General features: G+C 71.8%; 43 protein-coding genes, 1 tRNA gene and 1 other RNA gene (1 of these 45 cut by a window edge). 12 read left to right on the plus strand and 33 right to left on the minus strand.

All coding sequences use genetic code 11. The features are described from left to right. The coding region (locus AC07CM_RS09070) for an MFS transporter (RefSeq protein WP_478875672.1) at window positions 1-1,302 on the minus strand (1,302 nt) is incomplete at its 3' end. Window positions 1,303-1,498: 196 nt separating this feature from the next. Here AC07CM_RS09070 and AC07CM_RS09075 point away from each other — a divergent pair. Next, window positions 1,499-1,570 (plus strand) — tRNA-Cys (locus tag AC07CM_RS09075). Between the two features lie 18 nt (window positions 1,571-1,588). On the opposite strand, the gene AC07CM_RS09080 is transcribed toward AC07CM_RS09075, so the two are convergent. The 11 genes from AC07CM_RS09080 to AC07CM_RS09130 form a co-directional block, all read right to left on the minus strand. Next, window positions 1,589-2,749 carry an SUKH-4 family immunity protein gene (locus AC07CM_RS09080; RefSeq protein WP_478875673.1) on the minus strand — a complete coding sequence of 387 codons (1,161 nt, stop codon included), beginning with the start codon at window positions 2,747-2,749 and terminating at the stop codon, window positions 1,589-1,591. Window positions 2,750-2,956: 207 nt separating this feature from the next. Further along, complete coding sequence (locus tag AC07CM_RS09085; protein WP_478875674.1) at window positions 2,957-3,082, minus strand: hypothetical protein; 126 nt, start codon at window positions 3,080-3,082, stop codon at window positions 2,957-2,959. Next, window positions 3,079-5,394 carry a xanthine dehydrogenase family protein molybdopterin-binding subunit gene (locus tag AC07CM_RS09090; RefSeq protein WP_478875675.1) on the minus strand — a complete coding sequence of 772 codons (2,316 nt, stop codon included), beginning with the start codon at window positions 5,392-5,394 and terminating at the stop codon, window positions 3,079-3,081. The genes AC07CM_RS09085 and AC07CM_RS09090 overlap by 4 nt, the downstream gene beginning before the upstream one ends. Next, window positions 5,391-7,004 carry a (2Fe-2S)-binding protein gene (locus AC07CM_RS09095; RefSeq protein ID WP_478875676.1) on the minus strand — a complete coding sequence of 538 codons (1,614 nt, stop codon included), beginning with the start codon at window positions 7,002-7,004 and terminating at the stop codon, window positions 5,391-5,393. The genes AC07CM_RS09090 and AC07CM_RS09095 overlap by 4 nt, the downstream gene beginning before the upstream one ends. Then, on the minus strand, window positions 7,001-7,894 hold the full coding sequence (locus AC07CM_RS09100; RefSeq protein ID WP_478875677.1) for an FAD binding domain-containing protein: 894 nt from the start codon (window positions 7,892-7,894) through the stop codon (window positions 7,001-7,003). The genes AC07CM_RS09095 and AC07CM_RS09100 overlap by 4 nt, the downstream gene beginning before the upstream one ends. Window positions 7,895-8,133: 239 nt before the next feature. Beyond that, window positions 8,134-9,768 carry a beta-N-acetylhexosaminidase gene (locus AC07CM_RS09105; RefSeq protein ID WP_478875754.1) on the minus strand — a complete coding sequence of 545 codons (1,635 nt, stop codon included), beginning with the start codon at window positions 9,766-9,768 and terminating at the stop codon, window positions 8,134-8,136. 10 nt (window positions 9,769-9,778) lie between these two features. Then, window positions 9,779-10,624, minus strand: coding sequence for a carbohydrate ABC transporter permease (locus AC07CM_RS09110; RefSeq protein ID WP_478875678.1), 846 nt, complete (start codon window positions 10,622-10,624; stop codon window positions 9,779-9,781). After that, the gene (locus AC07CM_RS09115) at window positions 10,621-11,589 is read right to left on the minus strand and encodes a carbohydrate ABC transporter permease (RefSeq protein ID WP_478875679.1); all 969 of its coding nucleotides are present in this window, start codon (window positions 11,587-11,589) and stop codon (window positions 10,621-10,623) included. The genes AC07CM_RS09110 and AC07CM_RS09115 overlap by 4 nt, the downstream gene beginning before the upstream one ends. 8 nt (window positions 11,590-11,597) lie before the next feature. Beyond that, window positions 11,598-12,890, minus strand: a complete 1,293-nt coding sequence (locus AC07CM_RS09120) for an extracellular solute-binding protein (protein WP_478875680.1) — start codon at window positions 12,888-12,890, stop codon at window positions 11,598-11,600. Between the two features lie 197 nt (window positions 12,891-13,087). Then, window positions 13,088-13,363 (minus strand): DUF3039 domain-containing protein, encoded by a 276-nt coding sequence (locus tag AC07CM_RS09125; RefSeq protein WP_317443630.1) that lies wholly within the window; start codon window positions 13,361-13,363, stop codon window positions 13,088-13,090. Window positions 13,364-13,392: 29 nt separating this feature from the next. Further along, complete coding sequence (locus tag AC07CM_RS09130; RefSeq protein WP_478875681.1) at window positions 13,393-13,965, minus strand: YqgE/AlgH family protein; 573 nt, start codon at window positions 13,963-13,965, stop codon at window positions 13,393-13,395. Between the two features lie 276 nt (window positions 13,966-14,241). Here AC07CM_RS09130 and murA point away from each other — a divergent pair, with 276 nt between their 5' ends. After that, window positions 14,242-15,582, plus strand: a complete 1,341-nt coding sequence (gene murA / locus AC07CM_RS09135) for a UDP-N-acetylglucosamine 1-carboxyvinyltransferase (RefSeq protein WP_478875682.1) — start codon at window positions 14,242-14,244, stop codon at window positions 15,580-15,582. A gap of 178 nt (window positions 15,583-15,760) precedes the next feature. Here the strand turns inward: murA and AC07CM_RS09140 are convergent, their stop codons facing one another. The 6 genes from AC07CM_RS09140 to AC07CM_RS09165 all read right to left on the minus strand — a co-directional run bounded on the left by AC07CM_RS09140 (window position 15,761) and on the right by AC07CM_RS09165 (window position 22,849). Further along, complete coding sequence (locus tag AC07CM_RS09140; protein ID WP_067001509.1) at window positions 15,761-16,042, minus strand: HU family DNA-binding protein; 282 nt, start codon at window positions 16,040-16,042, stop codon at window positions 15,761-15,763. A 272-nt stretch (window positions 16,043-16,314) separates the two neighbouring features. Then, window positions 16,315-17,730 (minus strand): NAD-dependent malic enzyme, encoded by a 1,416-nt coding sequence (locus AC07CM_RS09145; protein WP_478875683.1) that lies wholly within the window; start codon window positions 17,728-17,730, stop codon window positions 16,315-16,317. A gap of 375 nt (window positions 17,731-18,105) precedes the next feature. Beyond that, window positions 18,106-20,496 carry a HelD family protein gene (locus AC07CM_RS09150; RefSeq protein ID WP_478875684.1) on the minus strand — a complete coding sequence of 797 codons (2,391 nt, stop codon included), beginning with the start codon at window positions 20,494-20,496 and terminating at the stop codon, window positions 18,106-18,108. A gap of 69 nt (window positions 20,497-20,565) precedes the next feature. Then, window positions 20,566-21,342 (minus strand): anti-sigma factor family protein, encoded by a 777-nt coding sequence (locus AC07CM_RS09155; RefSeq protein ID WP_478875685.1) that lies wholly within the window; start codon window positions 21,340-21,342, stop codon window positions 20,566-20,568. Between the two features lie 38 nt (window positions 21,343-21,380). Then, window positions 21,381-21,965: a sigma-70 family RNA polymerase sigma factor gene (locus AC07CM_RS09160; protein WP_030167252.1), complete on the minus strand. Its 585-nt coding sequence runs from the start codon at window positions 21,963-21,965 to the stop codon at window positions 21,381-21,383. Between the two features lie 290 nt (window positions 21,966-22,255). Continuing rightward, window positions 22,256-22,849 carry a CGNR zinc finger domain-containing protein gene (locus AC07CM_RS09165; protein WP_478875686.1) on the minus strand — a complete coding sequence of 198 codons (594 nt, stop codon included), beginning with the start codon at window positions 22,847-22,849 and terminating at the stop codon, window positions 22,256-22,258. 163 nt (window positions 22,850-23,012) lie between these two features. Here AC07CM_RS09165 and AC07CM_RS09170 point away from each other — a divergent pair, with 163 nt between their 5' ends. Then, a complete protein-coding gene (locus tag AC07CM_RS09170) occupies window positions 23,013-23,492 on the plus strand; it encodes an anthrone oxygenase family protein (protein WP_478875687.1) in 480 nt (159 codons plus the stop codon). 13 nt (window positions 23,493-23,505) lie between these two features. Here AC07CM_RS09170 and AC07CM_RS09175 read toward each other — a convergent pair whose 3' ends face one another. The 6 genes from AC07CM_RS09175 to AC07CM_RS09200 form a co-directional block, all read right to left on the minus strand. After that, window positions 23,506-24,657 carry a uroporphyrinogen-III synthase gene (locus tag AC07CM_RS09175; protein ID WP_478875688.1) on the minus strand — a complete coding sequence of 384 codons (1,152 nt, stop codon included), beginning with the start codon at window positions 24,655-24,657 and terminating at the stop codon, window positions 23,506-23,508. An 85-nt stretch (window positions 24,658-24,742) separates the two neighbouring features. Further along, window positions 24,743-26,113, minus strand: a complete 1,371-nt coding sequence (locus tag AC07CM_RS09180; protein ID WP_478875689.1) for a nitrate/nitrite transporter — start codon at window positions 26,111-26,113, stop codon at window positions 24,743-24,745. A 153-nt stretch (window positions 26,114-26,266) separates the two neighbouring features. Beyond that, window positions 26,267-27,517, minus strand: a complete 1,251-nt coding sequence (locus tag AC07CM_RS09185) for an acyltransferase family protein (RefSeq protein ID WP_478875690.1) — start codon at window positions 27,515-27,517, stop codon at window positions 26,267-26,269. Beyond that, window positions 27,514-29,715: a bifunctional polysaccharide deacetylase/glycosyltransferase family 2 protein gene (locus tag AC07CM_RS09190; RefSeq protein WP_478875691.1), complete on the minus strand. Its 2,202-nt coding sequence runs from the start codon at window positions 29,713-29,715 to the stop codon at window positions 27,514-27,516. The genes AC07CM_RS09185 and AC07CM_RS09190 overlap by 4 nt, the downstream gene beginning before the upstream one ends. Continuing rightward, window positions 29,715-30,875 carry a hypothetical protein gene (locus tag AC07CM_RS09195; protein ID WP_478875692.1) on the minus strand — a complete coding sequence of 387 codons (1,161 nt, stop codon included), beginning with the start codon at window positions 30,873-30,875 and terminating at the stop codon, window positions 29,715-29,717. The genes AC07CM_RS09190 and AC07CM_RS09195 overlap by 1 nt, the downstream gene beginning before the upstream one ends. A 155-nt stretch (window positions 30,876-31,030) precedes the next feature. Then, window positions 31,031-32,002: a LysR family transcriptional regulator gene (locus tag AC07CM_RS09200; RefSeq protein ID WP_478875693.1), complete on the minus strand. Its 972-nt coding sequence runs from the start codon at window positions 32,000-32,002 to the stop codon at window positions 31,031-31,033. An 84-nt stretch (window positions 32,003-32,086) separates the two neighbouring features. Between AC07CM_RS09200 and AC07CM_RS09205 the strand changes: the two genes are divergently transcribed. Continuing rightward, window positions 32,087-33,349: an MFS transporter gene (locus AC07CM_RS09205; protein ID WP_478875694.1), complete on the plus strand. Its 1,263-nt coding sequence runs from the start codon at window positions 32,087-32,089 to the stop codon at window positions 33,347-33,349. A gap of 82 nt (window positions 33,350-33,431) precedes the next feature. Here the strand turns inward: AC07CM_RS09205 and ssrA are convergent. From ssrA to ftsE, 5 genes are all read right to left on the minus strand, one after another. Continuing rightward, window positions 33,432-33,817: a transfer-messenger RNA gene (gene ssrA / locus AC07CM_RS09210) on the minus strand. A 103-nt stretch (window positions 33,818-33,920) separates the two neighbouring features. Next, entirely contained in the window at window positions 33,921-34,400 is a 480-nt protein-coding gene (smpB, locus tag AC07CM_RS09215; protein WP_478875695.1) for an SsrA-binding protein SmpB, read from the minus strand. Window positions 34,401-34,453: 53 nt separating this feature from the next. Further along, window positions 34,454-35,626: a S41 family peptidase gene (locus AC07CM_RS09220; protein ID WP_478875696.1), complete on the minus strand. Its 1,173-nt coding sequence runs from the start codon at window positions 35,624-35,626 to the stop codon at window positions 34,454-34,456. 67 nt (window positions 35,627-35,693) lie between these two features. Further along, the gene (ftsX, locus tag AC07CM_RS09225; protein WP_478875697.1) at window positions 35,694-36,611 is read right to left on the minus strand and encodes a permease-like cell division protein FtsX; all 918 of its coding nucleotides are present in this window, start codon (window positions 36,609-36,611) and stop codon (window positions 35,694-35,696) included. A 36-nt stretch (window positions 36,612-36,647) separates the two neighbouring features. Next, a complete protein-coding gene (gene ftsE, locus AC07CM_RS09230; RefSeq protein ID WP_478875698.1) occupies window positions 36,648-37,337 on the minus strand; it encodes a cell division ATP-binding protein FtsE in 690 nt (229 codons plus the stop codon). Window positions 37,338-37,569: 232 nt separating this feature from the next. Here ftsE and AC07CM_RS09235 point away from each other — a divergent pair, with 232 nt between their 5' ends. Beyond that, entirely contained in the window at window positions 37,570-37,761 is a 192-nt protein-coding gene (locus tag AC07CM_RS09235) for a hypothetical protein (RefSeq protein WP_478875699.1), read from the plus strand. A 120-nt stretch (window positions 37,762-37,881) separates the two neighbouring features. On the opposite strand, the gene AC07CM_RS09240 is transcribed toward AC07CM_RS09235, so the two are convergent. The 4 genes from AC07CM_RS09240 to AC07CM_RS09255 all read right to left on the minus strand — a co-directional run bounded on the left by AC07CM_RS09240 (window position 37,882) and on the right by AC07CM_RS09255 (window position 43,209). Further along, the gene (locus AC07CM_RS09240) at window positions 37,882-38,694 is read right to left on the minus strand and encodes a hypothetical protein (protein ID WP_478875700.1); all 813 of its coding nucleotides are present in this window, start codon (window positions 38,692-38,694) and stop codon (window positions 37,882-37,884) included. A gap of 290 nt (window positions 38,695-38,984) precedes the next feature. Beyond that, window positions 38,985-40,091 (minus strand): peptide chain release factor 2, encoded by a 1,107-nt coding sequence (prfB, locus tag AC07CM_RS09245; RefSeq protein ID WP_478875701.1) that lies wholly within the window; start codon window positions 40,089-40,091, stop codon window positions 38,985-38,987. Between the two features lie 91 nt (window positions 40,092-40,182). Next, window positions 40,183-41,412: a serine/threonine-protein kinase gene (locus tag AC07CM_RS09250; protein ID WP_478875702.1), complete on the minus strand. Its 1,230-nt coding sequence runs from the start codon at window positions 41,410-41,412 to the stop codon at window positions 40,183-40,185. Window positions 41,413-41,523: 111 nt separating this feature from the next. Further along, window positions 41,524-43,209 (minus strand): serine/threonine-protein kinase, encoded by a 1,686-nt coding sequence (locus tag AC07CM_RS09255; RefSeq protein WP_478875703.1) that lies wholly within the window; start codon window positions 43,207-43,209, stop codon window positions 41,524-41,526. Window positions 43,210-43,575: 366 nt separating this feature from the next. Between AC07CM_RS09255 and AC07CM_RS09260 the strand changes: the two genes are divergently transcribed. The 7 genes from AC07CM_RS09260 to AC07CM_RS09290 all read left to right on the plus strand — a co-directional run. After that, window positions 43,576-47,148, plus strand: coding sequence for an FtsK/SpoIIIE domain-containing protein (locus AC07CM_RS09260; RefSeq protein ID WP_478875755.1), 3,573 nt, complete (start codon window positions 43,576-43,578; stop codon window positions 47,146-47,148). A gap of 159 nt (window positions 47,149-47,307) precedes the next feature. Beyond that, window positions 47,308-48,684 carry an ABC transporter substrate-binding protein gene (locus AC07CM_RS09265; protein ID WP_478875704.1) on the plus strand — a complete coding sequence of 459 codons (1,377 nt, stop codon included), beginning with the start codon at window positions 47,308-47,310 and terminating at the stop codon, window positions 48,682-48,684. Window positions 48,685-48,691: 7 nt separating this feature from the next. Continuing rightward, window positions 48,692-50,035, plus strand: a complete 1,344-nt coding sequence (locus AC07CM_RS09270; protein WP_478875705.1) for a carbohydrate ABC transporter permease — start codon at window positions 48,692-48,694, stop codon at window positions 50,033-50,035. Continuing rightward, the gene (locus AC07CM_RS09275; protein ID WP_478875706.1) at window positions 50,032-50,943 is read left to right on the plus strand and encodes a carbohydrate ABC transporter permease; all 912 of its coding nucleotides are present in this window, start codon (window positions 50,032-50,034) and stop codon (window positions 50,941-50,943) included. Before AC07CM_RS09270 ends, AC07CM_RS09275 begins: the two co-directional genes overlap by 4 nt. A gap of 154 nt (window positions 50,944-51,097) precedes the next feature. Beyond that, the gene (locus tag AC07CM_RS09280) at window positions 51,098-53,359 is read left to right on the plus strand and encodes a bifunctional glycosyltransferase/CDP-glycerol:glycerophosphate glycerophosphotransferase (protein ID WP_478875707.1); all 2,262 of its coding nucleotides are present in this window, start codon (window positions 51,098-51,100) and stop codon (window positions 53,357-53,359) included. Between the two features lie 125 nt (window positions 53,360-53,484). Beyond that, a complete protein-coding gene (locus AC07CM_RS09285) occupies window positions 53,485-55,686 on the plus strand; it encodes a bifunctional glycosyltransferase/CDP-glycerol:glycerophosphate glycerophosphotransferase (protein WP_478875708.1) in 2,202 nt (733 codons plus the stop codon). Between the two features lie 7 nt (window positions 55,687-55,693). After that, a protein-coding gene (locus tag AC07CM_RS09290; protein ID WP_478875709.1) for a bifunctional glycosyltransferase/CDP-glycerol:glycerophosphate glycerophosphotransferase crosses the window boundary here: on the plus strand, window positions 55,694-57,671 show its 5' portion. The gene runs 245 nt beyond the window's last position; 1,978 of the gene's 2,223 nt are visible here — the first part of the coding sequence; its start codon is at window positions 55,694-55,696; its stop codon lies beyond the right edge, outside the window.

The raw sequence follows: 57,671 nt of genomic DNA on the forward strand, positions 1-57,671 counted from the left end.
GCCCAGGGCCGCGAAGGCGGCGCCGGTCGCGGCGAGGAGGACGACGTTGGAGAGGGCGTCGGAGATCTGCAGGGCGGCGGAGTTGGCACCGGCCTCCGCCGGGGCGGAAAGCTTCAGCAGCAGGACGCTGGCGGAGGAGATCACCAGGCCCATGCCGAAGCAGCCGAAGCCCCAGGCGACGGCGACGACCCAGACCGGCACGGCCGGTACGAGCACGCTCGGCGCGGTGGCTATCGCGGCGGCGACCAGCACCATCCCCGCCGTCATCAGCCGCTCCCGGTACGGCTCCAGGCGCGGCCGGGACTGCACCCACGACCCCAGTGCCCAGGTGACGCCGCCCGCGGCCAGCGAGAAACCGGCCAGCGTCGGCGACAGCCCCCGCTCGGTGACCAGCATCAGCGGCACGAAGGACTCGGCGGCGATGAAGGACCCGGCGGACACTCCGCGCAGCAGCACCACGGAGGGCAGGCCGCGCACGGCGCGGTAGGTGCCGCGCGGCAGCAGCCCGAGGACGGCGGGTACGAGAAGGGCGGCGCCGGCCAGACCGGGCAGCAGCGACAGCCACGTCAGATCCTGGGCGGCGTACTGCAGGAGCCCGGCCCCGAGGGAGATGCCGAGGGCGAGGCGGATCCGGCGCCGGTCGAAGGATGCCGAGCCCTCGGCGCCTGCCACCGGCCCTGCCGCCCTGCGCCGTATCTGCGGCAGCGCGAGGGCGAGCGGGAAGACCACCAGGGCGGGGATGCCGAGGAAGACCCACCGCCAGCCGAGGTGCTCCGTCACGGCACCGGAGGCGAGCGGTCCGACGATGGACGGTACGACCCATCCGGCGGCGAAGGCAGCCATGATCGCGGGTCGCAGCCGCTCGGGGTAGGCGCGCCCGACGACGACGTACAGCGCGACGATGACCAGGCCGCCGCCGAAGCCCTGCACGGCCCGCCCCAGGATGAACACCCACATGACCTGGGCGGTCCCGGCCACCACGAGCCCCGCCGCGAAGGCGCCGATCCCGCAGGTCAGCGCGCCGAGCGGCCCGCGCCGGTCGGACCACTGCCCGGCGAGCACCATCCCGAACAGGCTGGTCGTGAAGTATCCCGAGAAGGCGAACGCGTACAGCGCCACCCCGTCCAGCTCCCGCGCCGCGACGGGCATCGCGGTCCCGACGGCGGTCGCCTCGAAGGCGATCAGCAGCACGACGGACACGATCCCCACACTGAGCGCCCGATAGGCCCGGCTCAGGACACCGCCCTGTCTGTCGGCGGCATCATCCACAAGGGCGGCATCGGAGGACTCAAGGGTGGTCATGCCGGTCAGAGTAAGGCCCACAAGGTGGTTTGGCTCCTGTCGGCGGGCCCGACCGCTCTCGTACCTTGGTCCTAGACCCCCGGTTCATGAACGGCGTGTGGCAGCCTCGTTGCAGCCCGGCCGGAGCCCTTGAGACCCGCCCGCAGCGGCCCATACGGTCATTCCACCGAGTTCGGCACGACAAGGTGACCGACACGGCCGTGTGCCCGAGTGGCTTAGGGACTCGCCTGCAAAGCGAGGTACGTGGGTTCGATTCCCGCCACGGCCTCTTCCCGGGTGGGGTGCTTCAGAGCACCCCGCCCGCTTCGTCCTGGAACAGCTCCGTCCAGTAGTGCCAGTCGGTGGCCGGGGACAGGGCCGTGGGATCCACCGACGTCAGGGTCCGGATCATCGCCGCGGCGAGCTGGTCGTAGGCGTCCGTCGTCAGCTCGTGGGACAGATGCTCGTCGATCGTGCGCTCGTGGTGCAGCAGCCACAGGGTGAACGCCAGTGTGGAGACGTCGGTGTTCAGGGGGTAGAGCGTCGCCTCGGGCTCGCTGAACGTGAGGATCGCGCCCGTTCTGCCGTCGATCACCAGGCTGTTGTCCTCGACCAGGTGGCCGAGGCGGATCAGGTGGTCGGAGTGGGCGGGAAGGTCGTCCAGGGGGTGGTCGTCGGCGCGTTCCCCGGTGAAGTACTCGGTGAGGGTGGGCAGCGGGACGTCCGTGTCGGCGTGGAAGAGCACCGCCTCCTCCGGCAGCCCCGTCTCCCGCAGGAAGCGGCGGGTGGGCTCGTGGGTGAGCGTCGCGGGGAAGTCGACCTCCTCGAAGCGGGCCACCCGGCCGTGGCCGAACTCCTGGTCGAGGACGCGGGCGGGGACGTCCAGGGTGAGTCCGGAGACCGTGCCGGGACCGGCGACGAGGGCGAGCGGGCGGATCAGGGCCGCCGCCTTCCAGTAGGCCGGGACCCGGCCGTCCGTGCCCTCCTCGAAGAGGGCGAGGAGGCGGCGGGAGGCATCCGTCACGGTCTTGGGGCCGTACTGGCCGGCCAGGGAGGCGAAGCGGCCGCGCAGGCCCGCCAGTTCCTCGGTGACCGCGGCGAAGCGCAGGAGCGTGTTCAGGGAGGGGGCGAAGGGGCGGGGCTCGGAGGGGTCGAGGAGGTAGGCCGTCGTGATCTCGCCCGTGTCGCCGTCGAGCAGGATCGACTCGCGCTCCATGCCGGCGGGGTTGAGCAGTTCGCCTATCACCAGGCGGCCCCGCAGCTCCTCGGCCAGGTGGAACGGCCCGTCCGTGGCGTCGCCGAGGGTCCGCAGCCCGTGCGTGCGCAGCGGGGAGAACGTCAACAGGTCGGTGTCCGTGGGCAGTCCGGGGCCCGTGAGCAGGCCGCGTGTCGGCGCGTGCGTGACGTAGCGGTCCAGCTCCGCCTCGGTCAGCGTGATCGCCGGAATCCCGGCGTCGGTCGTGCTCATCGCTCCCCCGCGATCTTTTTCGGTGCGTCCGTGCCTGGGCAGGGCGTGGCCGGCCGTCCTCGGGCCTTTGCGCCGCAAGCGGCCGTCCCCCACTGCTCGGAACAGTACGCCGCACCACTGACAACGCCCCTGGAACAAGGACGTCGGGCGACCCTCGCGCGTTCCGTCCCGGCCGTTACAGGGGGCGGGTGGGGATCAGGTCGAAGCTCAGGTGAGGTAGATGCCGCCCAGGACGACGGCCAGCGCCGCCACGGCGAACAGCAGGATCCACAGGGCCAGCTTGCCGACGCTGGGCGGCGGTTCGTAGCGCGGTTCGTCGGGCGGCGTGGTCACTGGCCGGTCACCACCGCGGCCTGGGGGCGGATCGGCAGGCGGTTGACCGGGCGGCCCGTCGCCGCGCGGACCGCGGAAGCGACCGCCGCGGGGGACGTCACCACCGGGACCGCGCTGACCGACTTGGCGCCGAAGGGGGCGACCACGTCCCGTTCCTCGACCAGCTTCACGATCCGGATGTCCGGGGCGTCCAGCGCGGTCGGCAGGGCGTAGCCCGTCAGGTCGGGGTGGCGGATCAGGCCGCGGAGCGTCCGCAGGTTCTCGGTGAGCGCGATGCCCACGCCCTGGGTGACGCCCGCCTCGATGCGCGAGGCCAGCTGCGCCGGGTTCAGCACCCGGCCCACGTCCTGGGCGACCGCCAGCTCCACCACACGTACCGAGCCGAGCTCGATGTCCACGTCCACCACCGCGCGGATCGCGCAGAAGGCGAGGCCTACGAAGGCGTCGCCCTGGCCCTCCGCGTTCAGCGGCTCGGTGGGGTGCGGGCGGCACTGGGCGGTGGCCCACAGCTCCTTGCCGTCCATCGCCTCGGTGACGGTGGTCGACAGCACCCCGTCGTACGAGGTGATCTTGCCGTCGGTGATCTGCAGCAGCTCGGTGGACATGCCGAACTTGTGCGCCAGGGGCTGCAGCAGTTGCGTGCGGACCATCTTGGCCGCGCGCTCCACCGCGCCGCCGGAGACCCAGGTGTGCCGGCCTCGGCAGCCCGCGCCGGCCGGGGGCTGGTCGGTGTCGACCGGTGCCACGTGCACCTCGTCGATGCCGAGCGTCTCCTGGACGATCTGCCGGGCGAGCGTGGTGAAGCCCTGTCCCGTCTCGACGGCCGCGCAGAGCACGGTCGCGACACCGTCGTGGACCTTGACGGTCGCAGTGGAGACCTCGTCGGCGCCCTCCGCGCCGAGCATGTGCACCATGCCGACGCCGTAGCCCACACCCCGGCGTACCGCGCCCGGTTCGCCCGCGCCCTCGGGGCCGCCGGGCAGCAGCCACTCGTCCTCGGGGGTGTCCTTGGGCAGCGGCGGGAGGGGGAAGTCACGGACCGCCTGGAGGAGTTCGGCGACCGGGGCGGGGCAGGTCACCGTCTGGCCGATCGGCAGGACGTCCCCGGTGGCGAGCGCGTTGCGCAGCCGCAGCTCGGCCGGGTCCAGGCCCAGCTTTTTGGCGAGTTTGTCCATCTGCGCCTCGTAGGCGGCGCACACCTGCATGGCGCCCTCGCCGCGCACATGGCCGGAGGGCGGGTTGTTGGTGCGTACGGCCCAGCCCTCGATGAAGGCGTTCGGGACGACGTACGGGCCGCACGCGAAGGAGACGGCGGCGGCGAGGGCCTCGGCGGAGGTGTCGGCGTAGGCGCCCGCGTCGAGGAGGATCTGCGCCTCGACCTTCACCAGCCTGCCCTCGGCGTCGGCGTGGTGGCGGTAGCGCAGGAGGGTCGGATGGCGGTGGGTGTGGCCGAGGAAGGACTCCTCGCGGGTGGCGGTGATCTTGACCGGGCAGCCGGTTCTGAGGGCGAGCAGGCCGAGCGGCAGCTGGAAGCCCTGGTCCTCGCGGTCGGCGGTCGCGCCTGGCACTCCAGTGACGACGATCTTCACCTGATCGGAGGACAGGGCGAAGCAGGCCGCGGCCGTGTTGCGGTCGGTGTGCGGGTCGGTGGAGGCCAGGTACAGCTCCACGCCGCCGTCGGGACGCGGCACCGCGAGGCCGGCCTCGGCGCCGATGGGAGCCGGGTCCTGGCGGCCGATGCGGTACTGGCCCTCGACGACGATCTCGCCGATCGCGTCCGGGTCGCCGTGGCGCAGCGGGATGTGCCGGATCAGGTTGCCGTCGGGGTGCAGGGGTTCGGCCTCGAAGGCCTGCTCCGGGTCGGTGACCGGGTCGAGCACCTCGTACTCGACGATGACGGCGGCGGCGGCCATCCGCGCGGTGTCCGGGTGGTCGGCCGCCACCGCGGCGATGGGTTCGCCGTGGTGGCGTACGACCTCGGAGGCGAACACGGGGCGGTCGGGCGTGCCCCGGCCGTGGCGAGGGGTGCCGGGCACGTCCTCGTGGGTGACGACGGCCCGTACGCCGGGCATCTCGCGCGCGTGGGTGGTGTCGATGGACACGATGCGCGCGTGCGCGTGCGGGGAGCGCAGTACGGCCGCCCACAGCAGGCCCTCGGCCCAAAGGTCGGCCGCGTACGGGAAGGTGCCCTCGGTCTTGGCGCGGGCGTCGGCGTGCGGCAGCGAGGCGCCGAGGCCGTGCGGCAACGGCTCGGCGGCGGCGGGGGCCGACTCCGCAGCCGCGGTGGTCGCGGTGGCCGCTTCGTTGCTCACCCCTGGCCTCCGTCCTGACCGTAGTGCTGGTCGTGCACTCCCGGTGTACCGAATGTGCCGGGGCTGTCGAAGACTCCCGGCGTCTCGAACGCCGACGGGTTGACGCCGCCGGAGCCAGGGCCCGCCTGGTGCGGGATGCGTGGCCCGTCCGCGTCCGTCTCGGCGTCGTCGGCCCGGAGCGCCTCGCGTTCGGCGACGACCTCGTTGACGGCCTCCAGGACGCCCCGGTAGCCGGAGCAGCGGCACAGGTTGCCGCACAGGGCCTGCCGCGTCTCCAGTTCGGTGGGGGCCGGGTTGCCCTCCAGCAGGTCGTGCAGGGTCATCGCCATGCCCGGTACGCAGAAACCGCACTGCACGGCACCGCACCGGGCGAGCGCCCGCTGCACGTCGGAGGGCTGACCGTCGGCGGCCAGGCCCTCGACGGTGCGGACCTCGCTGCCGGCCGCGGTGACCGCGGGGACCAGGCAGGAGGCCACCAGGCGGCCGTCAACCTGCACGTTGCAGGCGCCGCACTCGCCCTGTGAGCAGCCGTCCTTGGCCCCGGCGAGGCCGAGCCGCTCCCGCAGGACGTACAGCAGGGACTCGCCGATCCAGGCGTCGGTGACGGGGCGCTCGCCTCCGTTGACGCGCAGGACGTAGGAGGCGAGGGGGTGGTCGTCGTGGTGTGCGGGTGCGGACCGGGCGTCGTCCTCGGGGGCGTCCTGCCCGGGGGCGGCCGAAGCCGCCTCGTCGGCGGGGTCCTCGGGGGTCCGGGCCGCGGGTTCCGTCGCGGTCCCTGCGGACTCGGCGTCGTTGTCCTCGGACGGGCCGGCCGCCTCCGCCGCCGGAGTGTCCGGCGTGTCGGCCGGGGACCGTGGGTCCGCGGGGGCCGTGGGCACGGCCGTGTCCGGCGTTCCGGCGGCCTCCGGGGCGAACGGGGAAGGCCCGGGTCCGGTCCGCTGCGCGGGGCCGCCAACGGGGCCTTCATGGGCCTGCGCGGGCGCCTCGCGGGTGTAGGGCGCGGTGGGGGCGTACTCCGCTGCCGGGGACGCGTCGGCGGCGTGGGGTCCGGCGACGGGTTCCTGCCGCCCCCAGGGCTCCTCCGGGGCCTCCGTCGCCCAGGGCGCGGGGGCGCCGCCCGGGAGCGTGGCCGGAGGCGTGCCGCCCCACTGCTCGACCAGCGAGGACGTGGTGAACTCGCCCGATTCGTCCGGGAGATCACCACCGGCCACCGGGATGCTCCACTGCCCGGTGACGTCGTGCCCGGGGGCGGGTGGGGCCGCGGGTTCCTCGAAGGTCCACTGCTGCGTGGCCGCCGGGCGGTACGTGAACCGGTCGTCCGGGGTCTGCTCCTGGGGCACCGCGTTGGGGTCGGGCCACTGGTGGCCGTCGGCGGGCATCGCCCAGGTGCCGGTGGCCGGATCGCTCGTCTCCGGGGTCGCCGCTATCCGCGGCGGCACGTAGCCGTGGCCGGGTGCGGCCAGGGGACTGTCACCCGACAGCAGGGCGTCGATGCCGCCCTCGGGGAGCTTGACGAAGGCGGTGGCGCCGTCGTCGTAGTCGCCCTGGGGCAGCGGGTTCCAGCGGCCGCTGCCCTGGGGCGTGCCCTCTCCGTGCTGGTCGTCGGTCACGACAGCGCCCTCCCCAGTGCTCGTCGGGCCAGCGCGGCGACGGTGCGCCGCAGGTGCAGTACGGCGGGCGGAAGCGGGGCCACGGAGCCGTCCGGCTCCGGGACGGGGTCCGGGATGCAGGCCGCGGCGACGTACTCCCCGAAGGCGCTCAGGGCCTCCGGGACGAGCGCGCGGTCGTTGTCCCAGTCGATCAGCTGGGCGACCCACTGCTCGGCGTCCAGGGGCCTGAGCGGCATCGGCGCTATGGCGCCCACCGCGCACCGCACCCCGCGCCGGGCGGGGTCGAGCACGAGGGCCACGGAGGCCACCGCGCGGCCCGGGCCGGTGCGTCCGGTCGCCTTCAGGAAGACCTGCGGGGCGTGCAGCAGCGGCACGCGCACGTAGCCGATGAGTTCGCCGCCGCGCAGCATCTCCACGCCGGCCAGCAGGTGCGACACCGGGATCTCCCGGCGGGCTCCGCCCGGGCCCGCGATGATCAGCGTCGCCTCCAGGGCGGCCAGCACCGGCAGCGCGTCCCCGGTGGGGGCCGCCGAGGCGATGTTGCCGCCCAGGGTGCCCGCGTTGCGGATGTGCGGGGGGCCCGCGGCGCGCGCGGCGGCGGCGAGCGCCGGGATCAGGGCCGCGAAGTCGGGGCGGCCCATGCGTGCGTGCGTGAGGCCCGCGCCGAGCAGCGCGTGGCCGTCCTGGTACTGCCAGCCGCGGATCTCGCTGATCCGCCCGAGGCCCACCAGGGCGGCGGGCCTGAGCTGACCGGAGTTGACGGCGGCCATGAGGTCGGTGCCGCCCGCCACGGGGACGGCCGTGGGCAGGGCGGTGAGGGCCGCCACGGCCTCGTCCAGCGTCGTGGGCAGCGTGACGGCCTGCGCCGCCTGCGGTGCGTGCGTGGTCAAACCGGCTGCCCCTTCCCGCTGCCCCACCTGGTCCCACCTGTGTGGCCGTACGGTACGTGCTCACAGGGCGGACGTGGCAACTCTGGCACATCTTCGCAAGACCCGAACGCGGGGGTCCGCTAGGAGGCATTCGCCCACCTCATCGAGTACATGGTCCGATTTCGCACACCATCTCCGGTGCGCCTCAATTGCCACTCTTCGGTGGTCCTGACGAGGGTTTTCCGCTGTATGTTCTGCGATCAGCGGTTCGGTGGCGGTCCCTCGATCGGGCGGCCGAGCACTCCGGGGCGCCGTTGCCAGGGCCGGGGGCCGGCGGGCGGCCGGTAGGCGACACCCAGGGCGTCAAGTCGCCGGTAGTGGGCGGCCATCCGGCGTTCGAAGTCCGCGTAGTCCCGTTCCCGCGGGGCGGGCAGCCGGCTCCAGGCGACCTCGGCGAAGGCCGCGAGCCTGGGGAAGGTCTGGTAGTCCACGCGCCCGGCGTCCTCCATCACCTCGGTCCAGACGTTGGCCTGGGTGCCCAGCACGTGCCGGGCCTCCTCGGGGGTGAGCCGGGGTGGCACGGGCTCGAACCGGTAGACGTCCTCCAGGGTGCGCACGAAGCCGATCGGCACGGGTTCGTCCTCGCCCGGGGCCTGCCGGTGGTCCAGGTAGACGAACTGCTCCGGGCACATCACGACGTCGTGCCCGGCCTGTGCGGCCGCGACACCGCCGCCGTAGCCGCGCCAGGAGGACACCGTCGCTCCCGGCGCGAGACCGCCCTCCAGAATCTCGTCCCAGCCGATGAGCCGGCGCCCGCGCGCGGAGAGCCAGCGGTCGAAGTGGCCGATGAACCAGGACTGCAACTCGTCCTCGTCGGTGAGTCCGAGATCCGTGATGCGGGTCTTGGCGACCGGTGAGTCGCTCCACTGGTCCTTGCGGCATTCGTCGCCGCCGATGTGCACGAACCCCGAGAACTCCGCGGCGTCCGCCGGGAAGAGTTCCAGCACCTCCTCGAACACCCCCTCGTAGAAGCGCAGGGCGGTGTCGGTGGGGGCGAGTACGTTGGCGGAGATCCCCCAGTCGTCCCAGACGGAGAGGGCGGTGGTGTCGATGACGTCGGTGTTGCCGAGTTCCGGATACGCGGCGATGGCGGCCTGCGAGTGGCCCGGTACGTCGATTTCCGGGACGACGCTGATATGCCGCTCGGCGGCGTAGGCGACGATCTCCCGGATGTCGTCCTGGGTGTAGTAACCCCCGTGCGGCTTCTCCTCCCACAGCGGTGAGGCCCGGTGTCCGAATTTGGTCCGCGCACGCCAGGAGGCGACCTCGGTCAGCTTCGGGTACCGCCGGATCTCGATCCGCCAGCCCTGGTCGTCCGTCAGGTGGAAGTGGAAGACGTTGAGTTTGTGCGCGGCCATCAGGTCCAGGTAGCGCAGCACGCCTTCCTTGGGCATGAAGTGCCGTGCGACGTCGAGCATGAGGCCGCGCCAGCGGAAGCGGGGGGAGTCCTCGACGGTGATCTCCGGGAGGTCCCAGTCCTGACCCGGCCGCACCGGTGCGCGGCGGAAGGCGTCGGGGCCGAGCAGTTGCCGGAAGGTCTGGGCCCCCCAGAAGACACCGGCCGCGCTGCCGCCCTGGATGCGGTACGGTCCCCCGTCGTTGACCAGGCGATAGCCCTCCGACGGCAGGTCAGGGTCGATGCCGAGCACGATGCGGTTGGCACCGTCGCCGGCCTCCGGGAAGGGCAGGCCGGTCGCCACGCCGACCGTGGCCCGCAGCCAGCGTGCGACGCCCTCCGTGCCGGGGCCCGCCTCCAGGGCGGTGTCGCCGTCGAGGCTCGTGTACCCGGCGGCGTTCCACGTGCAGCGCGCCGGAGCCGGAATCACATCCACCATGTCAGTCACGTCAGTCCTTTACCGCTCCGCCCAGTCCCGAGACCAGGCGTCGCTGTACGAGTACGAAGAAGACCAGCACCGGAATGGTCATCACCGTGGACGCGGCCATCACCCCGCCCCAGTCGGGCTCGTCCGGCTTGTAGAACACCAGCAGGGCCATCGGCAGGGTCGACTGTGAGGTGTCGCTGACGATGAAGGACTTGGCGAACAGGAAGTCGTTCCAGGCCGAGATGAAGGAAAACACGCTCGTGGCCACCAGGCCGGGGAACACGAGCGGGAAAAGGATCTGCCAGAGGAATCGGCCGCGGCTCGCCCCGTCCAGGTACGCGGCCTCCTCCAGCGCCTCGGGCACCGCTTTCACGAACCCCCGCAGCATCCAGATCGCGAAGGGCAGCGAGAAGGCGATGTGGGGCAGGATCAGCGAGCCCAGGGTGTTCAGTTGGCCGAAGTCCCGCATGAGGAAGAACAGCGGGATGGTGAGGGCTTCCACGGGGACCATCTGGGCGACCAGAAACATGATCAGCAGGGTGGTCCGGAAGCGGAAACGGAATCGCGCGACGGCGGTCGCGGCGAGAAACGCGATCACCGCGGAGACGACCACGACCGTGCCCGCGACGATCAGGCTGTTGCCGAAGTAACGGCCGAATTCCTGCTGCCCGAAGACCCGTCGGAAGGAGTCCAGGGACGGCGTGAGCGTCCACGGGCGGGGCCGGTCGGACTCGATCTCACCGGCCGGCTTGAAGGCGCTCAGCACCATCCAGTACAGCGGGAAGGCGACGACGAGGGCGACCAGCAGGGCCGTCACGTCGGCGGCCAGTCGCCACGGACGCCGCACACGCGCAGCGAGAAGATTCACAGTTCCTCCCCCTGGCGGCGCAGCAGCCGCAGGTACACCAGCGTGACGGCGAGCAGGATCAGCAGCATCACGACGCCGATCGCCGAGCCGAGGCCGTACTGGGAGGACGCGAACGCCTCCTGGTAGGCGTAGACGTTCAGCACCAGGTTCTGCCCGGCGATGCCGCCGCCGTTCGTCATGACGTAGATCTGCGTGAAGACCTTGAAGTCCCAGATGACCGACTGGATGGTGACGACCGTGAGGATCGGCCGGAGCATCGGCGCGAGCACCGAGCGCCAGATCCGCCACTGCGAGGCGCCGTCCAGGGCCGCGGCCTCCAGCACCTCGGAAGGCACGGCGCGGATCCCGGCGTAGACCGTGACCATGACGAACGGGAAGGAGCACCAGACCACTTCGAGCAGGACGAGCAGGAAGGCGCTGTAGCGGCCGTACGTCCAGGAGTGGTCGCCGAGACCCAGGACCCGGTTCACCGGTCCGAAGTCGGGGTCGAAGAGGAACAGCCAGACCGTGGAGCCGGTGACCGCCGGGGTCGCCCAGGCGCCGAGCGCGGCGAGCATCAGCGCGAGCCGGGGCACCGCACGCACACGCGTGAGGAGCACGGCGAGCGCACAGCCGACGGCGAGGGTGCAGGCGACGCAGGCAGCCGCGAAGACCACGGTGGCCGACAGCACCTGCCAGAACTGCCCGTCGGAGAACAGGTCCGCGTAGTTCCCGACTCCCCGGAACGAGGCCGGCTCACCACCACTGACCTGAGCCTGGGTGTACCGGAAGAGGGAGATCAACCCGAGCTGGTAGACGGGGTAGACGAGCAGCCCACCCAGAACGACGAGAGCGGGCGCGAGATAGATCCAGGGCGTCCGACCTGCCGAGGGGCGCGGGGCCCTGACGTCTGCGGCTCCGCCGCGTGGGCGCGAGTGACCTCCGACGACCCGCACCCGCCGGCGGTCGACAACCCCCGACCCCATGGGCGCCGTCATCCGGCAGAGCCGAACGCGGCGTTCATCTTCGCGGCCGCCGACCCAGCGGCGGCGTCCACGCTCTTCTTGCCGCTGACGACCTCCTGGAACATCGTCGGCAGAACCAGCGAGGAGTCGATCTGCGACCATGCCGGCGAGGCCGGGACGAACCTGGTTCCGGCCGCCAGCGTCCGGACGAACGGCTTCACGAAGGGCTGCCGGGCGGCAGCCTGGTCGCGGACGTCCGTGAAGGTCGGCAGGAAGCCCATCGCGTCGAACAGGGCGGACTGCGTCTTCTTGGATGCCAGCCGCTCCATGAGGTCCACGGCGAGCGTGCGGTGGGCGGTGCTCTTCAGGACACCGATGTTGTTGCCGCCCGCGAAGGCCGGGGCGGTCGAGCCGGGGGCCACGCCTGGCAGCGGTACGACGGCGTACTCGCCCTTGGCCTTCCCGGCCTCCACGGCCGCGTGGCTGAAGTCGCCGCCGATCGCCATGCCGGCCTTGCCCGCGGCGAACGCGGTCACCGTGTCGTTGCCGCCCATGCCCGCGCACTTGGCCGCGGGACAGTTGTCGTCGGAGAAGAGGGACGTGTAGGCCTTGATGCCCTTGCGGGCCGCGGCGCTGTCGAGCGCGGAGGCGTACGAGCCGCCCTTGCCGGTGGCCAGGTCGCCGCCGTTGGCCCAGATGAAGGGCATCGCACCGTAGGTGTAGGCGCCGCCCACGACCAGGCCGTACAGGTCGGGTTTCGCGGCGCGGATCTTCCGGGCCGTGGTGGCCAGCTCGGCCATGGACCTCGGCGGCTTCAGACCGAGGTCCCGGAAGACGTCGGTGCGGTAGTACAGGGCGCGGACGCCGACGTAGAAGGGAGCGCCGTAGACCTTTCCGTCCACCGTGACCGACTGGCGGGCCGTCGGGTCGGTGTTCTTCGCCTCGCCCCAGGCGGAGAACTCCCTGGTGACGTCGAGGAGTCCGCCGTCGTGGACGTAGCCGGCGGTGTCGGTGTTTCCGTACTCGATGACGTCGGGCGCGGACTTCGGGTCGTTGAAGGCGGCCTTCACGCGCTGGGCGCGGGTCTCGACCGGGATGTACTCGACGTCGGCCTCGGTGTTCCTGTGGGCCTTCTCGAAGGCGGCGACGACGGAGTCGACGACCTTCTCCTTCGGCTCGTTGCCGACCTCCTGGAAGAGCCAGACCCGGAGGGTGCCGGTCTTCTCGTCCTTGTCGGACGCGGAGTTGGAGGAGGTCTGCGGGGCGCAGGCGGTGGCGACCACGAGGGTGAGCAGCGCGGCGAGTGGGGCGGACAGCTTCATGGAGCGTTCCTCCGAGGAGTAGTGCGTTGCAACATGTGCAATGACTGTTTCGCTCTGCACAACACCACGGAGGCTAGGGACAACATGAACATGCCGACAAGAGGTCTCAACCACTCTGTGACCAGAAAGCACAAAGGCCCCCGGGACGCGCCTCGACGCGTCCCGGGGGCCTTGACGGCTTCAGGCGGGGGTGACCCCTACTTGTCGCCGCCCTCGTCGCCACCGCTGCCCATGGAGTCGTAGATCTCCTTGCACATGGGACAGACCGGGTACTTCTTGGGGTCGCGGCCGGGGACCCACACCTTGCCGCACAGCGCCACGACGGGGGTGCCGTCGAGGGCGCTCGCCATGATCTTGTCCTTCTGGACGTAGTGGGCGAAGCGCTCGTGGTCGCCGTCACCGTGGGACACCTGTGGCGTCGGCTCTACGAGGGTTCCCGTACCAGTCCCGCGCTCGGGCTCAAGAGTGCTCATATCAGCAAGGGTACTGAAGCTCACGTGCATCAGTTGAGCGACGGGTCGTCCGGATACGTGGCCACCATCGCCAGCTCGTTGCGCTGGCGGCGCAGCACCTCGCGCCAGAGTCGCTCCGGGGACGGGGACGACACGTCGCCGGGTTCCGACTCCACGACGTACCAGGCGCCGTCGACCAGCTCGTCCTCCAGCTGGCCGGGTCCCCAGCCCGCGTAGCCGGCGAAGATCCTCAGCGAGCCGAGGGCCGAGGCGAGCAGCTCCGGCGGGGCCTCCAGGTCGACCAGTCCGATCGCGCCGTGCACCCGCCGCCAGCCGAGCGGTGCGTGGTCGCCGTTCGCGCCGCCCGGGATGACCGCGACACCGAGCGCGGAGTCCAGCGAGACGGGTCCGCCCTGGAAGACCACGCCGGGCTCCCCGGCGAGATCCGCCCAGCCCTCCAGGATGTCCGCCACACCCACCGGGGTGGGACGGTTGAGGACGACACCGAGGGAGCCCTCCTCGTCGTGGTCGAGAAGAAGCACCACCGCACGGTCGAAGTTCGGGTCCGCCAGGGCGGGCGTGGCCACGAGCAGCCGCCCTGTGAGCGAGGACACCTCGGTCATGCCAGACATGATCCCGCATCTTCCCCTGGTGTGGGGAGCCAATCGGGGTGTGCGAGTGAACGCAGCTCAGGGTGCGGAGGAGCGAGCCCGGCGCACGCCCGCCGGCCGTGACCCCGCGTGCCCGCCGGGGAACCGTTCGTGTTGTGACACAGCTATGACGCGACTGGGTGGTACTTGGGCTTACGGGAGGGGGGTAATCGGCGATTACCCTGTCTTCTCCGGCCCCCGCGCAAGTGATCGGCCGACCCCTGCCCGACTCATCGGAACGCGAGATACATGACCGTCAACGACGATGTCCTGCTTGTCCACGGCGGCACCCCGCTGGAGGGCGAGATCCGTGTCCGCGGTGCGAAGAACCTCGTACCGAAGGCCATGGTCGCCGCCCTGCTGGGCAGCGGTCCGAGCCGCCTGCGCAACGTTCCGGACATCCGTGACGTGCGCGTCGTACGCGGCCTGCTCCAGTTGCACGGGGTGACGGTACGTCCGGGTGAGGAGCCCGGCGAGCTGGTGATGGACCCGACCCATGTGGAAAGCGCGAACGTCGCTGACATCGATGCCCACGCGGGGTCGAGCCGTATCCCGATCCTGTTCTGCGGTCCGCTGCTGCACCGTCTCGGCCACGCGTTCATCCCCGGCCTCGGCGGCTGCGACATCGGCGGCCGGCCGATCGACTTCCACTTCGACGTGCTGCGGCAGTTCGGCGCGACCATCGAGAAGCGCGCCGACGGGCAGTACCTGGAGGCGCCGCAGCGGCTGCGCGGAACGAAGATCCGGCTGCCGTACCCGTCCGTCGGCGCGACCGAGCAGGTGCTGCTGACGGCCGTACTCGCCGAGGGCGTCACGGAGTTGTCCAACGCGGCCGTCGAGCCGGAGATCGAGGACCTGATCTGCGTTCTGCAGAAGATGGGCGCGATCATCGCGATGGACACCGACCGCACGATCCGCATCACCGGTGTGGACAGGCTCGGCGGCTACACCCACCGCGCCCTGCCGGACCGTCTGGAGGCCGCGTCCTGGGCCTCGGCGGCGCTGGCGACCAGCGGCAACATCTACGTGCGCGGCGCCCAGCAGCGCTCGATGATGACGTTCCTGAACACCTACCGGAAGGTGGGCGGTGCCTTCGAGATCGACGACGAGGGCATCCGTTTCTGGCACCCGGGCGGCCAGCTGAAGTCGATCGCGCTGGAGACGGACGTGCACCCCGGTTTCCAGACCGACTGGCAGCAGCCGCTGGTGGTGGCGCTGACGCAGGCCACGGGCCTGTCCATCATCCACGAGACGGTGTACGAGTCCCGGCTCGGCTTCACCTCAGCGCTCAACCAGATGGGCGCACACATCCAGCTCTACCGCGAGTGCCTCGGCGGCTCCGACTGCCGCTTCGGGCAGCGCAACTTCCTGCACTCCGCGGTCGTCTCCGGACCGACCAAGCTGCAGGGCGCCGACCTGGTCATCCCCGACCTGCGCGGCGGCTTCTCGTACCTCATCGCCGCCCTCGCGGCCGAGGGCACCTCCCGGGTGCACGGCATCGAGCTGATCAACCGCGGCTACGAGAATTTCATGGAGAAGCTCGTCGAGCTGGGCGCGAAGGTGGAGCTGCCCGGCAAGGCGCTCGGCTAGCCGATCACCGAAAGGGCGGCCCCCCTCGGCACGAGGGGGGCCGCCCTTTCGACGTCTTCAGCTGAGGCGCCCCGCAGGGGCGCGGGGAACTGCGCGACCAGCCACAGCCGGCCCGCAGTCACCCACGGCGCCGAGGCCAGAACGGCGCTCCGGTGGATCGGCGCCCCAAGCGGAGCGCTTACTTACCCTTGGCCGCTTCCTTGAGCTTGGAGCCCGCGGAGACCTTCACGCTGTAGCCGGCCGGGATGTTGATGGGCTCACCGGTCTGCGGGTTGCGCGCGGTACGAGCGGCACGGTGAGTGCGCTCGAAGGTCAGGAAGCCGGGGATGGTGACCTTCTCGTCGCCCTTGGAGACGATGTCGCCGACGACCTCGGCGAACGCGGCCAGAACGGCGTCGGCGTCCTTGCGGGTCACCTCGGCGCGGTCGGCCAGCGCGGCCACCAGCTCACTGCGGTTCATGTTGTTACTCCCGTGTTCTTCTTGCCGTTGAGGCGTGAGGTGAGATCGATGCCGATGCGCTCGCGCCCAGGGACGCATCCTGCCCCTACCTGCGGCGGGAAAGCCAATCCGGCACCCGTAGGAGTCGTGAGAACACCCTAGGGAGTCACACGAATAGCGCCTGCCCGGCCGTCACCCTAGAGTGCACCCGCCGGTGGTGGGTTCCACGACGCGCCGGTGCGGGGGCTGCCGTGTCGATCCTCACAGCCCCTGCACCCTACGGTACGGCGCTTCTACGACGCCGCACCCACCGCCTTCGCCGCTTCCCGGACCGCACCGGCCACCGCGCCCGCGACCTTGTCGTTGAAGACGCTCGGGATGATGTAGTTCGGGTTCAGCTCGTCCTCGGTCACCACGTCGGCGAGGGCCTTCGCGGCGGCGAGCATCATCTCGGTGTTGACCGTGCGGGACTGGGCGTCCAGCAGACCGCGGAAGACGCCCGGGAAGACCAGCACGTTGTTGATCTGGTTCGGGAAGTCGGAGCGGCCGGTGGCCACAACAGCGGCCGTCTGGCGGGCGATTGCGGGCTCGACCTCGGGGTCCGGGTTCGCGAGCGCGAACACGATGGCGCCCTCGGCCATGGCGGCCACGTCGTCGCCGTCGAGGACGTTCGGGGCGGAGACGCCGATGAAGACGTCGGCGCCGCGCACGGCCTCCTTCAGGGTGCCGGTGAGGCCCTCGGGGTTGGTGTTGTCGGCGATCCAGCGCAGCGGGGAGTCGGCCTGGGCGTTCACGAGGTCCTCGCGGCCGGCGTGCACGACACCGTGGATGTCGGCGACGACGGCGTTCTTCACGCCCGCCGCGATCAGCAGCTTGAGGATGGCCGTACCGGCGGCGCCGGCACCGGACATGACCACGCGGATGTTCTCGATCGCCTTGCCAGTGACGCGAAGTGCGTTGGTCAGGGCGGCCAGGACGACGATCGCGGTGCCGTGCTGGTCGTCGTGGAAGACGGGGATGTCGAGGGCCTCGCGCAGCCGTGCCTCGATCTCGAAGCAGCGCGGTGCGGAGATGTCCTCGAGGTTGATGCCGGCGAACCCGGGGGCGATCGCCTTGACGATCTCGACGATGGCGTCGGTGTCCTGGGTGTCCAGGCAGAGCGGCCAGGCGTCGATGCCCGCGAAGCGCTTGAAGAGGGCCGCCTTGCCCTCCATGACGGGCAGCGCGGCCTTCGGGCCGATGTTGCCGAGGCCCAGCACGGCGGAGCCGTCCGTCACGACCGCAACGGAGTTGCGCTTGATGGTGAGGCGGCGGGCGTCCTCGGGGTTCTGGGCGATGGCCATGCAGACGCGGGCCACACCCGGCGTGTAGACCATGGAGAGGTCGTCACGGTTGCGGATGGGGTGCTTGGACTGCATCTCGATCTTGCCGCCGAGGTGCATGAGGAACGTACGGTCGGAGACCTTGCCGAGCGTGACGCCCTCGATGCCGCGCAGCTTCTCCACGATCTCGTCGGCGTGCGCGGTCGAGGAGGCCGCGATGGTGACGTCGATGCGGAGCTTCTCGTGGCCGGACGCGGTGACGTCGAGGCCGGTGACCGAGCCTCCGGAGGACTCCACGGCGGTGGTGAGCTGCGAGACGGCGGTTCCGCTCGCGGGCACCTCCAGCCGGATGGTCATCGAGTAGGAGACGCTGGGCGCCGTTGCCATGGCCGACTTCCTCTGCTTTCACCGTGTCGCGAGTAGTGCCGTCCGATCGTCGCACCTACCCCTGAGTACGTGGTAGTCGCCCCGGATTGCGGACGTTGTGTTCACGGCAGGTGCGCGTTTTCGGAAAAACACTTCCACCATACGAGAAGCAATCAGGCAGGGAAAGGGGCTCGGAGCACAAAGAGAGAGGCCCACGTCACATCGGACGTGGACCTCTCTCACGTTCATGACACCGACCCGCCATGCTCGCCTCGCGGCAAGTGGTCCCTCGCAGGGACGAAGGTTGGGCCCGGGGGCTTGGATCGAGCCGGTGCCACAGCAAGGCTAACAAACGGATGCCGCGCGGCCATTCCCGTGCCGGGAGTTCATGAGGTTCTAATCCCGCAGCAGGTCCGGCACTCCCGCCGTGTCCGGCACGTCACGCTCACCCGAGACCACGGTCAGCTGCTGGGTGGCCCGGGTCAGCGCCACGTACAGCACGCGCAGGCCGGCCGGGGACTCGTCGGCGATCTCCGCGGGCGAGACGACGACCGTCGCGTCGTACTCCAGGCCCTTGGCCTCCAGGCTGCCGAGCGCCACCACCCGCTCGCCGAGCCCGGCCAGCCAGCGCCGGGCCTCCTCGCGACGGTTCATCGCGACGACCACGCCGACCGTGCCGTCGACCAGGTCCAGCAGCCGGGCCGCCTCCGCCCGCACGGTCTCGGCAAGGGAGTCCCCCACGACCGTGAAGCGCGGCTCGACCCCGGTGGACCGAACGGCGGAGGGCGCCTTCGAACCGGGCATGGCGAGGGCCAGGACCTTGGCGGCCAGCTCGGCGATCTCGGACGGGTTGCGATAGTTCACGGTGAGCTGGAAGCGGCGCCGGGGCCGGGTCCCGAGGGCCTCGTCGCGTGCCTCGGCCGCCTCGTCCGGGTCGGACCAGGAGGACTGGGCCGGGTCGCCGACGACCGTCCAGGTGGCGTGCCGGCCACGGCGGCCGACCATGCGCCACTGCATCGGCGTGACGTCCTGCGCCTCGTCCACGATGACGTGCGCGTACTCGGTGCGCTCCTGCGCGAGCCGCTCGGCCCGCTCCCGCTGGGACTCCTCGCGCACCGGCATCAGCTCCTCCAGGCCGGTCAGCTGGTCCAGCGGGTCCAGCTCACGCTTCTTCTTCGGCCGGGCCGGGACACCGAGGATCGCCTGCAGCTCGTCCAGCATGGCGACGTCGTGCACGGAGTACCCGTCCCGCCTGAGCGCGCGGGCGACCCTGCGGACCTCGCCGGGGTTGAGGATCCGGCGGGCCCAGCGGCCGAGCCGCTTCTCGTCCGCCATGGCGGCCAGGACGGCCTTCGGGGTCAGCTCGGGCCACCAGGCGTCGAGGAAGGCGATGAAGGGGTCCTCACCGCTGACGTCCTCGTCGAAGGAGGAGCGCAGCTCGGCGGCCAGCTCCGGGTCGGTGTGCCGGGCGGCCGAGCCCGACTTCGCCCACAGGGCGTCCAGCAGCAGCTTGCGGGCGCGCGGGCGCAGCAGGTTGACGGGCGCGGTGCCGCCCAGGGCGGTACGGCGGACACGTTCCAGCTCGGCGGCCTCCAGTTCGAGACGGCGCCCGAAGGCGACCACCCGGAGCCGGGTGGGCGGGCCGGTCACGGTCTGCGGCGCGGTGTCCGTGTCGGTGCCGGTGTCCGTGTCGTCGCCTGTCTGCCGGCCGGCCGGGGCCGCGCCGCCCGGGCCCAGTTCCAGGGCCCCGCGCGCCGCCTTCCGCAGCACCTTCAGCATCCGGTACGAGCCCTTGGCACGGGCCACGGACGGGGAGTCGTACAGCGTGGCCTCCACCCCGTCGACGAGCGAGCCGATCGCGCGGATGGCGACCTGCCCCTCCTCGCCGAGCGAGGGCAGCACGCCCTCGGTGTAGGCCACCAGCAGCGGGGTCGGCGAGACGATCAGAATGCCGCCCGCGTAGCGTCTGCGGTCCTGGTAGAGCAGATAGGCCGCGCGGTGCAGGGCCACCGCGGTCTTGCCGGTGCCCGGGCCGCCCTCGACATGCGTGACGGAGGCGGCGGGTGCGCGGATGACCAGGTCCTGCTCGGCCTGGATGGAGGAGACGATGTCCCGCATGGTGTGACTGCGGGCCTGGCCGAGAGCGGCCATCAGGGCGCCGTCGCCGATGACGGCCAGCTCGTGACCGTCGAGGGACGCCCGCAGCTCCGGACGCATCAGGTCGTCCTCGACGCCGAGGACCCTACGGCCCTTGGAGCGGATGACCCGGCGCCGCACGACCCGGCCGGGGTCCCTCGGGGTGGACCGGTAGAACGGCGCGGCGGCCGGTGCCCGCCAGTCGATGACCAGCGGGGCGTAGTCCTCGTCGAGCACACCGATCCGCCCGATGTGCAGGGTCTCGGCGATGTCGGCGGTGTTGTCGGGCCGCACCACGCCGTCGGCCGGCTCCACGGCCGTGTACGCGCCGTCGGGGCCCTTCTTGCCGTCCTTGCCGAGCAGCAGGTCGATCCGGCCGAAGAGGAAGTCCTCGAACTCGTTGTTCAGCCGGTTCAGGTGGACTCCGGCCCGGAAGACCTGCGCGTCCCGCTCGGCCAGCGCGCCCGGCGTGCCGACCTGACCGCGCTTGGCCGCGTCGTTCATCAGGAACTCGGCCTCGTGGATCTTCTCCTCGAGCCGCCGGTACACCCGGTCCAGGTGTTCCTGTTCGACGCCGATCTCTCGGTCACGCACGGAATCGTGTGCGCCGTGTACCGAGCCGACCGCGGACTGCTGAACCTGAGCGGCCACCGGGCCCCCTTCTGACGTGCTGGGCAGCCGTCAACCGTACGCGAAGGGGACCCGGCAAAGCTACGTCGGCTACGCGTCCACCTGGACGAGCTTCTTCCCGTCGAAGGTCATGACCTCGAAGTGGTCGATCTCGTTCGGCTTCAGCGCCGTGCCGCCGCCGATGTACAGCGGTTTCCTGGACTCCGGGGCCTTGGCGTCCGGGATGCCGTAGCCCCACTTCGGGACGGACCAGGAGCCCAGCGTCTGGCGCTCGCCGTTCTTGGCGACGGCGATCAGGGAGCACTTGAGCGGCCCCTTGACGCCCTTGAGCTGGAGAACCGCCGAGGTGCCCCAGTCCTTCTCTCCCATGGCGACGGTCGCGCTGGCGCCGGTCCCGCCGTCCGTGCCCGAGACCTTGTCCGGCAGCTGGTCGAAGGTCGTCTGGGCCGTGGCCGCCAGCGGTGTTGCGGTCTGCCCGGTGTCACCGCCGCTGTTGGCCGCCATGACGGCCACCGGGCCGCCGATGATCAGCGCGGCGGCGGCCGCGACCAGGTAGAAGCCCTTGCGCCGCTTCTGCGCACGACGCTCGGAGACCTCGTCGACCAGCTTCTCCACCAGGCGTGGACTCGGCTTGGCGGACAGCGACTCGCCGATCGCGGGTGTGCTGCCGGAACCCGGCAGGTCCGCGAGGGCGGCCAGCATCGGCTCCATCCCGGCCAGCTCGTCCAGCTGCTGGGCGCACCACTCACAGCCGGCCAGATGGGCCTCGAAAGCGGTTGCCTCGGCGTCGTCGAGAATCCCGAGGGCGTAGGCACCGACGGTTTCGTGCTCGTTCGGCACCGGGGACCCCTGCATGGGACCAGACATACCCGTACCGCTCGCTCCGAATCCCCCGTATCCACTCATCACGCCGTCACCCCCCGCTCCTCCAGTGCCAGCTTCATCGATCGCAGGGCGTAGAACACCCGGGAACGGACCGTGCCGCTCGGGATGCCCAGCGTCTCGGCCGCCTCGTTGACCGTACGCCCCTTGAAGTACGTCTCGACGAGGACCTCCCGGTGGGCCGGGGTCAGGTCGTCGAGCGCGTCCGACAGCGTCATCAGCCACAGCGCCTTGTCGATCTCGTCCTCCGCGGGGATGACCTCCAGCGGCGACGGATCGACCTCCTGCGGCCGGGCCTGCCGGCTGCGGTGGCCGTCGATGACGATGCGGCGCGCGACCGTCACCAGCCAGGGGCGTACCGAACCGGTCGCCCGATTGAGCTGACCGGCGTTCTTCCAGGCACGGATGAGCGTTTCCTGCACGACGTCCTCGGCGCGCTGCCGGTCTCCGGCGACCAGCCTGAGGACATACGCAAGCAGAGGTCCGGCGTGCTCGCGGTACAGCGCACGCATCAGCTCCTCATCCGGTTCCGAGGGCTGTGAGGACATGCGATGTCGGGCCCTCGATCCACGTTCATTGGCCACGGCCGCATCCTTGCGCACGCCCACCTCCGGTGTCCGGGGGTTCCCCCAGTCGGTCGCTCGCCCACCCGTACGGACAGGGGCGGCGTGATGTTCAAAGTGGCGTGACAGTTTTCTTGTCAGTGACGTGACGAGCGGGACATGGGCGCACATTCCCACCACGCGATCTTTACATTTCCGGCACATCGCCGGGGGTGGCCGGGCTGCCCGTGCGAAAGGACCCGCAAACCGGGTGTTGCCGAAATCACTCCGGCCGGCACGTGGGCGCTGCCGGACCCTATCCGGCGCTTGTCCGACCAAAGCCCCGTACCGGACACTCAGGCCCGGGCGAGGGCCGCCCGCCGCCGGTGCCGGGCCACCCGTTCCCGGTTGCCGCAGACCTCGCTGGAACACCAGCGCCTCCTGCGGCCCCGGGACGTGTCCAAGTACACGAGGGGGCAGTTGTCCCCCTCGCACTCCCGGACGGCAGCCCGCGCCACGGGGTCGGTGAGCAGCTCCACGGCGTCACGCGCCACGACGGCGAGCAGCCCCGCACACTCGGGCGCCCGCGCCAACCGCCGTACCAGGACGCCGTCCTCGCCGCGCACCGCGCACGGAGGCGGGGGCGCGGCCCGGGCGACCTCGTTGAGCCGACCGAGGGCACGATCGTACGGCCCCGGGTCCGCCGTGTGCTCGCCGCGCACCAACTGGCCGACGTGCCCGCGCAGTTCCCGGAACCCGGTCAGCCAGGAGGCGTCGGCGTGGCCCAGCGGGGTGCCGGGCGGCACGAGCCCCGACCCGGTGATCCACGCACGCAACGGCCGGACGGCGTCGAGCCGTTCGGCCGGGTGCGTGGTCGCGAGGAGATCCAGACAGATCCGCCCGGCGTCGAACCGCAGCTCGCAGGGGACCGTGGCCGTACCCAGTGCCATGTGCCTGTCACCGCCTAGGACAGGGGAACCGTTCCGTCGCTCCCCTTCACAGTGCACGGCCCGGCGGGCCGCCGGAACCCCTCGTACCGGCCTGGACGCGCGCGTATGCGCCCGCGCGCCTCGGCCATGTCCGGGGCGGAGGGCCTCCGGTTGGCTTGAGGGCATGACAGAAACGAGAAGCAGCAGGGTCGTGCTGGGCGCGGCCACGGTCGCGATGGGCCTGATCGCCGGGGTCTTCTACGTCTTCGCCTGCGCGGTGATGCCGGCGCTGGCCCGCAGCGACGACCGGACGTACGTCGAGGTCATGCGCGACATCAACGAGGTGATCCAGAACCCGGTGTTCTTCCTGAGCTTCATGGGGGCGCTGGCGCTGACGGGGGTGTCGGCGTGGCAGCTGCGCGGTGCGGCGGGAGGCCGGTGGGTGTGGGCGGCACTCGCCGCGTACGCGCTCGCCTTCCTCGTCACGGTGGCCTTCAACGTCCCGCTCAACGACGACCTGGCGGGCAGGGGTGATCCCGCGGCCCTGCGGGAGCACTTCGAGGGCCCCTGGGTGGCGTGGAACGTCGCACGGGCGGTGTTGTCGACGGTGGCGCTGGGGTGCCTGGTACGGGCGTCGACGGCGGGGCGGCGCGCTGGCGCGTAGTCGCGGAAAGCCCTTACACGTCCGCGTACTTCGCGTCCGCGGCCGGGTCCAGCGCCAGCCGGTACCCCCGCTTGACCACGGTCTGGATCAGCTTCGGCGCGCCGAGAGCCGTGCGCAACCGCGCCATGGCGGTCTCCACCGCGTGCTCGTCCCGTCCGGCGCCGGGCAGCGCGCGCAGCAGCTCGGCCCGGGCCACCACCCATCCCGGCCGGCGCGAAAGCGCCCGCAGCAGTGACATCCCCGCCGGCGGCACCGGCTTCAGTTCGCCGTCCACCACGACCGCGTGCCCCCGGATCTCCACCCGGTGCCCGGCGATCGGCAACGCCCTGGCCCTACCGGGCAGTTCCTGGCACAGCAGCTGCACGAGCGGCCCGAGCCGGAAGCGCTCCGGCTGTACCGTGTCCACGCCCCTGGCCTGCAGCGGAAGCGCGGTGACGGGACCCACGCAGGCGGGCAGCACGTCATGGCCGAGCGCGACCAGCACCTCGCCGAGCAGTCCCCGGTCCTCGGCCCGCGACAGCAGCGACGCGGCGGCCGGCGCGCTGGTGAAGGTGAGCGCGTCCACCCCGCGCGAGACGACGGCGTCCAGCAGCCGGTCGACGGGCGCGATGTCCTCCGGCGGCATCCAGCGGTACACCGGCACCGGGACGACCTCCGCGCCCCCGGCCCGCAGCGCCTCGACGAACCCGGGCAGCGGCTCCCCGTGCAGCTGTACGGCGATCCGGCGCCCGTCGACGCCCTCCTCCAGCAGCCGGTCGAGCACCTCGGCCATGGACTCGCTGGACGGCGACCACTCCTCCGTGAGCCCGGCGGCCCGGACGGCGCCCTTCACCTTGGGACCGCGGGCCAGCAGCTCCACCCCGCGCAGGCGGTTCAGCAGCTGTTCCCCGAGTCCCCAGCCGTCGGCGGCCTCGATCCATCCCCGGAAGCCGATGGCGGTGGTGGCCACCACGACGTCCGGCACCTGGTCGATGAGCTCCTTGGTGGCGGCGAGCAGTTCGCCGTCGTCGGCGAGGGGCACGATGCGCAGGGCGGGCGCGTGCAGCACGGAGGCACCGCGCCGCTGGAGCAGCGCGCCCAGTTCGTCGGCGCGGCGCGCGGCGGTGACGCCCACGGTGAAGCCCGCGAGGGGCCCCTGCTCGGGTTGCTGCTGTTCGTCGTACATGGCTCTCCTACCTGGCCCGCATACCGAACGAGCCTGTCAACGGTGCGTGACAGGCTCGGTTCGGGTTGATGTCCGCGGTGTTACGTCACACTTCGGCGTAGCTGAGCTGCGGCTTCGCCTCCGAAGCGGTCTTGGCCTGAACCTGCCTGGCCGGGCGGCGAAGGTATACGGCCCAGGTCACCGCGAAGCAGGCGCCGTAGAAGGCGAGGAACGCGACGAAGGCGCCGGTGCCGGAGCCGTAGGAGAGGAAGGACTGGCGGAAGGCGAGGTTGATGCCGACTCCGCCGAGCGCGCCGACGGCTCCGATGAGCCCCATGGCGGCACCGGAGAGCCGCCGGCCGTAGGCCGCCGCCTCCTCGCCGCCGAGCCCCTTGGCGACCGCCTTGGCCTGGAAGATCCCCGGGATCATCTTGTACGTCGACCCGTTGCCGAGCCCGCTGAGCACGAACAGCACGACGAAGACCGACACGAACAGCGGCAGCGACTTCTGCATGCTGGCCACGACGAGTACGGCGGTGGCGGTGGCCATGCCGACGTAGTTCCACAGGGTGATGCGGGCCCCGCCGAACCGGTCGGCGAGCCGGCCGCCGACGGGCCGGATCAGGGAGCCGAGCAGCGGGCCGACGAAGGTGAGGTAGGCGGCCTGCAGCGGGGTGCGGCCGAACTCGTTCGTCAGCACCTGCCCGAAGGCGAAGCTGTACCCGATGAAGGACCCGAAGGTGCCGATGTAGAGGAAGGCCATGATCCAGGTGTGGCCGTCCCGGGCGGCGTCCTTCGCGGCTCCGGTGTCGTTCTTCACCGTGGCCAGGTTGTCCATGAACAGCGCGGCGAGCCCGGCGGCGACGACGATCAGCGGGATGTAGATCCCGAGCAGCAGGCGCGGCCCGCCGCTCGCCCCGATGATCGCGAGGGCGACCAGCTGGATGACGGGCACACCGATGTTGCCGCCGCCCGCGTTGAGCCCGAGCGCCCACCCCTTCCTCCGCAGCGGGAAGAAGGCGTTGATGTTGGTCATGGAGGAGGCGAAGTTGCCGCCGCCGATGCCGGCCAGCACGCCCACCCACAGGAAGGTGGAGAAGGACGTCCCCGGCTCCATCACCACGAAGGCGGCGATGGTCGGCACGAGCAGCAGGGCGGCCGAGACGATCGTCCAGTTCCGTCCGCCGAAGACGGCGACGGCGAAGGTGTAGGGCACCCGGACGACCGCGCCGACGAGCGTGACCATGGAGGTCAGCAGGAACTTGTCGGCGGGGGTGAGTCCGTACTCGGGCCCCATGAAGAGCACGAGTACGGACCACAGGGTCCAGACCGAGAACCCGATGTGCTCGGAGAGCACGGAGAACCAGAGGTTCCGGTTGGCGACCTTCTCCCCGGTCGCCTTCCAGAAGGCCTCGTCCTCCGGATCCCAGCGCTCGATCCAGCGGCCGCTACGACGGGTTGGGGCTGGGGCTGTCATGACGCGCCTCCACGGTGCTCCGAGTGCTCAGTCTGTTCATCAGGGACTGAGCCCGAAGGTAGGGAGGGCGCGTTTCCTGCCTGTGGCTGTGGGTGACCGGAAGGGAACGTTGCTCTCACTCGCGCGCGGGGCGGCTGGTGAGGGCAGACGCTCTCAGGCCGGCCTGCGCCGGCCCCCGCCCCGCCTCACACCGTTCGGCCACAGCCGGGGGCTCCGCTTCGCCGCGATGTCCTCGATCCAGCCGAAGGCCAGGATGGTCAGCCCGATCAGCGGCCAGACCAGGAAGAACATCCACAGCATGTACGTGGAGTCGAGTGCGGCCACCGCGCGGTCGCTCTGCATGAAGGGGAGGTTGTACGCCTGGTCGATGATCGGGACCGTGGCCATGATCAGCATGTTGTGCCACAGGTAGATCGTGACGGCGCGGTTGTTGGAGAGGGTGACCAGCCTGTCCCAGCGGGCCAGCCTGCCCGGCAGCTCCTGCCAGGACGGGGAGTACTGGAGCAGGATGACGACGAACCCGAAGGACCAGCAGGCCTGGGCCAGCGGGATGTCGTTGAGGTCCCAGCCGTCGGGGCCCAGATGGCCCGAGGCCCACCACAGGCCGAAGGCCATCAGCAGCGCCGAGACGGAGACCGCGACATAGCGGGGGATCTTCGCCAGCAGACCCTCGTGGTGGGCGAAGCCCAGGACCCAGCAGCCGCCGTAGACCGCGAAGTCCGAGACCGCGTTGCCCGTCTCGCCGGGGATCGTGACGACGCCCGTGCCGACGACGGCCGTCAGCGCCAGCGGGGCGAACACGGTCGGCCAGGGGAAGCGGCGGAACGCCCAGAGCAGGAGCGGGGACGCGATCACGAACCAGAGGTACGCGCGCAGGTACCACAGCGGACCGGCCGCCTGCACCGCCCACGTGTCCTCCAGCAGGCCCGACTTGGAGCCGATGTGCCAGGGGAAGGGCGGGGCGCCGACCGGAACGACGTAGTCGATCAGCTTGATCAGGCCCCAGGTGCCGCCGTTGTCCGGGTCCTTCACCGGGTTCCAGCCGCCCGCGAACATCAGCGCCAGCGCCACCGCGCTGAACGCCCACAGCGGGGGCAGCAGCCTGCGCACCCTGCTCTTGATCACGCCGACCGGGGGACGGTTGAGGGAGCGTGCCATCAGCGAGCCCGCCAGCGCGAACATCACGCCCATGGAGGGGAAGAGCACCGTCAGCCAGGCCCAGCCGAACAGGTGGTACACCACCACGCGGACCAGTGCGATCGAGCGCAGGAGGTCCAGGTACCGGTCCCGGCCCGGCTTCTTCGGTGCCGGGGCGGGCGCGGGGACGGGCTCCGCGACCCGCTGCTGGGGAATGCCGTAGGACGGCGTCGACTCCGGTGTCCCGGTCGTGTATCCGTGGGTCATGCCACGGGCCTCCGATCACTGCTGCTCGAGCGCCTGCGCTGGGTCGGCACCGCGCCTCCGGGTGCCTCGACGACGCCCGTGCGCCGGAGCTTCTGCCAGCGCAGCCGGCCGCCGGTGAGCGCCGTGATCCAGGACTGGAGCAGCACGACGTACATGAGTTGGCGGTAGAGGATCTGCTGCAGGGGCAGCGAGATGAGATGGGTCATGCGTTCCTTGTCCAGGCGGAAGGCGTAGGCCGCGCAGACCGCCTGGATGGCGAGGACGCCGAGCCAGGCCACGATGGTCTTCTGCGTCGGGCCGAACACGACGCCGTAGAGCAGGAACACGTCGATCAGCGGGGCCAGGAGCGGCGCCACCACCATGAACAGGGAGACCAGCGGCAGTCCCACGCGGCCGAAGCGGCCCGAGGGGCCCCGCTCCAGCACGGAGCGCCGGTGCTTCCAGATCGCCTGCATGGTGCCGTAGGACCAGCGGTAGCGCTGCGACCACAGCTGCTGCACCGACTCGGGGGCCTCGGTCCAGGCCCGCGCCTTCTCGGCGTACACCACGCGCCAGCCGTCGCGGTGCATCGCCATGGTGATGTCGGTGTCCTCGGCGAGGGTGTCGTCGCTCATGCCGCCGACCCGCTCCAGGGCGGACCTGCGGAACGCACCGACCGCGCCCGGGATCGTGGGCATGCAGCGCAGGACGTCGTACATGCGGCGGTCGAGGTTGAAGCCCATCACGTACTCGATGTGCTGCCAGGCGCCGATGAGCGAGTCGCGGTTGCCGACCTTGGCGTTGCCGGCGACGGCGCCGACGCGCGGGTCGCCGAAGGGCTGGACGAGCTCGCGGACGGTGGCCGGTTCGAAGACCGTGTCGCCGTCCATCATCACGATCAGGTCGTACCGGGCGTTGGCCAGACCGCGGTTGAGGGCCGCCGGCTTGCCCGCGTTCAGCTGGCGTACGACCCGCACGTCGGGCAGGCCCATCGCCTCCACGATCCGGGCGGTGCCGTCGCTCGAGCCGTCGTCGATGACGATCACCTCGACGGGGTGTTCGCTCGACATCAGCGAACGGACGGTGTTCTCGATGCACTTGGCCTCGTTGTACGCCGGGACCAGCACCGACACCGGCTCGGTCACCGGACGGCCCCAGCTGAAGCCCTTGCGGCGCACCCGGCGGGCGTGGGCCGCGGACAGCAGGAGCATGAGGACGAAGCGGGAGATGACGAGCACGCCGATCACCGCGAGGCCGACGACCATCACTCCGGTGATGTCGTCCGAGGCGGAGACCAGGAAGATCCACGCCTTGCCCTTCCACAGGTCGAGCCCGGTCACCTCGGTGGAGGCGCTGGGTGCTTCCAGGGCCTCGGTGAGGTTGTCGAAGGTGTAGCCCTGCCGCTGGAGCGTCGGCAGGAACCTGTCGAGGGCCTGCACGGTCTGGTGCCGGTCGCCGCCGGAGTCGTGCATCAGGACGATGGCGCCCTTGCCGCCGTGCGGGGTGGCGCGGCGGATGATCTCGTCGACGCCGGGCTTCTTCCAGTCCTCGCTGTCGGTGTTGTTGACGACCGTGATGTAGCCGCGGGTGCCGATGTACTGGGTCACCGGCCAGGACTTGTCGTCCATGGCGTCGGCGAAGGAGGAGTACGGCGGCCGGAAGAGCGAGGTGCGGATGCCGGCGGCACCGGTGATGGCGAGCTGGTTGGTGGACAGCTCCCAGTCGATGCGCTTCTTGGACTGGTAGGAGAGGTCGGGGTGGTTGAAGGTGTGCAGGCCGACCTCGTGGCCCTCGTCCACCATGCGCTTGACCAGCTCGGGGTAGCGGGAGGTCATGGTGCCCGTGACGAAGAAGACGGCGTGCGCGTGGTGCTTCTTCAGCACGTCGAGCACCTTCGGGGTCCAGGTGGGGTCGGGACCGTCGTCGAAGGTGAGGACCAGGCGGTGGTCCGGGATGCCCATGCTGGTGGTGCGGCCGCTGCGGGTGTCGATCACCGGGCCGCCCTCCAGGATCTTCTCCGGCACCTTGTCGGTGGCGGCCTCGGGCCGGATGCGGTGGTCGGCGAGGATCTCGCTGTGGACGTAGCCGCGCAGCATCAGCATCGCCATGAGGGCGACGAGGACGAGCAGCGGCAGCAGCAGGCGCAGGGGCAGGCGTCGGCGCCGGGAGCCGTCACGGGCTCCGCGTGCGGCACCGTGACGGCGGGTACGGGATGCCATCAGAGGTTGTGCTCCGGGGACGGGATGAGGGAGGAGGCGACGGGGGCCGGCTCCTCGGCGAATGCGACGTTCGGCGCGGCCGGTTGCCCGTCGGCCGCCGAGCCGCCGCCGGGACCGGCGCCGGTACCGGCCGAGGATTCGGTGGGATCGGCCGAGCCGCCGGCCGGGCTGCTCGGAGCCGTCTCCGTACTGCTCGACGGGGTGGAGGGCTTGGCCTCGGTGGACGAACCGCCGCTGCCGCCCGAACCGGTGGTGGACCTGGTGGCCGTCGGCCGCGGGTCGACCGAGCCACCCTGTTTGCCGGCGCCCGCGCCCGAACTGCTGCCGGGCGCCTGGGCGGAGGAGCCCGGCGCCGGGGTCGCGCCGCCGCTCACGGACGGGGTGGCGCCCGGCGAGGCGCTGCCGGTGCCGGAGGGCTGGACGGAGGAGTCGGCGGGCAGCGGCGAGGTGTCCACCTGGCTGGCCGGCTTGTCCTCGTTCCGCGGCACCGGAATCCAGGGCGCGTCCGAGCTGCCGGACAGCAGCGTGGCGACGATGACGACGGCGTAGACGGCGCAGGCGAGGCCGACGAGCACGCCGAGGCGTCGGAAGGTACGACTGCGACGGCCGGACTCGTCGACGAAGACCGGCCCGTCCTCCCGGCCGGGGCCGCGCGGGGCACCCGCGGCCGGGCTCAGCTGGACGTCGCCGAGCTGGACGGCGTCGAGCTGGACCGTCACCTCGTGGGGGTCGTGCGTGGCGTCCGCGGTCGTGGCACCGGCGGGTGCCGGGGCGGACTGGCCCCAGGGGTCGCGCAGGACACCGGTGGGATGCGGGACGTCGTCGGCGGCCGGGGTGGCGAAGTCACCGGCCGGCGCGGAGGGCAGCACGGCGGTCCGCTCGGCGTCCGGCGCGGGGGCCTGGCGGAAGTCCGGTGCCCGGCGGAAGTCCGCCGGTCTGCGTCCGTGCCGGGACCGCGGGAGCACGGCCGTCTCGTCGGCCCCGGTCAGGCCGGCGCGGCCGCCGCCCGGGAGTATCTCGGTCTCCGGGAAGGCCCCGGCACCCGGAAGGGCTCCGGTCTCCGGGAACGCCTGAGCGTCGCCCCCCGTCACCGGCACGTTCCGGGTCGCGGATGCGATCTCGGGCCATTCCGGTTGGGCGTCTTCTCGCCAGTCTTTCACGCGCGCACATCCCCCCACGGGACAGTTCTGGGTGCGCATACGACCCGAGCACCCGTCGACCGAACCAGGCCCCCACCTGGCCCGAGCGCCCCCTTTACCACACCGTGCTCAGGCCATGAATGTAGCGCACGCGGAGGTTCCGTGTTTGCCACGTGTCACTTCGGGACGCTCATCACATCATCGTCGATGGCTGGAATCCATCGGCCGGCAGGTCGCCGTAGCCACCCTTCGGCCGTCGCGATCTCCGTCACGGCCCTCCGGAGCGCGTCGAGTCCGGGATGGACCAGCCCCTTTCGCCAGACGAGCGACACGGGCGAGAGCGGGACGGGAGCAACGAGCGGCCGCAGCACCGTGCGGGGCATGGCCGGAAAGTCCACCACGGCCAGAATCGGGTTCCGGGTCTTGGCCATGATCCGCTCGAACTCCTCGTCCCCGACCGCCAGCGGAAGGGGTGAGGCGAGTTCGATGCCGTGTCCTTCGAAGAGGCGAAGGGCCAGGTCGGTCCACTCCGGGGTGCGCGGGTTCCCGGCCCCCGCGTACACCGTCTCACCGGCCAGCGCGGCCAGCGGCACCTCCGGAAGAGCCGCCAGGGGGTGGTCCTCGGGCAGGACCACGGCCATCGGCTCGTAGCGCACGGGCTGCTGCCGCAGTCCGGCCCGCAGGGCCGGGTCCAGGCCGGCGAAACGCCCGAAGGAGGCGTCCAGCCGTCCGGCCAGCAGCTCGGCGGCCGCTCCCGTCAGGCCGCTCTCGTAGCGGGCCATCAGCTCGCAGTCGGGGGCGAGTTCGCGGGCGCGGTGCAGCACGCGGCGGCCCGTGACCAGGCCCGCGGAGTTGAGGTCGACCAGCAGCGGCCGGGCCTGCCCGAAGGCGGCGAGCAGGTCGTCCTGGGCGGCTAGGACCCGCCGGGCGTGCGGCAGCAGCCGCTCGCCGTCCGCGGTCAGCACGACCTGCCGGGTGGTCCGCAGGAACAGCTCGGCGCCCAGCTCCCGCTCCAGCCGCCGCACATCCCGGCTGAGCGCCTGCTGGGCGACGTACAGACGGGCCGCGGCGCGGGTGAAGTGCAGCTCCTCGGCGACGGCGAGGAAGGCGCGCAGGAGCCGGGGTTCTATGGAGGCGGGAGCGGGCATGGCGAGGAATTTACAACGAGGGTGCGTGAATCGGTCGCGAGAAGGTGTTGGACCCGGTGATCCACTCCGGGCGAACGTTGAGTCATGCCGCAACAGACCACCGAAGACAGCCGAATACGGCTTGAGACCGCACAATCCACCGGCTATCGTCGCCTGTTCTCCCTCCCCGGCACCCGCGCCTTCACCGCCGGTAACCTCATCGCCCGCCTCCCGATGGGCATGTTCGGGGTGAGCGCGGTCGTGATGATCGCCGGGTCCCGGGGTTCGTACGCCCTCGCCGGCGCCGTCACCGCCACCGGGCTCGCGGCGACCGGGGTGGCCGGTCCCTGGATCGCACGGCTCGTCGACCGGTACGGGCAGGCCAGGGTCGCCGTGCCGGCCACCGTGACGGCCGTGCTGGGCAGCCTCGCGCTGCTGCTCTGCGTGCGCTACGGCGCCCCGGACTGGACTTTGTTCGCCGCCTACGCGGCCACCGCCGCGACCCCGAACGTCGGCGGCCTGTCCCGCGCCCGCTGGGCCCATCTGCTGCGCGACGACTCCCGCGCGCTGCACACCGCCAACTCCTTCGAGCAGGCGGCCGACGAGCTGTGCTTCATGCTCGGCCCGGTCCTGGCGTCCTTCCTGACCGGCACGTTCTTCCCGGAGGCGGGCACGCTCGCCGGGGCCGTACTGCTACTGGCCGGCATGTTGCTGTTCACCGCCCAGCGGACCACCGAGCCGCCGCCGCGGGCCCGCTCGCAGGCGCCGTCGCCGCTGCGGAGCCCCGGGATACCGCCACTGCTGGCCTGCTTCGTGGCGACCGGCGCGGTGTTCGGTTCGATGGAGGTCGTCACCATCGCCTACGCCGACGCGCAGGGGCACCGGGCCGCGGCCGGCGTCGTCCTCGCGCTGCAGGCGGCGGGCTCGTGCGCGGCGGGCCTGCTCTACGGGGCCCTGAAGCCGGCCGGCCTCCGCCTCTCCCGCTGCCTGCTCGGGATGGCCGCGCTGATGACCCTGCCCTGGCTGGCGGCCGGCACCGTCGGTTCACTCGCCGCCCTGGCGGGCGCGCTGCTCCTCGCGGGCATGGCGACCGCCCCGACGATGGTGACGGCGATGACCCTGGTGCAGGCACGCACCCCGGCCGACCGGCTCAACGAGGGGATGAGCCTGGTGGTGACCGGGCTGCTCACCGGGATCGCGGCCGGTTCGGCGGCGGGGGGCTGGGCGGCGGAGCACGTATCGGCGGCCGGGGGGTTCGCGGTGCCGGCGGTGGCGGCCACCATGGCCCTGGTGATCTGGGCGACCGGACACCGCCCACGGCAAAGGCCCCGCCGCGCGAAGCGGCAGGGCCTTGGTCACATGGGATGAGGGTGTCTGGGGGGCACACCCCCCAGACGTACGACGAACTGAACCAGGCTCGCGCGGTTGGCGAGCGCGGTTCAGCCTCAGGTCGTGGAGATGGCGGGAATCGAACCCGCGTCCAACGGTGCGGAACCAGGGCTTCTCCGTGTGCAGTCCGCTTCGCTTTTCTCGGCCCCGGAGATCATGCGGACAAGTCTCCGACGGGCCCAGTCACTGTTTGGTTTCCCTCTTCACCCCGCGACCGGGATCAAGGTTTAGTCCCCTAGCTGATGCCAGGATCCGGGTCGGGAACAGCCCCGGGCTGACACTCCTATGAGAGTTCGCTAGCTGCTGATTAGGCAGCGAGGGCGAACGAGGAGGAATCGCGCTTGGTGTTGGCGATTATTGTTTTCGGCCTGTGGTTTACGAGATCATGGCCGCTTCCTCGACACGCTTCCCCTGCTTCGACATCCGCTGTCGAAACCGATCATCCCCATGTTGATTTTTCAAACCCCTCCGGAGAGGAGTCACCGCACCCGCTGTGGAGTGCAGGTGCCATCGTACGTGACCAACGCTGGTGGATGCCAGCGTATTCCCGCTAGCCCCGCTGCTTGCGCCGGATCGCCGACATCGCCCGGTCCGCCTCGCGGCGGTCCTGCTTCTCCCGCAGGGTCTGGCGCTTGTCGTACTCCTTCTTGCCCTTCGCCAGCGCGATCTCGACCTTGGCCCGGCCGTCCTTGAAGTACAGGGCGAGGGGCACGATCGTGTGACCCGTCTCCTGGGACTTCGACTCCAGCTTGTCGATCTCGTCGCGGTGCAGCAGCAGCTTCCGCTTGCGGCGGGCGCTGTGGTTGGTCCAGGTGCCCTGGCTGTACTCGGGCACGTGCACGTTGTGCAGCCACGCTTCGTGACCGTCCAGTTGCACGAACCCGTCGACCAGCGAGGCCCGCCCCTGACGCAGCGACTTCACCTCGGTCCCCATCAGAACGAGACCGGCCTCGTACGTGTCGAGGATGAGGTAGTCGTGCCGCGCCTTCTTGTTCTGCGCGATCAGCTTGCGCCCTTTTTCCTTAGCCATAGTGCCGACCATTTTCGCACCACGGAGGGGGTGGGAGGGAAGCGCATTAACCGCTACGAGGGGTCACCGAGCCCGGTGAGCACCGTCTCCGCCCGTCGCAGGGCCTCGGGCCCCGCCTCCAGATCGGGCGTGATGCCCCGGCCGTCCACGGCGTGGCCGGAGGGGGTGCGGTAGTGGCCCACGGTCAGTTCGGCCACCGAGCCGTCGGGCAGCTCGGTCGGCATCTGGATGGAGCCCTTGCCGAAGGTGCGGGAGCCGATCACCACCGCACGGCCCCGGTCCTGCAGGGCGCCGGTGAGCATCTCGGCCGCGCTCATGGTGCCCCCGTCGACCAGGGCGACCAGGGGTCTGGCGGTGTCGCCGCCGGTGTGGGCGTGCAGGGCGCGCTGGGCGCCGTCGACGTCGTAGGTGGCGACCAGGCCGCCGTCGAGGAAGGCGGAGGCGGTGTCCACCGCCTCGGTCACCAGGCCGCCGGAGTTGCCGCGCAGGTCGAGCACGATGCCGGCCGGGGCCTGTCGGACGGCCGCGCGGACGGCGTCCGCGGAGCCCTTGGTGAAGGCGGCGATCCTGACGACCGTGACGCCGCCGGCCAGCCTTTGGACGGTCACCGAGTCCGTGGACAGCCGGGCCCGGTGCAGGGTCTCGCTCCACGCGTGCGTGCCGCGCTGCAGGCCGAGCGTGACCGTCGTACCGGCGGGCGCATCGTCGGCGTCCCCGCGGAGTAAGGAGACCACCTCCGTGACCGGCCGCCCGTCGACCTTGCCGCCGTCGACGCTGCGCAGCCGGTCGCCCGTGCGGATCCCGGCGTCGGCCGCGGGCGAGCCCGGCTGCACCCGGGTCACCTCGATACGTCCGTCCGCCTCGCGCCGCGCCCACAGGCCGACGCCCGTGTACTGGCCGTCGAGGGCCTCCCGGAACTCCTGGTACTCGCCCTCGGAGTAGACGGCGCCCCAGCGGTCCCCGCTGCGGCTGACGGCGCGTTCGGCGGCCTCCATCGGCGACTTCCCGTCGGCCATGGCCTCGGCGGCGGCCCTGCGCACGTCCTCGTGCCGGGGAGCCGTGCGGGCCGTCCCGGCGGCGGTCCTGCGACCGGACTGGCCCGGCTGGCCCGTGTCCGGGAAGGAGCCGGTGGCGGCGCCGGCCACCAGGACACCGGCGAAGACCAATGTCAGGGCGGCCCCGCGGCCGAAGCGGCGGGGCTGACAGAACAGGTCGCGGCCGGACATGGCGGTGAGTCTAGGACAACGCGAAGGGCCGTACGGTCGGATGCCCGTACGGCCCTCTTGGCATGCGTCACACCTTCAGGTACTTGCGCAGCGCGAAGAACGCCGCAAGCGCAGGCATCAGGACACTGGTCGCGAGGATCAGCGGCAGCTTGGTCAACACCGCGTCCCAGCCAACGAAGTTGATCAGCGTGAGCTTGTTGGACAGGGCCATGCCGTGGTCGATCGTGAAGTACCGCCCGACGACGAGGAAGATGCAGGCGAGGCCGCCGCCGATGAGGCCGGCGACCGCGGCCTCCATGATGAACGGCGCCTGGATGTAGAAGCCCGAGGCACCGACCAGGCGCATGATCCCGGTCTCGCGCCTACGGCTGAACGCCGAGACACGCACGGTGTTGACGATCAGCAGCAGCGCGACGAGCAGCATCAGCGCCATCACACCGAGCGCCGCCCGGTTCATCAGGTTCAGCAGCTGGAAGAGGTTGTCCAGGATGCCCTTCTGGTCCTGCACCGACTGCACACCGTCGCGCCCGTTGAACGCGGTCGCGATGACCTGGTACTTCTGCGGGTCCTTGAGCTTGATGCGGTAGGACTCCTGCATCTGGTCCGGCGTGAGCGAGCTGGCCAGCGGGGAGTTGCCGAACTGCTCCTTGTAGTGCTTGTAGGCCAGGTCCTGCGACTCGTACGAGACCTTCTCGACGATGGGCATCTTGTGCAGGTCGACGAGGATCTGCTTCTTCTGGTCCTCGGTCACCGCGCCCTTGGCGCAGTTGACGTCCGACTGTGCGTCGCTCTTGTTGCACAGGAAGATCGAGACGTTGACCTTGTCGTACCAATAGCCCTTCATGGTGCTCACCTGGTCGCTCATCAGCAGCGAGCCGCCGAACAGGGCCAGGGACAGGGCGACGGAGACGATGACGGCGAACGTCATCGTCAGATTGCGGCGGAGACCGACACCGATCTCCGACAGGACGAACTGGGCGCGCATGGCGTCTGGTTAAGCCTTTCCGTGGATCTCGTGCGGTCAGTGCTGGTAGCCGTAGACGCCGCGGGCCTGGTCGCGGACGAGGCGGCCCTTCTCCAGCTCGATGACGCGCTTGCGCATCTGGTCCACGATGTTCTGGTCGTGCGTCGCCATGATCACGGTGGTGCCCGTCCGGTTGATGCGGTCGAGCAGCTTCATGATGCCGACGGAGGTCTGCGGGTCGAGGTTGCCCGTGGGCTCGTCCGCGATCAGCAGCTTGGGCCGGTTGACGAAGGCCCGCGCGATGGCCACGCGCTGCTGCTCACCACCGGACAACTCGCCCGGCATGCGGTCCTCCTTGCCGCCGAGCCCGACGAGGTCGAGCACCTGCGGCACGGACTTGCGGATCTCGCCGCGCGACCTGCCGATCACCTCCTGCGCGAAGGCCACGTTCTCGGCGACCGTCTTGTTGGGCAGGAGGCGGAAGTCCTGGAAGACCGTCCCGAGCTGGCGGCGCATCTGCGGCACCTTCCAGTTGGAGAGGCGTGCGAGGTCCTTGCCCAGGACGTGCACCTGGCCGTGGCTGCACCGCTCCTCGCGGAGGACGAGCCGCAGGAAGGTGGACTTTCCGGAGCCGGAGGACCCCACGAGGAAGACGAACTCGCCCTTCTCCACTTCCAGGGACACATCCCGGAGGGCTGGGCGGGTCTGCTTGGGGTAGACCTTGGAGACGTTGTCGAATCGGATCACGGATGCACCACGGGTCGCCGGGGGTAGATGAGCGTGACCATACGCGAACCGAGTGCGCAAGCGCAGGGTCCGGGCCTGCTTGGGCGAGGCTTGTGCGTTTTTGTACGGTCCTGGTTTCGGGGTTCTCCGAGCGCCCGCGCCCTTTCCGGGGGAACCTGGCAGAGTGGAGGGGGAACGTTCTCGTTCCCGTGTGCGTTGTACGTGTGATGGCCGGTGCAAGGAGGGCGAGCGCATGACGTACGACCGGTTGGTGTGCGCGAACTGCGCGTCGCCGGTGAGCGAGGGCCGGTGCCCGGTGTGCCGTGCCAACCGCGAGCGACTGCAGCAGGAGGGCTTCTTCACGGGGCTGAACCCCATGGCGCTGATCGCGCTGCTCGCGGTGTTGATCGCCGCGGTGGCGCTGCTGGCGCATCAGACCGCGTAAGAAGACCGTTCGAGAAAACCGTACGCGACGACCGTACGAGACGCCGGAAGGGCCCGGAGCGCCATGCTCCGGGCCCTTCGGCGCTTGCTCTGTGAGCGGTGCGTCACCTGAGAGCTACGCTCAGGCGGCGGCACCGCCGCGGCCGCTCACCAGACGCGGCAGGACGCGGAAGCCGACGCCGCCGGCGATCATCGTCGCGGCACCGACGATCAGGAACGCGGTCTGGCCGGCACCGGTCTCGGCGAGCTGCTTGTCCCCGCCCTGGGGCGTGGTGTCCGAGCCCGTGTCGGTGAGGGCCGAGGAGCCCTCCTCCTGGGAGGCGTTGTCGTTGCCGCCACCCTGGGGCGTGTCGTGGTTGCCACCGGAGGTGCTGGAGCCGCCACCGGTGGAGCCGCCGTTGCCGCCGCCGGAGTTGCCGTTGCCACCCGAGTTGCCGTTGCCACCGGAGTTGCCGTTGCCACCCGAGTTGCCGTTGCCACCGGTGCTGTCGTCGCCACCGGTGGTGGTGCCACCGTCCGTGGTTCCACCGTCGGTCGTGGTGCCACCGGTAGTGGTCGTCCCGCCGTCGGTGGTGGTGCCACCGTCCGTGGTGGTGCCACCGTCGGTGGTGGTGCCACCGTCCGTGGTCGTGCCACCGTCGGTCGTGGTGCCACCATCCGTGGTGCCACCATCGGACGTGGTGCCACCGATGGTGACGCTGCCGCCGATGCCGCCTTCGGTGACGCCGACGTTGGCCCCACCATCGCTGGTGGTGCCGCCGTCGGTCGTGCCCGCGTCGTCACCACCGTCCGCGGTCACACCGATCTCGATCGGGCCGGCCTGGACACCGAGGTCCAGGGCGGAGGCGGCGCCTGCGGCGGTCAACGAGGCGCCGGCCGCGATCACGGCGCCGGCGGCTATCCGCGCGACCCGGATCCGCGTCTTCTTCGTCATGTGGTTGCTACCCCCAGTAGCTGTCGTCAATGAGGCGGCGCGTGGGGCGTGCCGTGATCGACGGAGGTAGCAGTGACGAGATTCGCGTCAATTCCCCCGGTTCACATGCGCCCCAGAGATACGCATGCCACGCTTCACCCTTCCGATTTTTCAAAGCAACGTCAAGGCCGTTGCGCGCGCAATGTCCACCCGTGGTCACGTTTGCCGGACTTGGCGCCTGTGAGTGTGATGTAAAACCCAGACAAAAGACAACTGCCGCCTCGAGGGCGGCAGTTGTCATGTCGACAAAGTTACTTCTCCTGCTGCTTGCGCCAGCGAATGCCGGCCTCCAGGAAACCGTCGATCTCTCCGTTGAACACGGCCTCGGGGTTGCCCACTTCGTGCTCGGTCCGCAGGTCCTTGACCATCTGGTACGGGTGCAGCACGTACGAACGCATCTGGTTGCCCCAGGAGTTGCCGCCGTCGCCCTTGAGGGCGTCCATCTTGGCCTGCTCCTCCTGCCGGCGCCGCTCGAGCAGCTTGGCCTGCAGGACGTTCATCGCGGTGGCCTTGTTCTGGATCTGCGACCGCTCGTTCTGGCAGGAGACCACGATCCCGGTGGGGAGGTGGGTGATGCGGACGGCGGAGTCGGTGGTGTTGACGCCCTGACCACCGGGACCGGAGGACCGGTAGACGTCGATCCGCAGGTCGGACTCGTCGATCTCGACGTGGTCGGACTGCTCGACGACGGGGAGCACCTCGACACCCGCGAAGGAGGTCTGGCGGCGGCCCTGGTTGTCGAAGGGCGAGATGCGCACCAGGCGGTGCGTGCCCTGCTCGACGGAGAGGGTGCCGTAGGCGTACGGCACCTGCACGGAGAAGGTGGTCGACTTGATGCCGGCCTCTTCGGCGTACGACGTCTCGATGAGCTCGGTCTTGTAGCCGCGCTGCTCGGCCCAGCGCAGGTACATGCGCTGCAGCTTCTCGGCGAAGTCGGCGGCGTCGACGCCACCGGCCTCGGCGCGGATGTTGACGAGCGCCTCACGGGAGTCGTACTCGCCGGACAGGAGGGTGCGGACCTCCATCTCGTCCAGCGACTTCCTCACCGCGGTCAGCTCGGACTCGGCCTCGGCGCGGGTGTCCGGGTCGTCCTCCTCCTCGGCCATCTCGAAGAGGACCGCGAGATCGTCGATCCGGCCACGCAGCGTCTCCGCCTTCCTGACCTCGGCCTGGAGGTGGGAGAGCTTGCTGGTGATCTTCTGCGCCTCGTCCGGGTTGTCCCACAGGGACGGCGCGGCCGCCTGCTCCTCGAGCACGGCGATGTCTGCCCTCAGCCTGTCGAGGTCCAGGACGGCCTCGATCGACTCCATGGTCGAGGAGAGGGACTTCAGCTCTTCGGATACATCGACGACTGCCACGCATCCAGCGTAACGGCTCCGCCGAGCGACCAGAGCAGGGTGCGCACAGCCGGGCCCCGCGGGCCCATAGGTGCGGGCCGGCGCCCGGACGTCACGGCGTCGACGTGCTGTGGGTCTCCCGGGGCGTCTCGTCGTCATCTCCCGAGGTCGCCGCCCACGCGCCGACGCCGACGGCCGCGGCCAGGACCACTCCCGCCACTCCCAGCGTGATCCGGCGGCGCCGGGCCGCTGCGCGGTGCCGGGCCGAGCCGGGGCGGGGCGCACCGGACGCCCGGGGGACACGCGCCGTACCCCGCGCTCCCCCGGCCAGCTCGTCGGGGCCCGGCACCCTCATGGAGGTGTGCGTGTCCCGGTTGGAGTCCGGCTTGGCCCCCGGCACCAGGGAGACCGCGCCACGGCGCCGTACGGGCTCCCCCGAGGCGGCCGGCGCGGGCGCCTCCTCCGGGCCCTCCTCGGGGGACTCGGCGTCCGGCTCGTCCACGTCCAGCGGCGGCATGCCCACCAGCGTGGGCAGCTGCTCGCGCAGCCGCGCCGCCAGCTCGGAGGCGCGCAGCCGGGAGGCGGGTGCCTTCGCCAGGCACTGCACGATCAGCTGCCACAGCTCGTCGGGGATGCCGGGCAGCGGTGCGACGGTCTCGGTGACGTGCCGGCGCAGCACCGCGCCGGGGTGGCCGCCGCCGAAGGGCGTGAAGCCCGCGAGCAGCTCGTACAGGACCGTCGCGAGGGCGTAGATGTCGACGGCGGCGCGGGGCGGCAGGCCCTCGACGATCTCCGGGGCGAGGTAGTCGGGCGTGCCGATGATCTTCGTGGCCCGCGTCCGCTTCGGCGAGTCGATCAGCTTGGCGACGCCGAAGTCGGTGAGCAGCGCCGGGTGGGCCCCGCCCGGGCCGAGCGGGCCCTGCATGTCCAGCAGGACGTTCTCGGGCTTCACGTCCCGGTGCACCACGCCGGCGGCATGGGCCGCCGCGAGGCCGTCGGCGACGTCGGCGACGATCGCCACCGCCGCCTCGGGCGCCAGCCGCCGCTCACGCTCGAGCCGGGTGCGCAGATCGGTGCCGCGCACCAGGTCCATGACCAGGGCCAGGTCGTTTCCGTCGACCACGAGATCGCGCACCGAGACGACGTGCGGGTGCTCCAGGCCGAGCAGCGCGGTGCGCTCCTGGACGAAGCGCCCGACGAGTTCCTGGTCGGACGCGAGGTCCTCGCGCAGCAGCTTGATGGCGACGGGACCCTCGGGTCCCTCACCCAGCCACACCGTGCCGGCGCTGCCCCGCCCCAGGATCTGGTGGGCGGTGTACCGGCTGCCGATCTTCCGTGCCAAGGCTGCTCCTACCGACGCGTGTTGTCGCTAAAACTACGCGCCGGAAGAGCCAACCTTCACCGCGGAGACGGAAATCACCCGGCAGGTGTCGACAAATCCCCAAACCAGCGATCAGTTGCCGCTGCCGGAGGAGCTGTCCAGCTTCTTGACCCAGTGGCCGACCTTCCCGGCCCAGTCGCTCAGCTGGTCCCAGTAGCCCTTGCCCTGGCCGACCCAGGTGTGCAGCGGGGTCAGGTCCCAGACCAGCCAGCTCGCGACGACCAGGATGATGATCGTGAACAGGCAGCCCTTCAGGCAGCCGAGGCCGGGGATCTTCATCGGGTTGGCACTGCGCTGCCGCGCCGGCCGAGGCTCGCGCGCGGGTCGCTGCGGCTCCGGGGCGGGGGGCGCGTACCGCTGCGGCTGCTGCGGCGGGGCGTACTGCTGCTGCTGCGGGTAGCCGTACCCGGCGGGCGGGCGCTGCCGCCCGCGCGGCTGCGGCTGCTGCGGGCGCGCCTGCGGGGCCTGGCGCTGCGGCTGCTGCGGCCGGGCGACCTGCCGCTGGGGGCGGCGGCGCAGCGGGTCCTCGTCGGGGTCGATGTACTGGATCTGCGTCTGCTCGTTGCGGTCCCGGGCGGCGCGCAGCTGGGTCTGCCAGGGGTGCGGCTGGTCGGGCTGTCCGCCGGGCTGCCCCTGGGGCATCGGCGGCATGACGGCGGTCGGGTCGGCCGCACCGGTGGTGGGCAGGACCGCGGTGGGGTCGGCGGCGCCGACGGGGCCACCGGTGTGCGGCAGGAAGCTGGTCGCCGCGTTCGGATCGTGCTGGCCGTACGCACCCTGCGGCGCGTTGGTCGGCAGCACCTGCGTGGGGTCGGCGGCACCGGGTACGCCCGGGACGGCGGCCGGGGCCGGGTCGGGGGCCAGCAGGGCGCCGACGCCCTCGGCGGCGGCGATCTGGGCGGCGTTCGCGTGCACGCCCACGCCCTCGGCCACGACCCGGAGCCCGCGCGCGAGGTTCTCGGCGCTGGGCCGTTCCCCGGGGTTCTTGCGCAGGCAGCGCTCTATCACCGTCCACAGCGGGTCCGGGACGGTGGAGGGCCGGCGCGGCTCGGCGCTCAGGTGCTGGTGCAGGACCTCGAGCGCGCTGCCGCCGGAGAACGGCGGACGGCCGGTGACCAGCTCGTACAGCAGGATGCCCGCCCCGTAGACGTCGACGGCGGAGGTCTGCGGGCGGCCCTCGGCGGACTCCGGCGCGACGTACGCGGGCGTGCCGACGAACTCGTGGGTACGGGTCAGGCCCGGGGAGTCGGCGAGGCGGGCGATGCCGAAGTCGGTCAGCATCGGGTGCATCTGGCCGTCGTGCTGCCGGAGCAGCACGTTCGCGGGCTTCAGGTCGCGGTGGACGACACCGTCGGCGTGGCTAGCGGCGAGGGCGTCGGCGATCTGCGCCGTCATCAGGGCCGCGGCGACCGGCGTGAAGGGGCCGTTCTCGCGCAGGTAGCGGTGCAGGTCGGGACCGTCGACGAGGTCCATGACCAGGGCCAGCAGATCGCCCTCGACGACCAGGTCGCGGACCCGGACGATGTTGGGGTGGGTGAGCCGGAGCAGGACGGAGCGTTCCCGCAGGAACCGCATCACGATGTCCGGGTCGCTCGCCAGCTCCTCCTTCAGGACCTTGATCGCGACCGTCTCACCGGGCTGGCCGGGCACGGCCGCCTCGGCCCCCGCGGTCTCGCGCTGGCGGGCACGCCAGACGGTGCCCGTGGCGCCGCGTCCGAGCGGCTCCTCGAGCAGGTACTTGCTGCCGACTGGCCGCACGTCACGCGCTCCCTGCTGCTTGCTTGGCTGCTTGCTGGGGCAGCTGCTCGCCTGTGTTCCGGTGTTCCGACCCACTGTAGTGCCGCCCCCGAGGGCACTACGTAAGCGTTCCCGTCGATGTTCGAAGGAAAGACGCTCGCTCCGGTCTTCCGGTTGCCCAGGGACGGACGTGACCGATCTCAACTGATCGTCGGTGCGCTACTGGTCAGGCACTTTTGGGGGCAGAGCTGACCAATCAAGATCACTTGACCCCGGGGCGCGGGCGTGTTGTCAGTGGCAGGTGCGAGGATGCGTGCAGTACTGGCCGACGTGCTCGTGCGGGGGTGGGGGATGTCCGCGCCCGGGCAGAAGGGACCGCTGACGGCGATGCAGATCCGGCTGACCGTCGTAGACCCGCTGGGCCCGTCCACGCAGCGGGGCCGCGCCGCGAGCCGCGACGTGCTGGTGACGGCGCCCGCGGGTACGGACCTGGCCGCGGTGGCGTCGGCGCTGGCCGCGGCGGTCACCGGGGAGGGCGGCACCGGCCGGGACGCCGGCGGCGCCCCGGTGGTGCTGTACACGGGCGCGGAGCGGCTGGACCTCCGCCGCAGCACCCTCGGTGAGCCTCCCCTGGTCGACGGCGCCGTGCTGTCCCTGGGCACGCCTGCGGCCCCCGAGCCGCATCCCGAGCTGGACGACGCGCCGACCCAGCTGCACGTGGTCGCGGGTCCGGACGCGGGCGGGGTCCATCTGCTGCACGGCGGCCGGATCACCGTCGGCCGCTCCGCCGACGCCGACGTCCCGCTGGACGACCCGGACGTCTCCCGTCTGCACTGCGCGGTCACGGTCGCCGCCGAGGGCCGCGTGTCGGTTGCCGACCTCGGCTCCACGAACGGCACGGCCCTGGACGGCACGCGGTTGGGCGAGCGCCCGGTGCGGTTCCCGGCGGGGGCGCTGCTGAGGATCGGCGAGTCCGCCCTGCGGGTCACCCCGTCCGGGGGTCCCGGGGCCAGGGTCCGGACGGTGCCGGACGGAGAGGGCTGCGTGCGGGTCGCACCCGGGGCCGGGGACACCGGCACTCCGGAGACGGCGGACGGCTTCGCGGACGGCCCGGTGCCGGGCGCCGAACCCGTCGCGGCGGATGCGGACTCCGGCGCCGCCGGCCACGCGCGCGTGGCGGGTGCCGACAGCCCCTCGGGGTCGACGCATCACACGTACGGCGCGGCGGGCTGGGGCGCCTCGGGCGGCGGCGCGGGGGCCCAGGAGCACCGGCGCCGGGAACAGCCCTCGGTGCCCGGTCAGGCCGAGGCGCCGGGGATCGAGAGTCGGGACGCGGGCGGGTTCGGCGGGTTCGCCGCGGGCGCGCCCGGCGGCGACATCCCGGCCCCCGGCCTGCCCGGTCCGGCTTCCCCCGACGGCGACACGCACGCGGGGCACTACGGCGTCACCGGCCCGGGCGGCCTGCCCGCGGGCGCGTACGCCGGTACGGCCGCCCAGGGCCCTGCGCCGGACGCCGCCGCTTACGGCCCGGACGCGGCGGGCGGCGGTCGCAAGGACACTCCCCTGCGGGGCACCGACGTGCCTCAGACCGGCCGCCGCAGGAGCGGACTCGGCGCATGGGCGCGGCGGCTGGCCGGCGGGCGCGCGGAGCAGCCGGCGGCCGAGCGCGAGGCGTACGGCGCGACGGAGTCCGGCGCGCACGGCACCCGGGCCGTCGACGTCCGGCAGCTGCCGGAGACCTGGCCGGACCCGGCCGCGCTGCTGCTGACGGCGCTCGGTCCCGGGCCCCGGCTGTGGGAGCGGGAGCCGGGTCATCCGGAGGCCCTGACCGTGCGGCTCGGCACGGCCGACCGGAGCACACCGGACGGCTCGGGCGTGCTGCCCGCCGTGCCGGTGACCGCCGCGCTGCGGGAGGCGGGCGCGCTGGGCCTGGCCGGTCCGCGACCCCGGCTGTCCGGGCTGGCCCGAGCGGTGCTGGCACAGCTGGCCGCGCTGCACTCCCCCGACCTGCTCGAGATCGTGCTGATCAGCGCCGACCGGTCCCGCCCGGTCGAGGAGCGCACCGCCGAGTGGTCCTGGCTGGGCTGGCTCCCGCACGTCCGGCCGGGCCACGGCCAGGACTGCCGGCTGCTGCTGGCCCACGACCGGGAACAGGCGGCGGCCCGCACGGAGGAACTCCTGCGCCGGGTGGAGGAGTACGCGTCGACGGGCCACGGCACGGCTCACCGGACTGCCCCGGCGGGCGGCCGCGCCGGAGCGGACCCGGCGCCCGGTACGGCGCCCGACGAGACGCCCGATCCCGGAACGCGTCCCGACGCCCCCTCCTCCGCGCACCGGAACGCACCGGCCCGCCGCCCCTCCTGGGTCAGGGAGGACACCGACCCCGACGCGGGCGGCGGCTTCCCGGGGCCGTACACCGTCGTCGTCGTGGACGGGGACCCCGGCGGGGCGTCCCTGCAGGAGGGCCTGGCGCGGCTCGCCGTGGCCGGGCCCCGGGTCGGGATCCATGTCGTCTGCCTCGCCGAGACCCCGGCCGCCACTCCCGCCTCGCCCGTGGCGCGGACGTACGAGGCGGCCTGCGCCGTCACGCCCACCTTCCGGCACTGCGGGGCTGTGGCCCTGCTCAGTGGCGATGTCGCCGGCGCGCTGCAGCTGATGCGGGTCGCGCCCGGCGGGCCCGCCGGCCCGGGCGCCCCGGCCACCGTCGACGCCGTCTCCGCCGCCTGGGCGGAGCGGTTCGCGCGGGCCCTCGCGCCGCTGCGGCCGGACGGCCCGGTCGGCGAGCGGCACACGCGCGTGGCCGTACCGCTGCCGCAGTCGGCGCGGCTGCTGGACGAGCTGGGGCTGGCCCGGGCCACCCCCGCCTCGTTGATGGCACGCTGGGCGGACGCGGCCGACGACACGGAGTCGCTGGGCGGGCGGGCCCGGGCGGTGCTGGGCGCCGGGACGCGCGGCCCGCTCACCGCCGACCTGGTGGCCGACGGGCCGCATCTGCTGATCGAGGGGCCGGCCGGCAGTGGCCGCACCGAGCTGCTGCGGGCCGTGGTCGCCTCGCTGGCCGCCGCCGAGCGGCCCGACCGGCTGGGCATGGTGCTGATCGACGGCCGGGACGGCGTCGGCACGGGCGCGGGGCGCGGCGAGGGGCTGCGCGTCTGTACGGACATACCCCACGTGACGACCCACCTCATGGCCAACGACCCGGTGCGCATGCGGGAGTTCGCGCAGTCGTTGAGCGCCGAGCTGAAGCGGCGCGCGGAGTTGCTGGGCCGCACGGACTTCGCCCAGTGGCACGCGGGGCATGAGGTGTCGGGCCGTATCGTCGCGCAGCGCACCGCGAACGGGCGGCCGGCCGCCACCGGGGCCGGGGACATAGAGACGCCGCCCAGCTCGACGCTGCGGCTGCGGCCCGGCGCCGCCGCACGGCAGCGCACCGAGGCGGCACCGCCGCTGCCCCGGCTCGTCGTGGTCGTCGACGATCTGGACGCACTGGTCTCCCCCGCGCTCGGCTCCCCGGGCCGCCCGGCCGCGGGGTCGGTGCTGCGGGCCCTGGAGGCGGTGGCCAGGGAGGGCGAGCGGCTCGGCGTGCACCTGGTGGCCGCCGCCGGGACGGGCGGCCGTACCGCGGAGACGGAACCGGCCCGGCAGGCCACCCTGCGCATAGCCCTGGACGCGCCGTCGGCGGGGCCGGACGAACCGGCGCCGGGGCGGGGCAGGCTCACCTACGCGGACGGGCGGGCGGCCGTCGGATTCCAGGGCGGCCGGGTGACGGGACGCATCCCGCGCACGGCGACCCAGCGGCCCACGGTCGTGCCGCTGGAGTGGCAGCGCATGGGCGATCCGCCGGCCCGCCGGCCCGTGCGCGAACTGGGCAACGGCCCCACCGACCTGGCCCTGCTGGCGAGCGCGGTGGAGCGCGCGGCCCGGGAGGTCGCCGCGGCGGAGGTGCCCTCGCTCCTCTAGAGCCTCGACATGGGCACGCATACCTCCCTGATCACGAGCCGGTCACGATGAACCGCTGGACGGCGCAGGCGCTCTTGCCGCTCCCGTACGCCCCGGCGTAGACCGGAGCGCACGGGACAGTGTTCTGACGTTCAACGGAGAACGACGAACGGGGAAGTGATGCGTAGCAACACCATCCGGACACACAGGGCCGTCACCACACTCGCCGCGCTGCTCGCGGGAGCGCTCGCGCTCACCGCCTGCTCCGGCAGCGACGACAAGAAGGGCAGCGGCGACACGAGCGGCGGGGCCACCGAGAGCGGCTCCACCGTCGCCCTGCCGAAGCTGAACGGCGTGAACCTGGAGGTCGCCGCCGTCTGGACCGGCACCGAACAGGCGAACTTCAAGAAGGTCCTCGCCGAGTTCGAGAAGCGCACGGGCGCGAAGGTGACGTTCGTGCCCGCCCAGGACCCGATCATCAACTTCCTCGGCTCGAAGATCGCGGGCGGTCAGCCGCCGGACGTGGCGCTGCTCCCCCAGCCGGGCGCGATCAAGCAGGCCGTGGACAAGAAGTGGGCCAAGCCTCTTGGCGCGGACGCGCTCAAGGAGCTGCAGAAGAACTACTCGCAGGGCTGGCAGGACATCGGCAAGGTCGACGGCAAGCAGTACGGCGTCTACTACAAGGCCGCCAACAAGTCGCTGATCTGGTACAACGCCAAGGCCTTCGAGAATGCGGGCGCCAAGGAGCCGAAGACCTGGCAGGACCTGCTGACCGCCGCGCAGGCGGTGTACGACTCCGGTGTCACGCCGTTCTCGGTCGGCGGTGCCGACGGCTGGACGCTGACGGACTGGTTCGAGAACGTCTATCTGTCCCAGGCGGGCCCGGACAAGTACGACCAGCTCGCCCAGCACAAGATCAAGTGGACCGATCCGTCGGTGAAGCAGGCCCTGACCACGCTCGCCCAGGTCTGGGGCAAGAAGGACTACGTGGCGGGCGGCGCGGACGGCGCCCTGCAGACCGAGTTCCCGGCCTCTGTCACCCAGACCTTCACCGGCGGTGACCAGCCGAAGGCCGCGATGGTCTACGAGGGAGACTTCGCGCAGGTCAACATCGGTGACACCAAGGCGAAGGTGGGCACGGACGCGAAGGTGTTCCCCTTCCCGGCGGTGGGCTCGTCGGCGCCGGTGGTCTCCGGCGGTGACGCGGCCGTGATCCTGAAGGACTCCAAGGGCGCCCAGGCACTGGCGACCTTCCTGGCCTCCCCGGACGCGGCGACGATCCAGGCCAAGCTCGGCGGCTACCTGTCCCCGAACAAGAACGTGCCGAACTCGTCGTACCCCAACGCGGTGCAGCAGACGATCGCCAAGGCCCTGATCGCCTCCGGCGACGACTTCCGCTTCGACATGTCCGACCAGGCCCCGCAGGCCTTCGGCGGCACGCCCGGCAAGGGCGAGTGGAAGGACCTGCAGGACTTCCTGAAGAACCCGAAGGACGTCGCGGGCACCCAGGCGAAGCTGGAGAAGGACGCGGCGGCCGCGTACGGGAACGGAGGCTGATCCGGCCATGGCGTCGGCAGCGGCGGCCGGGGCCCCACCGGGCCCGGCCGCTCCGAAGAGCCGCAAGAGCGTGACCGGCACCCGCAGGACGGTGGCAGTCCTCTTCCTGCTGCCCGCCCTGGTGCTGCTGGGCGCGCTCGTGGTCTACCCGATCGGGTACTCGATCGTCCGCAGCTTCTACAACGCCTCGGGCGACGGCTTCGCCGGGGTCGACAACTACAAGGCGCTGTTCACCGACGACGGCATCCGTACGGCGCTGAAGAACAACGTCATCTGGGTGGTGTTCGCGCCCACGGTGTCCACCGCGCTCGGCCTGATCTTCGCGGTGCTCACCGAACGGGTGCGCTGGGGCACGGCGTTCAAGCTGGTCGTCTTCATGCCGATGGCGATCTCGATGCTTGCGGCCGGGATCATCTTCCGGCTGGTGTACGACCAGGACCCGGACAAGGGCGTCGCCAACGCGGTGTGGGTGGGCGTCCACGACACCTTCGCCCAGTCGTCGGCGTTCCCGAAGGCACACCCGGGCCGTGAGTCGCCGCTCAAGGCCGAGTCGGGCGGATTCATCACGTCGGCCCCCGTGCACACCGGCCAGGTCGTCTCCCTGCCGCTCGTCGGCGTGGCTCCCGACCAGATGCCGGACAGTGCGAAGAAGGCCGCGGCGGCCAAGCCCGAGCCGGGCAGGATCACCGGCACGACCTGGCAGGACTTCACCCGCGGCAAGGGCGTCGGCAGGCTCGGCGTGCCCGACCCGGCCGAGCTGGGCTACGCCGGGATGCGGATCGAGGCGGTGAAGGACGGCTCGGTGGTGGCCTCCACGAAGGCCGCCGGCGACGGTACCTTCACGCTGCCCGCGAAGGCCGACGGAGCTCTGCTGAGGCTTCCCGCGAGCAACTTCAAGGAGCCGTACAACGGCGTCGACTGGCTCGGTCCGGCGCTGGTGACCCCGGCCATCATCGGCTCGTACGTGTGGATGTGGGCGGGCTTCGCGATGGTGCTCATCGCGGCCGGGCTCGCGGGCGTGCCCCGGGAGCTGCTGGAGGCCGCGCGCGTGGACGGCGCCAACGAGTGGCAGGTGTTCCGCCGGGTCACCGTGCCGCTGCTCGCACCGGTTCTCGCGGTGGTCACGGTCACGCTGATGATCAACGTGCTCAAGGTGTTCGACCTCGTCTACATCATCGCGCCGGGCTCCTCGCAGGACGACGCGAACGTGCTGGCCCTGGAGCTGTACCGCAAGGGCTTCGCGGAGAGCCAGCCGGGCATCGCGAGCGCGATCGCGGTGTTCCTGCTGCTGCTGGTGATCCCGGTGATGCTGTTCAACATCCGTCGGCTGAGGCGGGAGGTCAGGCGATGACGACGGCCGCGTCAAGCGTCGGGAAGGTGGCCGAGGCCGACACCACGGTGAAGGCCCGGCAGTCGCTCGGCTCCAGGATCACCGAGAAGCTCGGCGGCGGACTGGTCCGCGTCTTCCTCATCCTGGTCGGCCTGTTCTGGCTGGTGCCGACCATCGGTCTGCTCATCTCCTCCCTGCGCGCGCCGGAGGACATGAGCGCGAGCGGCTGGTGGACGGTGTTCAGCAAGCCGTCCCAGCTGACCTTCGAGAGCTACCAGAAGCTGCTGGAGAACACCGACATCACCAACTCCCTGCTGAACACCGTGCTGATCACCGTCCCGGCGACGATCCTCGTCGTGGTGATCGGCTCCCTCGCGGGCTACGCCTTCGCGTGGATGGAGTTCCCCGGCCGGGACTGGTGGTTCCTCGGCGTGGTCAGCCTCCTGGTGGTCCCGGTACAGGTCGCGCTGATCCCGATCGCCGAACTGTTCGGCAAGCTCGGGCTGTTCGGGACGATCTTCGGGGTGATCCTGTTCCATGTCGGCTTCGGTCTGCCGTTCGCGGTGTTCCTGCTGCGGAACTTCTTCGCGGAGATCCCGCGCGAGCTGCTGGAGGCGGCCCGCCTCGACGGCGCGGGCGAACTGCGCCTGTTCGCCCGGGTGGTGATGCCGCTCGGCGGGCCGGCGATCGCGAGCCTCGGCATCTTCCAGTTCCTGTGGGTGTGGAACGACATGCTGGTCGCGCTGGTGTTCACCAAGTCCGGCTCGCAGCCGATCACGGTCGCCCTGCAGACGCAGGTACGCCAGTTCGGCAACAACATCGACGTGCTGGCACCCGGCGCGTTCATCTCGATGGTGATCCCGCTCGCGGTGTTCTTCGCGTTCCAGCGGCAGTTCGTGTCCGGGGTGATGGCGGGCGCGGTCAAGTAGCGGCAAAACGGACGTTTTTCGAGGGGCGGGCTTTAAGGAGCCCGCCCCCTGCCGTTCACTTCATGTCCCCCACATGCCGTACGAACCGTAACCAAGTCACTCCATCGGCCGTTCCCGGGCAGAACGCCCGCGCCGACCGACCCATGGATGTGCCTTGCCCAGGTTCAGTGTCATTGTCCCCGCGTACAAGGTCCAGGCGTACCTGTCGGAGTGCCTGGACTCGGTGCTCTCGCAGTCGTATCCCGACCTCGAACTGATCGCCGTGGACGACTGCTCACCGGACGCCTGCGGTGCGATCGTCGACGAGTACGCCGCCCGCGACGCCCGGGTGAAGGCCGTACACCTGGCGCGGAACCAGGGCCTGGGCCGCGCCCGCAACGCGGGCATGGCGGAGGCGACCGGCGACTACCTGGTCTTCCTGGACAGCGACGACACCCTCACCCCGGACGCCCTGCGCGCGATCGCCGACCGGATCAAGGAGACCGGCGAGCCGGACGTCCTGGTCTTCGACTACGCCCGCACCTTCTGGAACGGCGAGGCGGTCCGCAACCAGGTCGCCGCCCCGCTGTCCCAGGAGGGTCCGGCACCGTTCCGGCTCGCGGACCGCCCGGGGCTGCTGCGGGTGCTGATGGTCGCCTGGAACAAGGCCTACCGGCGCGAATACGTCGCGGAGCAGGGCTTCTCCTTCCCGCCCGGCTACTACGAGGACACCCCCTGGACCTTCCCGGCCCTGATGGCGGCGGAGTCGATCGCCACCCTGGACCGGGTGTGCGTGCACTACCGGCAACGCCGGCAGGGCAACATCCTGCGCACCACCAGCCGCAGGCACTTCGACGTCTTCGAGCAGTACGACCGGGTCTTCGCCTTCGTCGAGCAGCGACCCGAACTCGCGCGCTGGCGGCCGGAGCTGTTCCACCGGATGATCGACCACTACGTCACGATCTTCACCCGGCGGGACCGGCTGCCCCGCGGCAGCCGCGCCGAGTTCCTGCGCCGGGCCCGCGCCCACTACCGCTGCCACCGCGTGCCGGGCACCAGGGTGCCGCCGCGCTCCCGGCTGCGGCACACCCTGGTCCGCTTCGGTCTGCACCGCACCTTCCGCGCCCTGCGCCTGGCCTCGGCCGCCCGCCGCCGCACGCTGAAGTCCGCGGTGAAACTCACCCGCTCGCTCAGGGCCGCCGCGCTCCAGTTGCACTACCGGATCCAGCTGCGCCTGCCGCTGCGGTCCGACCGGGCGGTGTTCGCCGCCCACGGCGGGCGCGGCCACGGCTGCAACCCGGGCGCTCTGGAGGCGGCGTTCCGTACGCACGCCCCGCACGTCCGCACCGCCTGGATCGCCCACCCCGAGCACCAGCAGGCGATCCCGCCGGGCCCGCGCCGGCTGCGTCCCGGCACGGCCGCCTACTGGACGGCGCTGGCCCGCTCCAAGTACCTGGTGAACAACGCCGACTTCGATCGAGGGCTGAAGAAGCGTCCCGGTCAGGTCTTCGTCCAGACCCAGCACGGAACCCCGCTCAAGCACATGGGCCTCGACCTTCAGGAGCGCCCCGCGGCCGCCCGGGGCACCGACTTCGAGGAGCTGCTGCGCGGCGTCGACCAGTGGGACTACGTGCTCTCCGGCAACCGGCACTCCACCCTGACCTGGGAGCGGGTCCACCCGGGCCGTTACACCACGCTGGAGTACGGCCTGCCGCGCAACGACGTCTTCCAGCAGGCCACTTCGGCGGACGTGACCCGGCTGCGCGAGTCGCTGGGCATCCCGGAGGGTTCGGTCGCCGTCCTGTACGCGCCGACGTACCGCGACCACCGCCGCACCCAGCGTCCGCTGCTCGACCTCGAGCGCGTCCTGCGCCGGCTCGGCCCGCGCTTCGTGATCCTCGCCCGCGCCCACCACGCGCACGGCGGCTCCCTCGGGCAGGGCGCCCGGATCATCGACGTCTCGGGGCATCCGAGCGTGGAGTCCCTGTGCCTGGCCTCGGACGCGCTGCTCACCGACTACTCGTCGCTGATGTTCGACTACGCCGACCTGGACCGGCCGATCGTCGTGCACACCGAGGACTGGGACGCCTACGAGGCCGCCCGGGGCACCTACTTCGACCTGCGCGCCTTCCCGCCGGGCGCGGTCGCCCGCACCGAGGACGAGCTGACCGACGTCTTCGCCTCGGGCCGCTGGCGCGGCTCGCGCTCCACCCAGCTGCGGGCGGCCTTCCGGGAGCGGTTCTGCCCGTACGACGACGGGCACGCCGCCGAACGCGTCGTACGGCATGTCGTGCTGGGCGAGACGCAGGGGCTGCCGTCGGTCGTGCCCCTGGCCGAGCGCCGCCCGGTGCCGTCGGCGGCCTCCGCGCTTCCGCGATCCCCGCTGGCCACCGTGCCGCAGCCTTCCGGCCCCCTCCCCGTCACAGGGGGCCGCTGAACACCGTTGTCCCTACCGGGAGTTCCCATGCCCCTCAGTACGACGCGGCCCACTCCGGTCCGGCCGTCCACCTGGCGTCCCGCCGGACGGCCCAGCCGCGTCCGCAAGACAACAGAAAGAGCAGAATGCCCCGCTTCAGCATCATCGTCCCGTCCCACGGGGTCGCTGGTCGGCTGTCCCAGGCGCTGGACTCGGTCCTCGGCCAGTCCTTCGGCGACCTGGAGCTGATCCCGGTCTGTGACGCTCCCGACGCCCCGGCCGCCGCCGTGGCCGCCGGATACGCCGAGCGGGACCCCCGGGTGACACCGGTCGACTCACCACCGTCCACCGGTCTGAGCGGGGCGCGCAACGCCGGGATGCGGGCGGCGACCGGCGCGTACGTGCTGTTCCTCGACGGCGACGACCTGCTGCTGCCGGGTGCGCTGGCGGCGCTGGACGCCCGGCTGACCGAGACGGCCGGTGTCGACGTGCTCCACGTCGAGCACGAACGGACGCCCTGGTGGGAGGGCGAGCCGACCAACCCGGCGGCCCCGCTGCTGGCGAGGGCGCCGAGGGGGGCCTTCGCCCCGGACGCGTTCTGCGAGCTGACCGGCGTGCGGCTCCCGGCGTGGAGCGCCGTCTACCGCCGCACCTTCCTCACCGAGCGCGGACTCGCCTTCCCGGACGGCCACTTCACGGACGTGGGCTGGGGCGGCCTGACGACCATCGCCGCCGAGCGGGTCGCGGTGCTGCGCCGGGTCGTCGTGCGGCACCGGCTACGCCGGCAGGGCAGCCGGCTCAACCTGCCGGGACCGCACCAGCACTCGCTGCTGGACCAGGTGGAACTGGTGCTGACCCGGGCGGCCGAGAGCGGGCTGTCCGCCGAGCGGACCCTGGCCCTCTTCGAGCACCTGTTCACGCAGGTGCTGAAGACGGCGTCCCGGCCGGAGCGGCTGCCCTCCGGGCACCGGGCGTTCTTCCGCCGGGCCGGCCGCCTGTACCGCCGGCACCGGCCCGCCGGTCACCGGGCTCCGGGCGGCAGCCTCGGCCTGCAGCACCGGCTGCTGGCGACCGGCGCGTACACCGCGTTCCGCGCGCTGCGCGGCGCCAACCGGGCGGCTGCCAGGGCCGGTGAGGCCGTGCCGCGCCCGCGCATGCTCCGCACCCGGCTGCGCTACGCCCGCGACCTGCGCCGGCCCCTGGACCCCCGGCTCGCCGTGTACTGCGCCTACTGGGGCCGCGGTTACGCCTGCAACCCGGCCGCGATCCACGCCAAGGCCCGCGAACTGGCCCCGCACATCCGCTCGGTGTTCCTGGTCGAGGCCGACCAGGCCCATGCGATGCCGAAGGACGTCGAATACGCGGTGATCGGCTCCCGCCGCTCCTGGGAGGTGCTGGCCCGCGCCACGTACCTGGTCAACAACGCCAACTTCGCCGAGGGCGTCGTCAAGCGGCCGGGCAGTGTGCATCTGCAGACCCAGCACGGCACCCCGCTGAAGACGATGGGCGTGGACCAGTCGACGTACCCGGTGGTGGCCGCTCAGACCGGCAGTTTCACCAGGCTGCTGGGGCGCGTGGACCGCTGGGACTTCAACCTCTCCTCCAACCGCCACTCCACCCGGATGTGGGAGCGCGCCTTCCCCGGCTCCTACGAGCATCTGGAGTACGGCTATCCCCGCAACGACGTCTACTGCACGGCGACCGCCGAGGACGTGGCCCGCATCCGGCGCGAGATGGGCGTGCCCGAGGGCAGGACGGCCGTGCTGTACGCGCCGACCCACCGCGACCACCACACCGGATTCGAGGCAGGACTCGACCTGGAGGCGTTCTGCGAGGCGGCCGGCGAGGACGTGGTCGTGCTGCTGCGCGCCCACTACTTCTACGACCGGGGGCGCTCCCACGGCTCGGACCGGATCATCGACGTGACCGCGCACCGCTCCTCGGAGGACGTGTGCCTGGCGGCGGACGCACTGGTCACGGACTACTCCTCGATCATGTTCGACTACGCCAACCTGGACCGGCCGATCGTCGTGTACGCCGACGACTGGGAGGTCTACCGGGAGACCCGGGGCGTCTACTTCGACCTGATGGCCGAGCCGCCGGGGCCGGTCGCACGCACCTGCGAGGAGCTGGCCCGCGTCTTCCGCGACGGCTCGTACGCGGGCCCGGAGGCCAGGGACCTGCGGGCCGCTTTCCGTGAGCGCTTCTGCCAGTTCGACGACGGGCGGGCCGCCGAACGCGTCGTACGGCGGGTGCTGCTCGGCGAGCCGCCGGAGTCGATCCCGCCGGTGATCCCGCTCGCGGAGCGCATCCCCGCCCCCGCCGCCGCGACCCTCGTGAGGAGCTGACCCCGCCGTGCCCCGCTTCAGTGTCATCGTCCCCTGTTTCAAGGTGCAGGGTTTCCTGCGCGAGTGCCTCGACTCGGTGCTGCTGCAGTCCTTCGGCGACCTCGAGCTGATCGCCGTGGACGACTGCTCACCGGACGGCTGCGGCGCGATCCTGGACGAGTACGCGGACCGCGACCCGCGCGTGAAGGTGCTGCACCTGCCGGAGAACGTCGGTCTCGGCCGGGCCCGCAATGCGGGGCTGCCGCACGCCACCGGCGACTACCTGTTCTTCCTGGACAGCGACGACACCCTCACCCCGGGCGCGCTGCGCGCCGTCGCCGACCGGCTGGCGGAGGCAGCGGACCCGGACGTGCTGGTCTTCGACTACGCGCGCACCTACTGGTGGGGCGGCACCCGGCGCAACGTGCTCGCGCACGTCCTCGCGGAGGCCGGCGCGGACACCTTCACGGTCGACGACCGGCCGGAGATCCTGGACCTGCTGATGGTGGTGTGGAACAAGGTCTACCGTCGCGACTTCGTCGAGGAGAACGGCTTCGAGTTCCCGCCCGGGTACTACGAGGACACCCCCTGGACCTTCCCGGTCATGCTCAGCGCCCGGCGGATCGCCGCCCTGGACCGGATCTGCCTGAACTACCGGCAGCGCAGGCAGGGCAACATCCTGTCCACCACCAGCCGCAAGCACTTCGACATCCACGACCAGTACGAGCGGGTCTTCGCCTTCGTGGACCGGCACGAGGAGCTGGCGAGCCGGCGGCCGTACCTGCACCGCAAGATGGGCGAGCACTGCCTGGACATCCTCGAGAAGCCGGACCGGCTGCCGCCGGGGGACAAGGCCGAGTTCTTCCGGCGTACGGCGGAGATGTTCCGCAGGCACCGGCCCGTGGGCGCCCTGGTGGACGGCGAGGTCGCCCTGCTGGAGGGCTCGTACGCGGTGTACCGGCTGAAGCGGCAGGCCGAGCGGGCGGGGCGGGAGGCCGGGCGGCGGGCGGTGCAGATGGGCCGGTCGGCCGCCGGACGGGCCAGGCGCGGCTGGTCCGGACTGCACGCCCGCCGGTCCCTGGACGCGCGGCTGGTGGTGTACTCGGCGTCCTGGCACCGAGGCCTGCTGGGCGATCCGGCCGCCGTCTACCGCAAGGCCCTGGAGATCGCCCCGCAGTTGCGCGGGGTGTGGGTGGTCCGGGACGAGGAGACCGCGGCACAGCTGCCGCCGGGTGTGGAGTACGTGGTCGTGGACTCCCGGCGCTGTCTGGAGTTCACCGCGCGGGCGAAGTTCTTCGTCAACGACGTCAACTGGCCCGGTTCGCCGGCCAAGCGGCCCGGCAGCGTGCACATCCACACCCACCAGGGCACCCCGCTGAAGTACATGGGCGCCGACCTGCTGGGCAAGCCCGGCGCCCGGCTCGGCTTCGACGTGCCGCAGATGCTGCGCCGGGCCGACCGCTGGGACCACAGTCTGGTCGCCAACCGCCACTCGGAGCTGGTGTGGGAGCGGGCCTATCCCTGCCACTTCGCCTCGGCGCGCACCGGCAGTCCGCGCAACGACGTGCTGGTCGGCGCGGGCGACCGGGACGGCGGCGCCTTCCGGCTGCGGCACGGGATCCCGGAGGACCACACGGTGGTGCTGTACGCGCCGACCCGCCGGGACTACCGGCGCGGTGGGCACGTGGACCGGATCGATCTGGCCCGGTTCGCGGCCGACCTCGGCGAGGGACGCACGCTCGTGGTCCGGCTGCACCCGACGCTGGCGACCGGTCCGGCGCGGGGCCTGGGCCTGACCGAGCTGGCCCGGCGCGGGGTCGTGGTCGACGCGACGGACGAGCAGCACGTCGAGGAGGTGATGCTCGCCTCGGACGTGCTGGTCACCGACTACTCGGCCCTGATGTTCGACTACGCCAACCTGGACCGGCCGATCGTGGTCCACGCCGACGACTGGGACGCCTACGCCGCGAGCCGGGGCGCCTACCTCGACATCACCGCGGAGGCGC

Source organism: Streptomyces sp. NPDC044061, assembly GCF_056434305.1.

Bases quoted from the DNA above. Each gene is read 5' to 3' on its own strand.
- AC07CM_RS09270 (WP_478875705.1), top strand. From the start codon at position 48,692: ATGGCGTCGGCAGCGGCGGCCGGGGCCCCACCGGGCCCGGCCGCTCCG.
- AC07CM_RS09180 (WP_478875689.1), bottom strand. From the start codon at position 26,113: ATGACAGCCCCAGCCCCAACCCGTCGTAGCGGCCGCTGGATCGAGCGC.
- AC07CM_RS09125 (WP_317443630.1), bottom strand. From the start codon at position 13,363: ATGAGCACTCTTGAGCCCGAGCGCGGGACTGGTACGGGAACCCTCGTA.
- AC07CM_RS09115 (WP_478875679.1), bottom strand. From the start codon at position 11,589: ATGGGGTCGGGGGTTGTCGACCGCCGGCGGGTGCGGGTCGTCGGAGGT.
- AC07CM_RS09140 (WP_067001509.1), bottom strand. From the start codon at position 16,042: ATGAACCGCAGTGAGCTGGTGGCCGCGCTGGCCGACCGCGCCGAGGTG.
- AC07CM_RS09260 (WP_478875755.1), top strand. From the start codon at position 43,576: ATGCAGATCCGGCTGACCGTCGTAGACCCGCTGGGCCCGTCCACGCAG.
- AC07CM_RS09190 (WP_478875691.1), bottom strand. From the start codon at position 29,715: ATGGCATCCCGTACCCGCCGTCACGGTGCCGCACGCGGAGCCCGTGAC.
- AC07CM_RS09170 (WP_478875687.1), top strand. From the start codon at position 23,013: ATGACAGAAACGAGAAGCAGCAGGGTCGTGCTGGGCGCGGCCACGGTC.
- AC07CM_RS09120 (WP_478875680.1), bottom strand. From the start codon at position 12,890: ATGAAGCTGTCCGCCCCACTCGCCGCGCTGCTCACCCTCGTGGTCGCC.
- AC07CM_RS09080 (WP_478875673.1), bottom strand. From the start codon at position 2,749: ATGAGCACGACCGACGCCGGGATTCCGGCGATCACGCTGACCGAGGCG.
- AC07CM_RS09105 (WP_478875754.1), bottom strand. From the start codon at position 9,768: ATGGTGGATGTGATTCCGGCTCCGGCGCGCTGCACGTGGAACGCCGCC.
- AC07CM_RS09175 (WP_478875688.1), bottom strand. From the start codon at position 24,657: ATGTACGACGAACAGCAGCAACCCGAGCAGGGGCCCCTCGCGGGCTTC.
- AC07CM_RS09205 (WP_478875694.1), top strand. From the start codon at position 32,087: ATGCCGCAACAGACCACCGAAGACAGCCGAATACGGCTTGAGACCGCA.
- AC07CM_RS09275 (WP_478875706.1), top strand. From the start codon at position 50,032: ATGACGACGGCCGCGTCAAGCGTCGGGAAGGTGGCCGAGGCCGACACC.
- AC07CM_RS09240 (WP_478875700.1), bottom strand. From the start codon at position 38,694: ATGACGAAGAAGACGCGGATCCGGGTCGCGCGGATAGCCGCCGGCGCC.
- AC07CM_RS09235 (WP_478875699.1), top strand. From the start codon at position 37,570: ATGACGTACGACCGGTTGGTGTGCGCGAACTGCGCGTCGCCGGTGAGC.
- AC07CM_RS09265 (WP_478875704.1), top strand. From the start codon at position 47,308: ATGCGTAGCAACACCATCCGGACACACAGGGCCGTCACCACACTCGCC.
- AC07CM_RS09165 (WP_478875686.1), bottom strand. From the start codon at position 22,849: ATGGCACTGGGTACGGCCACGGTCCCCTGCGAGCTGCGGTTCGACGCC.
- smpB (WP_478875695.1), bottom strand. From the start codon at position 34,400: ATGGCTAAGGAAAAAGGGCGCAAGCTGATCGCGCAGAACAAGAAGGCG.
- AC07CM_RS09220 (WP_478875696.1), bottom strand. From the start codon at position 35,626: ATGTCCGGCCGCGACCTGTTCTGTCAGCCCCGCCGCTTCGGCCGCGGG.
- AC07CM_RS09130 (WP_478875681.1), bottom strand. From the start codon at position 13,965: ATGACCGAGGTGTCCTCGCTCACAGGGCGGCTGCTCGTGGCCACGCCC.
- AC07CM_RS09145 (WP_478875683.1), bottom strand. From the start codon at position 17,730: ATGGCAACGGCGCCCAGCGTCTCCTACTCGATGACCATCCGGCTGGAG.
- AC07CM_RS09185 (WP_478875690.1), bottom strand. From the start codon at position 27,517: ATGACCCACGGATACACGACCGGGACACCGGAGTCGACGCCGTCCTAC.
- AC07CM_RS09155 (WP_478875685.1), bottom strand. From the start codon at position 21,342: ATGTCTGGTCCCATGCAGGGGTCCCCGGTGCCGAACGAGCACGAAACC.
- ftsX (WP_478875697.1), bottom strand. From the start codon at position 36,611: ATGCGCGCCCAGTTCGTCCTGTCGGAGATCGGTGTCGGTCTCCGCCGC.
- AC07CM_RS09200 (WP_478875693.1), bottom strand. From the start codon at position 32,002: ATGCCCGCTCCCGCCTCCATAGAACCCCGGCTCCTGCGCGCCTTCCTC.
- murA (WP_478875682.1), top strand. From the start codon at position 14,242: ATGACCGTCAACGACGATGTCCTGCTTGTCCACGGCGGCACCCCGCTG.
- AC07CM_RS09285 (WP_478875708.1), top strand. From the start codon at position 53,485: ATGCCCCGCTTCAGCATCATCGTCCCGTCCCACGGGGTCGCTGGTCGG.